Origin of the sequence: Phytomonospora sp. NPDC050363 (assembly GCF_040655735.1) — a bacterium.
In the GTDB taxonomy this organism is placed as follows: Bacteria; Actinomycetota; Actinomycetes; order Mycobacteriales; family Micromonosporaceae; genus Phytomonospora.
Map to the genome: position 1 here is coordinate 39,739 of NZ_JBFAKK010000015.1, position 54,793 is coordinate 94,531.

Genomic DNA, 54,793 nt, shown 5'->3' on the forward strand with positions numbered 1-54,793 from the left:
GAGCAGGACTCGGCCCTGTCGAGGTCACCACGCTCCTGGAACAGAACCCCGAGGTAGAACATCGCGCCGATGTCACCCTCGTCGGCGGCGCGCCGGTAGCAGGACTCGGCCCTGTCGAGGTCACCACGCTCCTGGAACAGAACCCCGAGGTAGAACATCGCGCCGATGTCACCCTCGTCGGCGGCGCGCCGGAACCAGGCCTCCGCCTCACCGAGGTCACCGCGCTCCTGGTGCAGGACCCCAAGGTTGAACATCGCGCCGATGTCACCCTCGTCGGCGGCTCGCCGAAACCAGGTCTCGGCCCCATCCAGGTCACCGCGCTCCCCAAGCAGGTTCCCGAGGTAGAACATCGCGACGGTCTCGCCTTCGTCGGCGGCACGCCGAAACCAGGTCTCGGCCCCACCGAGGTCACCGCGCTTTCGCAGCAGGTTCCCGAGGTAGAACATCGCGACGGTCTCGCCTTCGCTGGCGGCACGCCGAAACCAGGACTCGGCCCCGAGGTCACCGCGCTCCCCAAGCAGGTTCCCGAGGTTGAGCATCGCGACGGTCTCGCCTTCGTCGGCGGCACGCCGAAACCAGGTCTCGGCCCCGTCGAGGTCATCGTGCTCCTGGAACAGGTCCCCGAGGTTGTTCATCGCGCCGGTGTGGCCCTCGTCGGCGGCACGCCGAAACCAGGTCTCGGCCCCGTCGAGGTCACCGTGCTCCTGGAATAGGACCCCGAGGTTGTTCATCGCGTCGGTGTGACCCTCGACAGCAGCACGCCTTGTGGCGGTGAAGGCAATGTCATGGCGCTGCCGGCCGTCAGCGGCATTGGCGATGTTGAAGGCTTGTTGTGGTGTGGCGTGGGTTTGGAGGATGGTCCAGGTCTGGTCGGGGACCGCTTGTTCGCTGAGGGTGCTGGGGGGTTGGTCGGCGCGGTCGGTGAGGTAGTCGGCGGCGGTGTAGGTGCCGTCTTTGTGGTGGGTGATGCAGGAGCTGGCTGTGGTTCCGGTGATGGTCTCGGCCGCCCACGCACGGCCGGCGGCTTCTGTGGGTGTGGTGGCGCGGCCTTGGAACCGTTCGGGGAGGTAGGCGGGGGTGAGTTGGTCGAGGACGTGTGCGGGGAGGGGGTCGTTGAAGCCGGCTCGGCGGGCGTCGACGGCGGCGGAGATGACCGCGCGGCCCACGGTCTCCAGGGCATCACCGGTGTCGCGGGTCCAGCGGGCCATCTGCGCCGGTCCGGCGATCAGGTACTCCCCGAACCCGGCAGGCGAGGCCACGGCCTCGGAGATCCGCACGTCACCGGCAGGGACCTGCACCGCTGCGGCAGCGTCCTTCTCTCTCGTGCTCAGGTCGGATGTGACTTCGATGATCCGGCCTTCGTCGCGAAGGGCCTTCAAGAGTTCCACGCCTGGCCGATAGAGGGCGAAGCTGGTGCGGCCGGCGAGGTCGGCGTTGAGCGCTCGTTCGAGGTCGGCCAGGACCTTGCTGCGGATGGTCGCGACGACCACGCTGGAGTCCGGCGCACAGATCTCGCCTAGCAGTGCGGTGTCGAGGCCGCCGTCGGTCAGGAAGTGCTCGAGGTCATCCAGCACGATGATCGTGTCGGTGAAGCCGAACCCGGCCTTCGCCAGCGCGCGTAGTGGTCCGGCGCCGACCGGGACCAGGAGGCGGCGCTTGCCGCGGGTTCCGACTCGGTGGATCGCCTCGGCGGCCAGCCGGGACTTCCCCGCCGCTGCCGGCCCGGCCAGCACCACCATCCCGCCGGCGGCGATGAGCTCGTCAACGCGGACGTCGACGTCACGAGCGACATAGGAGGTCTGTCCGGCGTCGACCGACCCGATCGGAGCCTTCGCGCCGAGCCGGGTGACATCGACCTCGCCCACCTTGGGCAGGCGCCCTTTGACGCTGAACTTAACCTGTCCCGCCACATCCGGGCGGGCCCCCAGCCACCGTCGGTACCCCGCCACGGCCTGGATCGTGGACGTTCCGGCGGCCACGAGCAAGCCCGCCGCGCCGACCACACCCGCCCACGTGGCCGTCTGAGTCACCACCGTGGTCGAACCGACCCGGCCCCACGCCCACCACACACCGGCCGTCGCGGCCACCACCGCCGCCACCAACCCCGCCCGCCCCAGCCACTTCACCCCGCCAACTGTTCCCGACCGTCCACAAGGTCACAAGACGGCCAGAACGGCAGCAATGTCCGCCGTGCGGCCAGCACACCCACCGCTCCCGCCCACCTGCCCGCACAGACCGGCTCGCGGCCAACATCGACCACCATCCATGATCGACACCGGCACTACCTGCGGTGATGCCCTGAGAGCCCCGCTGGCACACGGTTCGGTGCACGCATGCTCCCCTTCGGAGCCCGACTATCCGGCCTCTACGGGACCCTGGTCATAGCTCTGGCGGCGCGGCACGCCGCGCGCCGCGCGCGGAAGCCCCGGTGTCCAGTCCGGATCTACCTTGCGGATTCCGGACCTACTCTTCGGGGCGCCTTCGGATTCCGGAGTAACCCTGCGGGCCGAACGCAGAGCCCCAGCGTGCGGGCCGTTCTCTCCCGGTGCAGAGTCGCTGCTTGCCGAACATCGGCTGCCAGGTCACCAGATCCGCAATGTAGAAGCGGACGACCTGTCCGACCAGTGTCCGGACCTATCTTTCGGGAACCAGGTCAGAGGCCCCTTGCCTCGCAAGGTGTACCCGGACTGGACACCCGGCGCGAAGGCGGTCTCGGCGACGGTGCGCGGCCGTGCCAGTTAGAAGCTGCCGACGTGGTCGAGGTCGGTGTCCCTCGGCGCCGGCACCGGGGAGAGGGCTTCGGCGGTCCTCGCCGGGTCGGCGTCGACGATGCCTGCGGTGGGGTGCTCGGTGATGATCGCCAGGCGCAGTGCCCGCGAGCCGGTCAGCCACATCGAGCGCACAACGTCCTTGCCGGCGAGGAGCCCCTGCCGGGAGTAGGGGTTGAGGCTGAGCTCGTGCTCCAGCTGGCTGCCGCCCAGCGCGTGGGGCGCGAACAGGTTGATCTTCTCGTCGAGCCAGTCCATGGCCTCGTCGATGCTGTGGCAGGTCCGCGATCGCATCGCGTCGGGCTTGTGCAGCCAGTCGCGGACGACGTTCGGCGGGAGCTGGATGTGTGGCAGCTGGCGTTGGGCGTCGTCGGTGAGGCTCGCCGCCGCCCCGTTCCACTCGTAACACAGCCACCGCATGCTCGCTCCCTCGTGTCGATCAACAATAGATCCCCACATCACGGTTTCGGGATGGCCGTGGCCGGTGGTGACGCCCGGCGCAGGGGGCGTGGGGAGAAGGCGTCTCAGGACGCTTCGGGATCCTCCTCGGCCGCTGAGACGTTCGGTGCGGTGGCCGCCCCTTCAAGGGGACGGCCGGGCTTGCCGTCATCGGCGCCGACCGTCCAGCCTTGCGGCAAGACATGGTCAGCGCCCAGCTCCAGGACCCGGGCATCGTCGAAAGTGCGATCAAACGTGGTGAACGTGGCCCCGTCGAATCGGGTATGCCCGGCGAACGTGGCCATGTCGAACCGGGTCTGCCTGGCGAACTTGGCCATGATGAACTCGGCATGTCCGGCGAACGTGGCCCCGTCAAACCAGGCGTCGCCGGTGAACGTCGCGCCGCGAAACTCGGCATGCCTGGTAAACGTCGCCCCGCCAAACATGACACACCCGTGCAACACAGGCCTAAATATCACGTTCTGGAATTTGGCATTCCCATTGAACGTCGCTCTGTAGAACCTGGCGTTCCCGTTGAACGTTGCCAGCTCGAACCCGGCGTTCCCGTGGAAGGTCGCCCCGTTGAACCCGGCGTCCCCGTGAAAAATCACCCCGTCGAACCCGGCACCCCCGTGGAAGGTCACCCCGTCGAACATGGCCTTGCCTAGTCGGTAGTTGGAGAGGTTGAAGTAGTGGAGGTGGGCGCCGGACAGGTCAATGTCCATGGCACCCCAGAAGGCTCCGCTGGGTTTGGGCTGCTTCTTCTTTCGGTTCAGCTTGTCGGGCGGGTGTAGGTGTTCTGTGATGAGGCGTTGGGCGGTGGCGCGGACCTGCAGTTCCTCCGCCGGCCAGGTCGCCTCCTGTGGCGTGGGCTCCGGCGGGGGCCGGGTCTTCCGCCTCGGGCGGATGAGGTCTGTCCACCATGGTCGTGCGGGCTTGCCTTCCTCGGCGTCGGGCTTCTCGGGTGGGGGCATGCGCAGGTAGGCACACCAGACGTCCATCACCGCCCGCCGGCGACCCTCGTGTTCCTGTCCGAGAGCGTCGAGGGCGTGCAGGGCACCGACCCGGACGGCAGCGGCTGCGTGGCCGAGCTGCTCGACGGCCTTGACGAAGAGCTCCTGGGCGCGTTTCTCGTCGGCGTCGTAGCGCGCGTCGGCCGCCGCTCGGGCGGCGAGGGCCTGGCGGTGGAAGACCGTGGCGAGGGTGATCACGCCGCCGGCGCCGACGGCGGCGGCCGCGGCGATCTGCCACGCCTTCACCTGCTCGGCGAAGGCCTCGATGTCCGAGACCGCCCGCGTTGCCGTCTCGGCCTTGGTCAGCAGCTCGTCGAGGACCAGCCACCCGACCACGACCGGTACCGCCAGCAGCGGCAACAACAGCAACCACCACGGCCAACGCCGCCATCCCTTGCGATTCCCCACCCCGTCCACCCTGGACACCGCCCGTCATGGTCACCATCGGCCGAAGGGCCCGCCCTGGCGCGGCGGCCGTCGGCTAGGAGGGCCCGGCGGCGTCGGCGTGCTGGCGGTCAGGTGGTGGTGAAGTTCGGTCGGGGCTTGTCGCGCCAGGCCTTGACGGTGGCGCGGGACCAGCGCCAGTCGCGGGTGGGGGCGGCGGGGTCGATGGGGGGTGGGATGGGCAGCCGGGTGGTCGGGTTGTCGGGGAGGATCGCGGCGGCGACGAGCGCCCAGCGTTGGACTTGGGCGGGGTTCATGCCGAGGGTGCTGGCCAGGCCGGTGGTGTCGTAGTCGCCGCGGACGGTTGTTGCGGTGATGGGGTCAGTGTCCAGGGCCGGTGGGTTGAGCGGGGCCGGGTGCTCGGCGGGGTCGGCGGCTTTCACCCAGTAGAGGCCGAGGTCGCGGGTGTCGGGGCCGGTGCCGCGCGTGTGGGCGGCGAGGGTCCAGCCGTCGCCGGGCGGGACGGTGACGCCGATGGCGGCGGCGTGCGCGGCCAGTTCTGTCGGGTCGAGCTGGTCGGCCAGGGCACGCAGTTCTGTGCGCTGGTCGGGCTCGGCGGCCAGGGCCATCATGGCGGGGCGCCCGGCGCGGAGCTTGTGGTCGGTGATGGCGGCGTGCAGGGCGCCGGCGGCGATGCCGGTGTTCTCGGCCAGGTCGCTCAGGCTCACGTCGGCCAGGCCCTCGTCGCGCTGGGCGGATAGGTAGGCGGCCAGCGCGACCTGCTGACGCTGGAGGTTGTGGGCATCGGCAGTGGGGGCGGTGCGGGCGGTGCGCAGCAGGCGCAGGTGGGCGAGGACTTCGTGGGTGCCGGGCTCGAAGGGCAGTGCCCGGCCGCGCCGGTTGGCGCGCCCGATGCGGTAGAAGGTGCCAGTGGCGGCGATCTGGCCTGCCCATTTGCGGCCCGACAGCGGATGCGGCGGAATCCGCCGAGTCACCTCCAGGCCGATCGGGCCGTACTCGGCGGCCAGGTCGTCGAGGTCGGCGCCCTGGAACGCGCACTCGTATCCACCGGCCGGGGCGTTAGCTTGGTCGGGGACGGGGCGTGGCGCGATGCGTGGGTCGGTGACCAGCAGCATGACCTCGGAGAGGGTGAGGGCCTGCTGGGTCCACAGTGGCCAGGCGGCGACCAGGCGGGTGGTGCCCTGGATCTGGTGCCAGGTCGCGCATAGCAGCCGTCCCCCTTGGCCGGGGTAGAGGCGCAATAGCGGGATCGCCTGCGTGGCCAGCCACAGCGGGCCGGGCCGGTCTTGTTCCCTTGGGCGGCCGTCGCCGGCGTCGGCGGCGCTGTGGATGAAGGCGGAGTCGAGGTAGATCCCGCCGGGGACGTCGGCGTAGCCGCCGCGGTCGAGGAGGGCGGCGGACAGCAGGCTCGGGTCGGCGGCCAGGACGTCGCGGGGCCCGGCCAGGGCGGTGGGAATCGTCTGCTGCCCTGAGAGCGCGAACAGCGGGGAGCGGGCGCATTCGCCGCGCGCGGTGACGCCGGCGGGGCTGATCAGCGCCTCCAGCCACGCCACACCAGCCGGGCCGGTCTCGGCGAGGTGGTCGCGGTAGGCGGGGTAGTCGCGGCGGGCGAGTTTGAGGTTGTCGCGCTTGGTGGGCCAGGTGGCCGTCAGTTCCGGGCCGGCGCTGCCGCGCTCGACGCAGGCCTCCAGGTCGGCGCCGAGCGCGGCCAGGAGCGCCGGGAGGTCGGCGGGGCCGTCGGCGATGACGGGGGATCGCCATGGGGTGGTGAACCGCAGGCGGCTGCCCGGCCAGCGGCGGGTCAGCAGCCGCAGCAGCCCGAGGCTGGCCAGGAACCCCGCATACGAGCGGCCGTCGAGGCCGGGCAGGACGATCCCGTCGGGCTGGGGCGCGTTGGGTGCGGAGGCCGGTGCGGCCGGCGAGGTGATAGTCACGGATGCTCCCTGGCTCATGTCACGGTCCAGCGGGCCGTGCCGTTGTCGCTGGCGGCCTCGGTGGCCTTCACTCGCACACCGGTCAGGCGGCCGATGATGTCGAGCGCGTCGTCGAGGTCGCCGGCCCAGGCCTCGAACTGCCCGTCCTGCTGGACGGCGATGCGCCCGGCGTCGCGCGGCTCGTAGCCGTCGGAGGCGTTGCCGATGACGGTGACGATGTCGAAGCTGTCGACGAGTTCGGTCAGCTCGGCGATCGAACGCGTCGGGCGCACCCCCACCAGCCGCGCGACGGGGCGCCGGTAGCTGGTGATGATGACCGGGCGGCCGTCGCGGGCCCGGTCGATGAGGTTGCCGAGCTGGGCGCGGGTGGCCTCGACGCTGTAGGTGTCCTCGTCGCTCACCGCAGGCCCTCGGCGATCGCGCGCGCCACCGCGAAGGTTTCCTCGCCCAGATCGGGTGCCTCCCACCCGAGGGCCTCGGCACTGGTCACGGGCGTGAGGTCGTCGGCGTGCCAGCCCAGGGCCAGCATGTCCTCCCACGTGTGGAGGCCGGTGACGTCGAGGAAACCGCCGGCGACTCGCGTCATGCAGTGCCCGGTGGCGCCGTCGTCGTCGCTGCACAGCACCATCGTTCCGCCGGTGAGACGCGCGAGGGCTTCGGCGAGGGCATGGCACTGGCCGTTGGTGTATCGGTCGAGGTGAGCACGCGTGAGTACCATCCCCACACCATAAAGCCTTAAGGATTTACAGCGCAAGTAAATCCTTAAGGAATCTGACAGGGCGGGGCGCGTCGGCGCGAGCAGGCTGCCCGGTAGTTCCCGTTGTTCGTCAGCGGGCGGCGCGGCGGGCGCGGGCGGCGGCCAGGGAAGTCACGGGCATCTCGTGCGGGACACCGGCGCCATAGGACAGGGTGGTGCGGCCGAGGAGGCGTCCGTGGGCGTGGCCGGCGACGTCGATCTCGCGGCCGCGCAGGCGCCCGCGTCCCTGGCCGAGCCCGGCCCATCGCGACGCGACCGGCTCCAGGATCGCGTCGGCACGGGCGACCTGCCCGATCGGTGTCCCGAACGGGAGCAGCACGCCGCCGACTTTCCGGGCCTTCGCCGCCAGGCGGCGGCCGATCGAGGTCGGCAGGCCCCGGGGCGCGTGAACGGCGACGACGTCGAGGCCGTCCAGGAGAGCGGAGACGACGTCGCCCAGGACGGTCCCGGCATCGGGGATGAGCGCCAAGCGGTCGGCGTCGAGTCCGGCCTCGGCGATCGCGGGCGCCGACAGGCCGTCGTGGCCGACGATGGCGCACCAGGCGCCGGCCGATGCCGGGCCCGCCAGCAGGCTCAGCAGCAGCGAGGTCGAGCCGATGCCCGCGGCGACCGCGACGGTCGACCCGCGCCGCAGGCCCCGCCACGGCAGGACCGCATCGAGGCCTTCACCGACGGGCAGGTGCCGGGTGCCGGTGTCACGGGTGGGCGCCAGTTCGCTGGCACGCCCGACGCCGGGAATCGCGACCGGCGCCGGCGCCGGCGCCGGGGCGGGGACGGCGGCCAAGGCCCCGTCGACACGCCAGCCGGTGGCCGCGTCGGGCTCGTCGACGACCGGGCTGCGGGCAGCTTCGAGCCCGGCGATAGTCGCCCGAAGTTCTCGAATGCTTGTACGCATAATCTCGGAGCGTAGCCCCTGTGACCAGGACTTCACTGTCAACCCTGGCGATCTTTTCGAACATGCGTACTGTACGGGGATGGGCTGGGTGCGGCGGTGGCGGATCGAGGTCGTCATCGAGACCAGGCTGGACGGGCGACGGGAACGGCGCTGGGTACGGGCCGCTTCGGTCGCGGAGGTGCGCCGCCTGGTGGAGCGGGCCCGCGCCGACCGCGCGGTCGTAGCGTGGCGGCTGGGCACCGAGCACGTCCTCGACGAAGCCGACCGGCCGAAAACCTGCCCGGCCTGCGCGGGTGAGCTGGAACCCCTCGCCGCCCGGCACGCCGCGACGGGACAGTCCCGCTCGGCGAAGCGCCTAGCGTGCCGGGCATGCCCGGGGCATGTCCGCATCACGTGCGCCGCCTGCGAAGTGCCGGTCGTGTGGCCCGCGGCGACGATCGGGTGCGGATCGCCCCGATCCCGGTGGGAGACCCCACCCGACGACCGGCCCTGGACCGGCTAGCCCCACCACGACCGGTAACCACCCCCGCCCGGCGGGCGCCTGGTCGTCGTTGCCCGCGCCACAAACCTGGGCGTGACCTGCATCAACGCGGCATGATCGAGGTGTGGAGCGGTTGATGGCCGCCACTCGCGGCCGGCTGCCGTCCGGGCCCGATTGGGTATTCGAGCCGAAATGGGACGGCTGCCGATTGCTGGCATCGGCTTCTGCCACCGAGGGGGTTCACGCCTGGACGCGCTCGGGGCGCGAGGTCACCGGCATGCTCCCCGAACTCGACGGCCTGACCGATGTCGTCGGCGACGCCCTCCTCGACGGGGAACTCGTGGTGCTGGGCGAGGGCCTGGCCACCGACTTCCATTCCTGCGCCGCGCGGCTTCGGGCGACCTCGCCGGCGGCGATCGCGCGCGGCCGACGAACCCATCCCGCAGCGCTGGTCGCCTTCGATCTCCTGCGCCTGGAGGGTGAGGACCTGCGCGGGAGACCCTTCTTCGAGCGCCGCAAGCTCCTCGAGGCCACCGGCCTGAACGGCCCGGCGTGGCAGGTGACCGCGCAGACCGACGACGCGGCGACGATGACGGCCGTCGCGCGCCTGCACGGCCTGGAGGGCGTCGTCGCCAAACGCCTCGATGCGCCCTACCGGGGCGGAGCCTCCCACGACTGGATCAAGCAGCGGTTCGCCGAGGTCGTCGACATGGTCATCGGCGGCGTCCGCCTCATTCGGCACGGCAAGATCGAGCTACTCGTCGGCGAGGAAACCCCCACCGGCCTGATCTACCGGGGCACGGTCACCGCGCGCGGACGCGGCACCGAGAACCTCCCCGCCCTCCTTGCCGTCCTCGCCCGGCCCGCCCACCCCTTCAACACACCAGTGCCGGCCGCGCACGCACGCGGCGCCACCTGGCTCGACCCCACCGTCCCCGTCGAAGTCTCCTACACCGCCCTGACACCAGCAGGCCGGATGCGCCAAGGCCGCCTCAACCGGATCAGGACAGACGTGATCTAGGCGAGCCGTTCTTGCGAGGAGTGTGTCCTTCAGCCCGGCGTCATGGCTTCATGAGGTTGTCGCCACCGCCCGCGGGCGACTGGTCGAGCAGGTCCGGTATCGGGCCTTGTGTGTCCGCCTTGGTTTTCTGCGCGTTCGGGCCGCACGCAACGTGGGCATCAGCCGTCGGCCTGGCCCATCATCCGCCGCAGCCGCGCGCCATCCCCACGGGAGCGCATGCGGGTACACCAACTGGATCCGCGCATCCCCTAGGGTGATTGACCCCGCCACACCGCCGAAGAGAACCACATGGCGAAAGGTCGCCTTGTCGAACCCGGCGTCGCCGGTGAAGATCGCCACGTTGAACACAGCGAAGTCAGTGAAGGTCGCCGCGCGGAACCAGGTGTCGCCGGTGAAAGTCGCCTCGCGGAACTCGGCGTAGCCGGTGAAGGTCGCCTCGTCGAACCAGGCGCCGCCGGTGAACCTCGCCTCGCAGAATCCGGCGTAGCCGGTAAAGGTCGCCTCGCGGAACCAGGCGCCGCCGGTGAAGGTCGCCTCGCGGAACCCGGCGACGCCGGTGAAAGTCGCCTCGCGGAACCCGGCGTAGCCGGTGAAGGTCGCCTCGCGGAACCCGGCGACGCCGGTGAACCTCGCCTTGTCGAACCCGGCGTAGCCGGTGAACCTCGCCTTGTCGAACCCGGCGACGCCGGCGAAGGACGCCTCGCGGAACCCGGCGGCGCCGGCGAAGGACGCCTTGTCGAACCAGGCGCTGCCGGCGAAGGACGCCTCGCTGAACCCGGCGTAGCCGGTGAAGGTCGCCTCGCGGAACCCGGCGTAGCCGGCGAAGGACGCCTTGTCGAACCAGGCGCCGCCGGCGAAGGACGCCTCGTCGAACCCGGCGCCGCCGGTGAACGTCGCCTTGTCGAACCGGGCGTCGGTGAGATGGCAGTGGTCGAAGTTGAGGCCAATGAGGTGGGCGCCGGTGAGGTTGATGCGCGCAGAGCCCCAGAAGTTTGAGTCGGGCTTCGGGAGGGCGGTGTCGCGTTCACTGTCGTGGGTGCGGGGAGCGCGGATGTGGTCGGCTATGAGTGTTTGGGCGGTGAGGCGGACTTCGTATTCGTCATCGTGTGGGCGTTGGGCAGGGGTGGTCGGTGAGGTGAGGTCGGCTCCGATGGGGACGATCCCAGTGGCCGGGGTGGTGGGCGTATAGGGCATGCGCAGGTAGGAGCACCAGACGTCGATGATGACCTGACGGTGTGCGGGGTGTTCGCGGCCGAGGCGGTCGAGCGCGTAGAGGCCGGCGAGGCGGACGGCGGCCGAGGCGTGGCCGAGCTGGTCAGCGGCTTTCATGTACAGCTCGGTGATGCGCTTCTCGGCGGCGTCGTGGCGAGTATCGGCGGCGACGTCGCGGGCCTGGTCGAGACGGTCCTTGGCGTCCTCGAGGTTGTCGGCGGCGACCTTCTCCAGGTGCCGCTGGTGGCGGGCCTGGTAGACCTGCCGGTGGATGAGCAGGACGAGGGTGATCAGCCCGCCGATGCCGAAGATGACCGACACGAGGATGCTCACCGCGGTGATCTGGGCGCGCTCGTCCTCGCCGGCCATCTTGTCGAGGTTGCCCCACAGCAGCATCGCCACCCGCACGATCGCGAACACCCCACCGGCGGTGGCCACCATGACCCCGACCGTTAGCAGCAGCGGCTTGCGGCGGCGAACACACCAACGCCAGCTGCCCACCACGGCCCGCTTCATCCGGGCCACCGTGGCCGTCGACGCGCGCTTCACCCGGCCCGGTTCTTTGACCGGGACCGGCTGGTTCCCCCCAGAGTCCATACCCGGCAGCCTCCGGCGCGGGGCGCAAGGTCACCATCGGCCGAACAGCGGTCCCCGTGCCAGCGCTGCCGAGTGCGGAGAAGCCTTGATCGGGAAACGTCTGGGCACCGTGGTCCGGTCGAGCTGTTCTCCGCCGGTGTCGGGGGGTGTCGCTAGGTTTCCCGGATGTCCACTCTCACTGCTGAGCAGGCCGCGCTTTTGGCCACCGACCGGTGGGCCTGGCTCGCCGACTTCCTCGACCGCTGGTACGCCGAGCCTCTGCGCGCCGAGGACGGCGGCACGGCCGGGGACGTCGCTGCGGCGGGCGAGCGGGTCGGGAAGGTCGGGAGGGACCTCCCGCGGGTGCTCGTCGAGTGGTTCACGCTCGTGGGACGCCGGCTGCGGATGGTGCAGAACGACCCGGCCACGCCCGCGAAGCTGTACACCGCCGACGGCATGCTCACGGTGTGGACGGAGAACCAGGGCGGCTGGGTGATCCAGGTGGACCCGGCCGATGACGGCGACGATCCCGCCTGCATCCTCGGCGGACCCACAGCCGAACGCATCGACCCGACGCCGCTGTCGATGGTCCTGCGCTCGATGATCCTCAGCGAAACCCTCATCGGAGCCTGGTCCGGGACGCACATCGGCCCGCTCGGGCGCCTAGCTCCCGCAGTCCGCGGCGGAATGGACACTCAGGCCACAGAGGCCGAGGTCGCCGCGATCACGGGCGCCTATGATCCGCTGCCGATCCCGTGCATCCCGGACTACGGCGAATCGCTGCGGGGCGACCAGAGCACGGTCGTGCGTCACGAGACCTGGCTGGAGTGGATGACCGCCGACGATGACGCCTACGCCCGCATCGCCGGGCTCATCGACCTCGACCCCGAGGGCGGCGAACACGAAGTCGTCCTCGCCCTCGAAGACCTCAGGCCAGAACAGCTCAGCTTGGTGACCGGTGAACACGGCGCCACCCGCCACGACTTCGTCCAGGACGCCGTCGATGGGCTCGGCCGGTTGCGAGTCGCCGCCACCACACTCGACGGCGTCCGGTACCAGGTCGGCACGACATGCCCAGAGGAGACATCCCGCGCCCTGCTGGCCGCGCTCCCCGACATGCTCACCGACAAAGCGGTCCTGGCGGTCCGCCCTATGCGAATCAGCGCCTTCCGGGTCATCCACCCCGCCGACAGGGCCGAGTACACGCTGCCCATCTACTGACACCGGCGTATTCCCCCAACGGTGAGCTGGTGATCTCCGGTCCGGAACGATGCGGTGGCGGCCGTGGTCACCATCGACCGAACCAATGAGACACGCAGAACGGCCCCGGCTAGTAGCCGGGGCCGTGGTGTGAAGAGCGGGTCAGTCCTGGGTGGGGCCGTAGAACGCGGGGTTGCCGCGGCGCCGGAACATCCGGAACGCGATGAACCCGGCGACCGCCCGCCCAGCGCGCCGCGTGGTGCTCCCTGACCCGCTCGCCGGGCGCCCGGGCCCTCTACGACACCCGCCGGGGGCGCGGCGACCGCCACTACGGGGCCCCGCGGCACGTCGCCGCGCGGCTGCTGATTTGCCTGCACACCTGCCTGACCCGCGCCAAGCTCTACGACGAGACGGCGGCCTTTCGGCCGCCGTCGCCATGAACCGCCGGGAGGGGCGGGCTCGACGTCCCGCTCCGTGCATGGGGCACCGACCCCCAAATGTGGCCTGACGCCGCCCCTCCCGGCACACCACTCGGCTTCGGACACACCCGGCGGCCAGTTTTCCGCTCGACAGGACGCCCGCGGGCTAGTAACCGTCGTCGTCTGCTTCGTCGGCATCTTCGTCAGGGGCGAAGGCGCTCAGAACCATGTCAGCTGTGACCTGCTGGTTGGCCCAGGGCAGGGCCATCAAGCGCTGGTCGGGTGTCAGGTGCGGCCTGTCATTGGAGCCGTAGAGGTATCCGCCGACCTCGCCGTCCTCGGTGACGACGACGGACATGCCGGCGGCGCTGCCGCCACCATATTTGTTGAGGTCGGCGGCGACCCGCGCGGCGATCGACTTGTTCATGGTTCCTCCGTGGGACGGTGAGTTCGTTGGGCATACAACGTGGAGGCGACAGGGGTGCGCGAACAGCGCTGTCGCCGACACCAACGGCCGCTATGGCGGCCCAACGAGTCCGTGGCCGGGAAACCCGGCCCGGGAACGACGGCGAAACGAAGCCGTCGTCCTAGCGGTTCGTCCTCAACGGATCCGGGCACGCGGCCCGGAAAGAACTGCAGCCAGCATACTTTTCGCGCTCAAGGACCCCAGCCGCCACCCCGGGCGTGCCGAGCATCCACGGTGGATGATTCGTATCCTGGACAGCGAGTTCCTCCTAGCGACGCCGCCAGCCGCCCGTCGGCACTCTGCCCAGCATCGGCCACCACAACCGAAGGCACAAGTCGGAAGGTATCGGCCACACCGTGAAGGAGCCTTCGACATGCAAAGCCGCGACGTCGAGCCCGAGAAGCCGACCAAGCCTTCCGCCGACACGCCAAGCCTCGCGGCGAGCTCATCCTCACCGGGATGGACCTGCGACGCACTGCACGCCCAGATCGTGGCCGCCGTCGCCGAGGAGCGGTGATGCCCCGGCAACCACGCCTCTGGACCAGGTCCTGGCCAACGCCGCAGGACTGCCACGACCACGCGCTGAGGGGATGCCCGTTCCCTACATCACCCGCATCGACCACCCCGGCCCCGCCTGGCGCCATGTCCAACCGCACCGGCTGTGGCTGTGCTAATCCCAATGGCGATGCCAGGTCTGCGGGGACCGGCTTCCCCGAAGTGCCTGGGTGATACTGGAGGCCGCGCGCATCGTGATCTCCGACGCCGCCATGCACCATGCCTGCCTGATCATGGCCCTGCGCTGGTGCCCGCACCTTCACGCCGGCGTCGATGACTTCGAATGCCTCGAGGTCGACTCCACCGACATCTACGCCGACGGCGTCCGCCTCGACACGATCAGCGACTACGGCGAGGAAACCAAGTCTTGGACAGTCCGCCACCCCTAACGCAAGTGCGCTCCTGTCGATCCCCATCGGGATCGCCATCGACCTGCTGAGAACGTAGCCACTCGGTCTCCTTGGTTCGCCCACCGAGATACCGAGTCGGTCTTAAGGTCGCCGTCGGCTGCAGTGACGGCCGTAAGGCCGAACGCGCCAGAGCGACATCGGCGAGGGCGGACCAGGGCGTGTTCATCGAGCAGCGTGGGGCTCCGTTGGAGGGGTGAGGGAGTCTCTACGTCGGGGAACCCGGCGGAGGCTAGGGTCTGGCCTCCAAGAGAGGGAGAGCCAGATGGACACCGGGGACCCGTACGGTTTCGCGGTAGCGCTCGGGGAACCGAGCCTGCCGGTATCCGACGTCGGTTGGGACGAGATCGAGGGAGCGCTGGGGATGCGCCTTCCAGCCGGGTATAAGGCGTGGGCCGACCGGTATCGCAGCCTGCGTTTCGCCGAGTACCTGGAGATCACCAACCTTCGTTGTGTTCTGGAGCTGGAGAGCCTTGAAGGGCTGTCCGCATGGTTCGGCGACTCGACGGTGTCCCAGACCCTCGCCTACCAGTCGGGTGAGCGGCTGCACGCGGTCAAGGGCGGATATTTCCCGTACCGGGCCGGTGAGATCCGCGCCTATCCCGAGGACGGCGGGCTTCTCCAGGTCGGGTTGGGCGACAACAACGAGATCTTCTGCCTGCTCCCACCCCCGTCACCGGCTGAAGGCTGGCGAGTCCTCGCCACCGACTTCCGCGTTTGGTGGCTCTATGACGGTCCCTTCGAGGACTTCCTGATCGCACTGGTCAATGGCCACCTCGATTGCAGCCTGTTGCCCGATTTCTCCGCCGAACCGGTGACCGTCGAGGAACGCGAGTCATACACCGTCCTGTCCACTGGCGGCTACTTCACGAACTGGCGCCCGATCCTGCCTTAGACCAGCCCACCGCCGCGCGCAGCCAGCCCGACCTACCCCAAGACCACCGGCCCTTGAGCCTTCTGCCGCCCCTGACGGACCTCGAAGTCCACTCCGCAACCCCTCAACGATCAAGGTGTTGCAACGACCCCAAGAACCCGGCCGGAGCCTTCAGTAGTCCCTGGTCAGTGCTTTGTGAGCGGGTCAGGTCCGTCGTCACGTTTCGGGCGTGGTTTGGGTGGGCGGCCGACGGGTTGCCGCTGCTGCCACAGGGGATCGAGGTCGGTGGGCAGCCATCGCAAGCTGGCCGCACCGGGGTTGACCGGGTCGGGGAGGATCCCGTCGGATGCCAGGCGCTGCAGGAAGCGCGTGACGCTGGAGCGGTGCACGTCCCAGCGCCGGGCCAGCTCCGATGCGGAAAGCGACGGGTCGCCGGTGGCCATCGCCAGTCTCCTTTGCGGGATGTGGGCGCTGTGTGCCCGCCTGAAGCGGGCACACAGCGCCTGCGGGTGGTCTAGTGGTAGCGGCGGTCGTGTTTGCCGGGGGCGTCGCTCATGGCGGTGTAGCAGGCGAACGAGCATGCCGTGCCGAGGCTGGCGCTCATCCAGGAGTCGGTGCCGGGCACCAGCAGTTCGTCCTCGGCGGCGATGGGGTTCGGGCTGCCGCATTCGTCGCAGTGCGTGACCTCGCGGCCGGGGCAGGTGTCGTCGACCCGCTGGATGCGCCTGGGCTGCGGTGGCCTGTCCTGAGTGGCCTTGCGCGTGTCATAGCGCTCGCGGGCGGCGCTCTCGTTGATGAAGGCGAAGTGGTCGGCGCCGGCGTCTTCCATGGGTTCCCACCACACTTCCACCACCTCCCACAGGGTCGCTGTGGAGCCGTCGGCGAAGGCGTAGTCGTGGCGCAGCAGCTCGACGGCCTCGTTGCGGTACCGCGATTGGACCTTCGAGACGGTGGTCTCGGTGTGGGTGCGCGCCATCCGGTAGCGCGCGGGGTCGGCCTTGGCGCGCTCGGCGACGCCTGCGGCGTGCCGTCCGGCGTCGTTGGGCAGGCACCGGTCGGCGTCGATGATGTCTTGGACAGTGCGGGCGGCGGCCTCGTCGCCGACGCGGAGCTCGTAGGCGCGGCCCCCGCTGATCCCGGCATCGGCGAGAGCGGCGGCCTGGGAGGCGGTGAAGCAGCGCGTGGGATCGTGCTGGCCGGCGTAGGAGTCTTGAACGATGGCGGACATGTGCCTGCGCCAGCCGGCCTGGCCCCACGCTTCGACCGTGCGGGCCAGGTACGCCTCAGCGTCGGCGCCGGTGAGGACGGCCATCACGGTTTGGATGTCGTGGGCGGCCTGGGCAGTGATCCCGGCGGCGCGCAGCACAGCGGCGGCCTGGCCGTCGGCGCCGGTCACGGCGTAGGCGGTATCGGACCAGCCGTAGCGGGCGTCAAGGCGCTCGATCAGCTCGGCGCGTTCGGGCGTCAGGGGCACCATGTACCCACTGACGTGGCCGCCGTGCCCGGTTCGGCTGACCTCGATGCGACCGTGCTCGACCGACACGTACAGCCGGCCACCGGCGCTGCGGCGGGAGGGGTCGGTGATGGGCACCGACCGGTACCCCTCCTTCTCGGGGAAGGTGACGTGCCCGGCGAAGGCGTCGGCCGGGGCTGGGGGGATGTCGCGGAGGTACATCGCGCCCAGCAGCCGGTGCGCCTCCCGGCGCAGCGGATCGTCGGGATCGTCACTCCACGAGCGGGTCACGGTCACCGACTCGGCGGGGATCGCCGCCAAGGCTGCGCGCGGAATCCGCTCGATGAGAACCCGGGTGCCCGGGCTCCAGGTGAAGGCCTCGCTCTCGGTGTCCCAATCGAGGCTGCCCTGCACGATCGGGACACGTGTGTCGGCACCGCCGGGGAACCGCAGCCCAGGAAACGCGATGACGATGCCGGCGAGGTTCAGGCAGCGCGCCGCCGATAGTTCGGCGTCATCCAGATCGATCTCGGCGTCGACATGGTCGACGGCGTCGACCCCGGTTCGCCCGTACAGCGCCGTGAGTGTCTCCTCGACGGTCCTGCGGTGCTCCTCGCGGAAGCGCGGCACAGCGTCTTCCCAGAGATCGAGCGTCAGATCGTCGATCACCGACCGCCATCGCGGATCATGGCAATCGGGGCCGTCGACACTGAAGGTCCCGGCATTGTCGGGGAACTTCTCGGCGTCGACGAAAGTCCAGTGGATGAGCTCGTACATGGCTCTCCTCGCGTGGGTGGGTGGGCCGCTCGGCCCTTTGCCTCGACCTGTTCAGCCTCCCACGACCCACCGGTAATTCGCAACATGTGTTGCGGATTTGTTTGGGAAAGACGCCGGTTCGCTGAAGAGAGCTGTCGAGGCATCCACCCGGCGAACCGGCACGGCCATGATCCCACGATGCCCATCTCGTTTGAAGTGCGCAGTGAGGAGGTGGTCATGACTGCATCGTTGGAGTTCCCGGCTCAGGTCCGGGACACGAGTTCTCCCACGATCCACGTCCTGAACGCACCCAAGACGTCTTGGGCTTCTTCGGGCAGCTCAGATTGACTGTCAACGGTCTCGGCCGGCCCGGCGCCCATAAGCAGGCTGAAGCCGCTCACGTTGGATGTGTCCCACCAGTGCCAGCCGGGCTGCAGCGTGCTCGGTGAGATGTTGATATCGAGCCAGTCGACGTCTCCGGAGTAGAGAAGATCGGCGGCTTCCTTCGCCTGTGAGGGTTCGTCGTAGGCGAACATGTAGGCGGTCACGAGCCAGTCGTCGTGAACGTAGGCGACCTCCATCCAGTATCTGCAGCCCTCGGTGAGTTTCTCGACGGTGGCGCCACCGATGTCGGAGCAGTCGTCGTGGTCGTGATCGGCGTCGAGCTCAAGGGTCAGATCGGTACCCTGACCGAGGGTGTGGATCGCCACCTCGTCGGGGAAGAAATCCTCGGCGAGCACGACCATGTCGGGCGTGAAGTCCGGCTTGAGCGGGGCGACGATGACGCCGGGGGCAGGCGGCGGGTTGAGCGCGAAGGCGAAGGCGACCCCGGCGAGGAGGACCACGGTGAGCAGGGCGGCGAACAGCTGCGCGCCGGTGCGCGACTTCGGGGAGGCGGTTTCGGGCACGAGGGAGTCGACGGACACGGGCACTCTCTTCTGGACGGTGGGCTGGGCGAGGGCACTGCCATGATCCCCTTGGCCGTGACCGGGAACCATCGACGGTTCGGCCGAAGAACCGGCTCCCCCCGGTCGGCGGCACCCCCGTTCAGGGCGGTTGCGGCATCGAGGTGAGGCCTCTGGAAGCCTAGGATTGGCTCGTGGACCAGCCTTCTCCAGCACCGTTCGCCGCAGCGGTCATCGTCGCCAGTCTCACCATCGACCCCGACGCCGACCTGGAGGCGATCACCACCGTCCTGGCCGAGGCCGCAGCGGATCTACCGGCCGCCGCGCGGGTCTTGCACGTCCCCAACCCTGAGGGGTTCGGTCCCGATACCTTCGTCGGGTGGGTACATCTGGTGTGGAAACCGGCGCCGGGCCTGTCCACCGAGACCGAGATCGTCACCGCGGCGATGAAGGTCTGGGAAGAGCACGGCCGCAGCGCTGGGGTCCGCGAGGTCGGTGTCCTGCCCGTCGCGCCGAAGTTGTGGCCGGCCGTCGAGGCGACAGCGCTGCACACTGCCGACACCGCCGGCGTTCCTGCGGAGATGTTCCCGCCCCGCTCGGTGTGAACACCTCGGCGGCGGTCTGGGCACTATCGTCCGTCCCCGCGATCGACGTCGATCCAGTCGCCGAGAAGAAGAGCGGCTGGTCTACCAGGCGGTCACCGTGATGTGCCTGCCCGGCGCTGAACACCTCAATGACCCACCCTGCATGCCGGCCCCAGCACCGTGGTGGCGGCGTGTGGCCCGCCAGATAGTCCCCCGCTGCCGGCGGGCCGACTGCTGTGCCTACCACTCAGCGGACTGGAAGACCGCGTCGGCGGCCGCCGTGGCGGCCCTGCGCCACGCGCAGGCCGCCGTGGCGGCCCTGCGCCACGCGCAGGCCGCAGTGCCGGCCGGTGAGGACTTCCGCAGCCACCTCGACGTGGCCTGCGCGCACCTCAAGGCGAGCACCGGCCTGGACGCGGTGACCCTCCGGTGGGCGCAGTCGCTGTTCGCCGACCCGATCCAGCCCCACTACGACGTCGGCGGGTACACCAACGGGCGCCACCGCGCGCAGGCGATGCTCGACGCCGGGGTTCGCCGCACCGTCGTGGGTATCTGGCTGCCGCCGCAGTGACCGGCCCGCCGCTGGCCGACCGTGGAAGTCGCGGCTGGTGGCGCGACCGCGATGTCCGTACCGTTCATGGTGTTCGGCGTCACCACGAGGAGGCGGCATGAGCGTGTTGGGACAGCACATCAAGAAGCGGCGGGTCGCCCGCAACCTGACGCAGACCGACGTGGCCGCCATGGCCGGGTTGTCGGTGGACGTGATCGCCAAACTCGAGCAAGGCCAGCGCCATGCGGTCCGGTGGGACACCTTGTCGGCGATCGCGCGAGCCCTGGATGTGTCGGTCGCCGAACTGGTCGGCAAACCCCAGGGCCTGCTGGCCGGCGCCGAGGACGCCGAAGTTCACCACCTGCGCCGCGCGATTTTCGACGTCATCGAGGTCAGCGAGCAGCCGCCGGGCCTGGAGGCGCTGCGCGGTGGGCTTGGGGAGGCATGGCGGGCCTACTGGACGGGTGGGTATGCGCCCTTGGCGCGGATGCTGCCCGAGCAGATCGCACGAGCGCGGGCCTCGGTGGCCGACGCGCCCGGCCGGGCCCGGGTCAGCTTCGCGGCGGTCTTGGCCGACCTGCTGCATCTGGCGGCATCCCTGCTGGCGCACCTGGCCCACGATGACCTGGCGGCCCTGGCGATGCACCAGGCACTGGCCGCCGCCGACGAGTCCCAAAACCCGCTGATGGTGGCGGGCCTGTCGGCCTCGCGGGCATGGCTGCTGTCACGGCAGGGTCTGCTGACCGAGGCTCAGAACCTGGCGCTGGCCACCGCCGCCCAGATCGAGCCGCGCCTGTCCAGTGCGCCGGTGGACCAGATCGCGGTGTGGGGCGAGAACCTGCGCTACGCCACGGTCGCGCTGTCGCGCGCCGGACGTCACGATGAGGCCGCTGAGACCCAGAGCCTCGTCGACGCCGCGGCCGCGCGAGTCGGGCAGCTGCGCCCCGAGCGGGCCTGGACCGAACGGGTCACCGACAAGACGACCGCCTCGGGCAGCGCGCCCCTGGCGGGACTGGCGTTCGGGCCGACGCTGGCGGCGATGACGGCCGTGACGATCCACGTCACCGCCGACCAGCCCCGCAAGGCCCTGACACTGCAGGAACGGGTGGAACGGCCGGGCACGCAGTCACCGTTGATGCGCTCGCGGCACCTGCTGAACCTAGCCTGGGCGCAGATGGCCGACCACCGCCTCACCGATGCGGTCACCTCGATTCGCACCGCCGAGCAGCTGGCCCCCCAAGCCCTGCCGCACCAGACGATCGCCCGCAGCATCGTCGCCGAGCTCCTGCCGCAGCGCCGCGTCCAAAAGCTGCCCGGCCTGGTCGGGCTCGCCCAGCGCATGGGCATCGACACCGACTAGGACACCGTGTCCTAGTCGGCGCCGGCACACAGTGTCCGATCAGGACACCGTGTCCCTCCCCGACCGTCCACATCGCCCATAACGTGAGGTCAACGGCCCCTTCTGCCAGGAGCCCCTCACTTTCTGGAGTACGCCATGAGCGATGTGCTCGTTCCCGACGCGGCGCTGGTGCCCACCACCGTCGGCCCGACCCCGATCACCCCCGTCACCGCGCCCCGCGCGGTGTCCTACGGATACGCACAGGCCCGGCGGCTCCCGCCGCAGGAGACCCTCGACTTCTCCCACCTGCGCTACGACGCCGACCGCGGCCTGAACATCGACACCACGACGGGGGCCCCGGGGATCTTCTCTCCGAGGCTGGCCAGCAATACCCAGCCCAGCACCACCGAGGACATGCAGACCTGGACCGATCGCGACTCCGACTAGGACCGCGCCGCACACGCGCCGGGCCTATCGAGGCGGGCCCGGCGCCTTCCATGAAGGGAGCCAAAAGCGATGACCTCATCGATTGTCCTGGTCTTGACCCAGCCCAGGGACCTGACCGCTGATCTGGTCGTGGGGCACCTGGCCGATGCCGGCGTGGACTATGCACGCACCGACCTGGCTGACTTCCCCGAGTCGGCGTCCATCACCGGCTACAACACCGGCGCCTGGACGGGATGGCTCAACACCGGCCACCGGCGCATCCGCCTGGAGGACATCGGCGCGATTTACTACCGCCGACCCTCACCGTTCGTCCTGGCCAAGACCATGACCCCGATCGAGCGCTCGTGGGCACAGAAGGAGACCCGCGCCGGCGTCGGGGGCCTGCTGATGGCGCTGGGCGGCGCGCACTGGATCAACCACCCCCATCACAACACCGCCGCGACCAAGCCGATGCAAATGATCGCCGCCGGGGACGCTGGCCTGGCCACGCCCCGCAGCATCATCACCAACAACCCGGCCCACGCCGCCGCTTTCATCCACTCCTGCCCTAACGGAGCGATCTACAAGACCCTCACCGGCAGCCCTCACCTGCCCGGGTACGGCATCTACACCAGCGACGTCACCGGCGCCGGCCTGGCCGAGCTGGCCGGGGTTGCCCAGGCGGCGCACCTGTTTCAAGAACGCTTGCGGAAGGCCTTCGAGGTGCGCCTGACCGTCATCGGTGAGACCATGTTCGCCGCCCGCATCGACGTCGACGCCGCTTCACCGACCGGGCACCTGGACTGGCGCAGCGACTACCCGGCGCTGTCCTACACCCTCATCGACACACCACCGGACATCGCCGAGCGGGTCCGCGCGATGCTCGACGCCCTGCACCTGCGTTTCGCCGCGATCGACTTCATCGTTACACCCGGTGATCACCGATGGGTTCTCGTCGACGTCAACCCCAACGGCCAGTGGGGCTTCGTCGAAGAGGCCACCGGCGCGCCCATCGCCCACACCATCGCCACCGACCTCACCCAGGGAGCCACCCGATGACCACCACGACCCCCGACCACGTCCACCGCCTGATCACCGAACTGACCAACAGCGGCGCCCTGACCGATGCCGCCTGGATCGAGGCGTTCACCCGCGTGCCCCGCCACGCCTTCACGCCCTCCTTCTGGCAGCGCCTGCCCGGCGGGACCGGCCAGAAGGAGTACATCGACGGCCATGACCCCGCCCAGCACCAGCGGTGGCTCGAGGTCGTCTACTCCGACCACGCCCTGGTCACCCACCACGACGCCGACACCGGCATCGCCACCAGCTCCTCCACCCAGCCCAGCCTCATGGCCCTCATGCTCGAAGCCCTCAACGTCGCCGACGGCAACGACATCCTGGAGATCGGCACCGGCAGCGGCTACAACTGCGCCCTGCTGTGCCAGCGCCTGGGCGCCGAACACGTCACCAGCATCGACATCGACCCCCACCTGGTCGAAACCGCCGGGCACGCCCTCGCCGGGCTCGGCTACGCGCCCCGCCTGGTCATCGGCAACGGCATGCTCGGTGTTCCCTCGGCCGCGCCCTACGACGGCATCATCGCCACCTGCTCCACCAACCGCGTCCCGGGCGCGTGGGTGCGCCAAGCCCGCCCCAGCGCGACCATCATCGCCAACATCGGCGCCGGCGTCGTGCGTCTCGCCCTGGCCGACGACGGCCACAGCGCCTCGGGACGGTTCCTGCCCGGCTTCGCCGGGTTCATCGAGGCCCGCGCCGCCGACGGCCCCACCCGCCTCCCCCTGCCCGACCTGATGAAACTGTGCGCCGAGCCCGGCGACCACGCCCGCCACGCGCACGTCGGCACCGATTTCGAAGACCACGAGTTCCTGGTGTTCCTCGGCGTGTCCATCCCCGACCTGACCCGCAACCTCATCACCTACGACGACAACGACCTGACCCGGTACCTGTTCGCCGGCCCCGACAGCGCCTGGATGACCGCCACCCACAACCCCGCAGGCGACGACCACGTCACCACCGGCGGACCACGCGACCTGTGGGAGGCCGTCAACGAGATCCGCGACCGATGGGTCGGCGCCGACCGCCCCCGCCACGACCGCATCGGCCTGACCGTCACCGAAGACGGCGCCCATCACATGTGGATCGACGAACCCGGCAGCGACCACACCTGGACCATCACCACCTGAACAGGCCACCGACCGGACGAGCAGCGAGCCCGTCGAGCCGCTACTCGCGACCGGACTCGCCGAGGTCATCGGGCACTGAAGCGATGGCGTCCCCAGGCCCCACAGGCAGGCCACGGAACAACTCGGCGGTTCGTCTGAAGGCGGGGATCTTCGGTGGTCATTGCGGTGTCCTCTCGGTGTTGGTGACCGGATCCCTCGAAGGGTGATGAGGACCCTTCTACCCTGAGGCGATGACGACACCCGCTGACCGTCCACCCGCCACACCCAGCACCGGCCAACTCGGCGCGCTCATCACCTACGGCTGGGCCGCCGAAGCACCCACCGGCCGTGAAGAGGCCTTCGTGATGCTCTACACCGCCGGCACGAACCAGGCCGACCCTCGCGACACCATGCCCCGCTTCGCAGCCGCGATCGGCGCCACCGACGCCCACGCCGGGCGTCCACCCGCACGCATCGACCCCGCGCTCGCCCGCATCATCACCACCCCGCACACCGTCACCATCCACGTCGGCGACACCCAGTTCACCCGGCCCAGCCACCCCGAGTGGCACGCCCTGGCCGCCCGCTCGGGCATGGCCATCCTTGTCGTGTCTTACCTACCGGCCGACGCGGCCGTCTCCGAGGGGATCTACGCCGACCAGGTCACCGACTCTGGCCAGTACGCCATCGGCCTCACCTCGGCCGTCGCTGGATAGCGAAAGGCCCCCGCCGGAGCGGGGGCCACCCCCGCAAGGCGGGGACGAGTCACCTTCGTGACCTTCGCAAACAGCCACTTGAGGACGATCCCCGCGAGGCGGGGACGACATTCGCAGTACACGGAGCCATGAGTCATACCCGCAAGTGCGGGTCCAACCTGCTCAACACACGCAGCCGTGAACCATCCCCGCCAGGGCGGGGACAACGCGCTCGTCACACAGATCTACGAGCCACCTCCACACTCGTGGAGAAGCACCACCGTAACAACCGCCGACCTTGATCGCCAGGCGCACCTCACCGGTTCACTGCAGCAACAGCGCCGCCCCACGCTGCCCGTGGCTCACGACATGACCGACCCCGTCGACCAGGCCCCCCGAGCGAGCACGACATCACCAAGCGCGCCTGCGGCCCGGCCCCGAGGGCGACACTCCACAGTGACCCGCTAGGCGAGTCAAGGGCGTAGCGACCCGTGCGTGACCACGACCCTGCGGGCGGTGCCCCGGTGGGCTACGTGGCGGCTGGCCGCTCGGCGGCCTGCTGCCGTTTCCATTCGGCTCGGCGGTCGCGTTCTTCGCTAGCCTCACGTTCCATCGCGTCGCGGTTGGTGTCAGCGCCCCAGGCCAGGCGAGCGCCGATCTGCTCGAAGAACCCGTAGCGGTCCAGCGCGCCGTTGAGGCCCTCGGCGATGGCGCCGGCCACGCTGGCCGCCTGCACGATCGGCGCCCACTTCGCCAGTAGCTCCATCAGTCCCGGCAGCCCGTCGACTTGCACGAACTCGCTGCCTGTGTTGACGTCCCACACCTGCAGCAGATACTGGCGACCCGGCCCGTCGGGGCTATCCCGGCGCCAGGTGACGATGTGCAGCGCACCGTTCTCCTGGCCGCCGATGACCCAGAACCTCTCCCAACCGGCCTTGTCCAGGTCTGTGTCCACTGTGCTGCTGTCGGCCGGAATCACGTTCGTCGGCTCCCAGGCCCCTTCGCTGAAGTGCAGATCCCACATGGGCGTCGTCATCGCATTCCCCTCCGACTGGATCGGTCCGCTGGCGACCGTACCCGCCTCCTCTGCGCCGTGTCGATCAGGCCGTCGCCGCGTGGCGGACCATCGCCGGGGCGTGGCGGCTGGCCGTCCCCCGCCGTGACCTCGACCCGGCGTCGCTGGGCTATCGGTCGGCGCTGACGGAGATTCGTGACGCGGTCGAGTCCGAGGACTACTGGATCAACACCGAGGCGGCGCGCCGGGTCGTACGCGGCGCCGCCCCCGTCCACATCACCGGTATGCCCAGTGCGCCGGTCACCACCCGCTGAGGACTGATCACCATGACCACACTCGACTGGGCCCAGCGCATCCGCGAGGCCACCGCCGCGACCGCAGCGGCCAAGGCCGTCGAAGAGCAGACCATTCGCGACGCCGTGCTGCTCGGAGGGCTGTCGAGGACCGCCGCCGCCAAGGCCACCGGCGCCGGCTCCAACCGCAACCGTGTTGGCCGCATCCTGGGCGAGAGCCCCGACGGTGGCGAACCCACGGAGCCAGCCGCCGTGCCGGTCGTCTACGTCAATGGCACCGGGCGGGGATCCGAGACGCACCAGCGGGTCGAACGTGCGATGTGGGCGCGCGGCTGGGGCACCGTGACCAACCGTGACACCGCCTGGCACCTCGCGCGCGGTGGTACACCGGTCGTGAAGTGCTGGTACGGCACAGACCTCGACCGCAGCGTCGGCGCGATCGACGGCCGCGAGCGCTATGTCATCGTCGCTCGTGTCCGGGCCCGGTACGTCGAGACCATCCAGTACGACACCCCCGCCACCTACATGCGCACCGCCGATTACGTCCGCCTCAGTCGCGATGGCGCCGACTGGCTCGACCATTCCTTTCCCGCCATCCGGCGCGAACCCGAATTGGTGCACGTCGTCGGAGGTGAGCATTCCCAGCCGCTGCGCTTCGACCCGAATGCCCTCAACGCCGCTGGTGGCGCTGGCGCTCACGTCATCGACGAGCAGGTCCTCGCCCGCTTGGTCGCCGCCGTCTTGTAAGGACAGCTGGCGACATGCCTCACGCAGAACAAGCGAACCCCACGTTAGGAGTCGTGATGGAGCCGAAAATGACCCTTGCCGAGTGCGATGCCCGCGCCGACCACGAGATCACCCTCGCCGACATGGTCCCCCGCACCCTGCGCTGGGGTGTGCGTCGCATCATCGTCGGTGAGGTCCGCTCCCGCGAAATCGTTCCCATGCTGCAGGCCATGGCCGTCAGCCAGGGCAGCCTCTGCACCATCCACGCTGGGGTGCGGCCCGCCGCAACCTCATGAGCGGGACCGACATCGGCATCGACCTCGCCAACCAGTCCATCGACAACGCCCTGGAGCTGGAAGCCAGTGCCGCCGAGCGCTATCCGTGGCTCATTGGATGACCGACCTTGGTTCTGAGACCGGACCCTCGTTCATCTCAACGTGTCCCTTCCCGACAGTCCCCGCACCCGGATTTCTCAGAATCCACTACCGACCGTTCCGGCTGGGGTCCCTTCAGCGCAGGGCGTTGTGAGCCTCGCGGCACTCCGGGCAACGGCACCGGGCATGCCGGTAGGTCTCCTCACGGCCGTGACGCAGTCGCGGATCACGGCCAGCCATGAGTGCGGCGTTGAGACGGGTTCGCCAGTCGGCATCCCAAGCACTGCGCCCGTGTATGGCCTGGTGGGAAACGTCTGTCAGCTCGCAGACGGCGTCGAGCGGTGTGCCGTCAGTGAGCAGGGCGAGGATCGCTGCCTGGGCGGCAGGTGTCAGCGGGTGGGTGTTGTGGCGCCAGGTGCGCATCTGCTGGGCGTGGCCTGCGGCGGCATCAAGGTCGCGGTCGCCGGCGTTGTAGCGGCTGGCGGGTGTCCACTGGTGACGCGATGGGGATCCGTGGCGCGCTGGCATGAGGTTCTCCGCGTGTGTTGGCACATGTGGCGGGACCTCCACGCGCGTGGAGAACAAGCGCGTCCCAGAATACTCATGCCCTCGCGGACAGCGATCGCCTGTTGGTTCAGCTTCGGCGATGACTCCGGCACCGCTCGGGCGGCGGGACGCTCGGCTGCCCCAGCGGTGAGTCGATCGGCAAGTCCGTCATTGGCTGCGATCCCGCGTCCGCACCGTACGCTGCTCAGATGGCGAACGGCGGGCGCGGCTGGGCTTCGCCGTCGAAGGCAGGCGTGGCGACGGCGGCCCGGGGGGACTTCTACGTGGCCTGCACCGACGATCGGCTGCACGAGCGGGACGCGCCGAGGCGGTATCTGGAGACGCTGACGCGGGCGGGGTGGACCGCCCGCATCGATAACTCCCGCGCCGGGACCGAGGAAGACATCGTCGTCGACGGGCGCGAGGCGCTGTCCGAACCGCCCCGGTGGCTGCGGCGCTCCTTCCCCCGGCAGAACGTGTACGGCGTCGGCCAGCGCCGCCGGGCAGTGGACGCCGCGTAGACCGGTCCTCGCGCACGAATCGGGGCGGATGATTTGAGTCGGGGCGGTCTGCGCTCCGGGGCCGCCCTTCGTCGTCGGTTGCCCGAAGTCCTCTCCCCCATGCGTAGTAGTTGCCCTCCCCGAGTGTCCTCACCAAGCGCTCAGCGGCCGCCCGGATCGTTGAACCCGGTATGGACACGATGACCAGCCCACCCCTCGCTGGCGCGGGCGCCGAAACGCCCATGCCCGGCTACCGTGCGGCCGCGTGGCGCCTGGCCGTCGCGGCGGTGTTTGCCTTGGCCGGAGCGACGCTGCCGGCGGCGGCCTACCTGGTGCACATGCTCGGCACCGGCGCGATCAACGGTCGCCCCGACCCCTTCGTCTATGCCATGGCCTACGGCCTGGAGTGGCCCGCCCGCCAAGGCGTGCTCGTCACCGCCTGCCTCGGCCTGGCCGCCTGGCTGGTCGTCGGCGCCGTCGACCGCCTCCGCGACCGCGCCCCGGCTCCCTCGCAGCGGTTGTGGCGAGGCCGAACGGCCGGGGCCGTCCTCGCCGCCGCCGGCCTCGTGATGACCGCTGGCGTGGTCGTCCCCGCCGAGGCCTACCACTACTTCTTCCGCGCCCACCGCGGGAACTACGACAGCACGAGCGCCTATCTCCTCAGCCCCGAAGGTCTCGCATGGGCGGCTTGGGACGGGATCCTCGCCGCGGCGTGCCTGTGGACCGGGGCACTGCTCATCCGCGCCGCGATCCGCGCCTGGCGCCACTGAACCCCACCGCCTCCACTCGACGACCACATCAGCGAGACCGGTCGGCCAAGCCCGCGCTTCGCGCCGGGCTCTATTGATCCCCGCCGAGGTTGCTGATGTAGTTGCTGGCCTGTTCGCGGGAGAGGTTGGCGATCCCGGCCTGGTCTTCGGGCCAGCGGAATCCATCGTCGTTGCCGGGCAGATCCCGGTCGAGAAGCAGGCCCATGATTCGGTCGACTTGTGCCTCGGTGGCGAACTCGCGGCCCTCGGCGGCCAGCCGCTCACGCTCACGTCGCCGCTGTTCGGCCAGCTTGCTCATGGCCTCCTCGAGGGCGCCGATGTCGCGCCGGGCGCGCAGTTCCCAGTCCATGCGGTCCAGCCCGGACAGGCCGTAGTCGGCGCTGCCGGACAGGGTGTCCAGTCCACCGCGCATCACGATCGCGGGATGCAGGCCGCATTCGGCATCGGGGACCGCCGCAACGCCTGCCGCCGCGCAGGCGGTCTCGTAGTCGGCGCGGGTGTGGGAGAGCCCCGGGGCGGCCGCGTCGGCGGCGGCCAGGGCGGCCTGGTACTCCGCCGTCCGTTCGGCGTCGCGGCCCCAGGAGCGGGCCAGCGTCAGCTCCAGCCACACGGCATGCTCGACGGTGTAGCGCGGGATGGTTCCCCGAAAGGCGCAGCCGACCTCGTCGTCGGTCTCGGGAACCAGGCCGACCGCGTCGCAGGCGGCCTCGTAGGCGCGCCGGGACCAGGCGATCGCATCCGGTCCATCGACCGCGCACCCGGCGGCTTTCGCCGTCGCCAGCATCGCGGTGAGCCGTTCGTGCGCGGCCGCCAGGGCCCGTTCGTCACCGGCGGCCAGCTTCGCGTCCTCGACGCTGGCGTAGAAGTACTGTGCGGCCGCAGGGCCTTCCTCGGCCGCGCGATACCAGCGAACGGTTCCCCCGCCAGCGAGGAACTGGCTTCTGTTGGACACCAGGCCATGGGAGTATTCCGAGCGCGCACGCAGCAGATACACCCTCTCCCCGGCCGGACCGGTCGCCTCGAGGACGTCACCTAGGTGCTTGTCCCCGCTGTAGACGGGGGCGGCGAGCGCAGGCTTGACGTCGTAGCCGGCCTGGTAGGTCTCGATGATGATCTGGTCGCCGGTGGCCGCATCGGTGAAGCGGGCGACTTCCGTCGCCTTCAGGCTGCCGGCCGAGGTGGTCCTGCGGTGGCGTGGCGGTGCGGTGCTCATGGTCTTCGTCCTCTCGGCGTGGAGTACCGGATCCCTCGAAGGGCAATGAGGACGTGCACCACCCATATTGCACAACGGGTACGACAGAAGTACCCGGCCCGGACTGCACGCGAGGAGGTTCGGGCTGCTCTGGAGCAACAAGGCGGGCGACCTGGTCGTCAGACGTGGTCGATGGCGCGGAAGGCTGATTGGCTCCAGCGGGCGAAGATCTGCTCCCCGGCGCTGGGCGCGATGCCGGCTTGGCGGCCGAGGATCGGCTCCAGCATGATCCCGTACCTCTCGGGCAGGACTTCGAAAGGCGTGGCGGCGTAGTAGGCGGCCAGTCCTGAGCGAATCGGGAACTGGCCATAGACGACCATCGCGCCGAGCTGATGGTGCAGCCGCCACGCCTGAGCGAGCATTCGTGCGCCCAGGCCTGAGCCGCGAGCGGCCGGGTCGACGGCCAGACCTTGAATTTTGGTGGCCAAGGTAAGGCCGAGCAGGGCGTGGGAGGGCAAGAACCCCTTGGAGTAAAGCTCGGCGAACACAGTGCCCGGCGGCACCGTCATGACGATACCGCCGATCTGATCATCGCGGTCAACGGCGACGAGCAGCGCGGCCATCTTGACGATCGCGAGGTTCGGGTCGCCAGCGGCCGCAGCTTCGGCGATGGGATAGAGCAGCGCCTGTTTGCCATCGCGCAGCCCGGCCAGGAGCACCTCGGCGTGGGCACCGGCCCGGATAGTGGCGGCGACGTCAGCGTCGAGACGAAGGTGCGCCAGAGCCAGCAGTTCAGCAGCCCGGTCGAGCTCGCCGACGCCGGCCAGGCGCAGGCGCCATCCAGGGGCCAGACGAACACCCCGGACCAGCTCGTGGGCTCGAATCGGCGGGGCAGGACGCTCAGGGCGCTTGGGCTTGCGGGCCTTCAACTTGGCCATCATGACCTCTCCGAGACTGTCGGGGGTTCGGCATCGTGGTCACCGTCGCGAGGCGCGAGCGGCGCCGCCGCCGCGAGGAACACCGGGTCCCATTCCAGCACCCGGCCAGGCTCACCATCGACAGGAGCAGCCCGCCACCCTTCCGGTGTGAAGTGAGCAAACACCAAGCGAAGCCGCACGGCAGGGTCTACCCGAGCGATCGTGGAGAACTCTGTCCTGATGAGCCTGGCAGGCCCGAAGAACTGCGCCCCATCGAATGCGACGGTGCCAGAGAACGTTGCCTTGACGAACACTGCGGGCCCGGAGAACACCGCCCATTTGAACCTGGCAGTCGCGGCGAACTTCGCCCCACTGAAGCCGGCGTCCCCGGCGAAGCTCGCTTCGCCAAACCCGGCGTACCCGGCGAACTTCGCATCGACAAACCAAGCTGTCCCGGCAAACACCACCCCACCGAATCCTGCGTAGCCGGCGAACTCCGTGCGAATGAATCCGGCGTCGTGCTCGGAGAATCTCGCCCGCCCAAACCCAGCATCCCCGCGGAACCTTGCCTCATCGAACACAGCACGCCTGGAGAACACCGCCTCATCGAACACAGCAGTCCCGGAGAACACCGCCTCGCCAAATCCTGCGTCCCTGTTGAACGTCGCCTTGGCGAACCCGGCGATCGCAGAGAACCTCACCCCGCCGAACACGGCGGCCCCGGTGAACCTCGCCCTGTCGAACACGGCGGGCCCGGTGAACGTCGCCCCATCGAACCTAGCGGTGAGGATGTGGCAGCCGCGGAAATCGAGGTTGTGGAGGTGGGCGCCGGTGAGGTCGATGTCCATGGCGCCCCAGAACGCGTTGACGGGCTCGGGGGTGGTGTCGTCACGGTTGTCTTTGGGGCGCGGGTCGCGGAGGTGGTCGGCGAGCAGGCGCTGGGCGGTGGCGCGGACGTGCAGTTCCTCCGCTGGCCACACCGCACGCGGCCTGTCCTGACTCTCGCCGTCCACGTTGGGTTCCATCGCGGAGGATGGACTGCTGCCAGGTGCCTCTGGTGGTGGCATGCGCAGGTAGGAGCACCACACGTCCATGACCGCATGCCGGCGCGTGGGGTGCTCTTGGCCGAGGTCGTCCAAGGCGTGCAGGGCACCGACCCGCACCGCCGCCTGTGCGTGGCCCAGATGCTCGACGGCCTTGAGGAACAGCTCCTGCGCGCGTTTTTGGATCGCGTCGGCCTGCGTCGCGGCGGCGTCGCGTTCGGCTTGTTCGAAGCGGCGTTCGGCGTCGGCGATCTGGTGGGCCTGGGCATCCAGTTGTCGCTGGTGTTCGGCCTGGGCCAGGACGTGGCTCTGCTGAGCCAGGCGCTGGCGGTGAAGGAGCGCCCCGAGCGTGACCAGTCCGCCGGCGCCGAGCCCGACGGTGGCCGCAGTGCGCAACGCCTCGAAGCTCACACCCTGGGCCGCTAGCAGCCAGTACGCGCCGAAGGTGACCGCGATCGGCACCGCCAGCAACCCGAACAGCAGCCACCACCACGACCGGCGCGGCCGCGACGCCGGGCTTCCCCCAGAATTCATCCCGTAACCGTCCACGAAGGACACCAAGACCACCATCACCCGAGCAGGCGAACCGCTACCGACTCGCCAGCATCTGACCGGACTCGGCGACTCCTCACCACCGGCACCCGTTACCGCCGGGCGTGTCGTGTCGTTGCACCAGGTGCAGGCGACGCGCGGGTCCTGGGCCTGAGGGGTGCTCAGGACCGGCGCATCACGCAGGCCACGGGCTCCCGGGGTGAGGGCCCAGCTGGGCCGCTCCGCTTGCCGTCGGGGGGACGGCACCGAAATCGCGGAGCGGCCCAACCCTCCCGCGCTTCCTTGGAATGGCAGGCGGACGGCTGCCGGCGAGAACGCGTGCGCCGAGAAGGATGCGGCCTCCGGACGGGAGGGAGGCGCCAGTGATCCCTCCCCCTATCGGGTGAACGGCCCTGTTGCCGTCGCGTGGCCGGGCGTAGCGTCGGAGATCTTCCACCGCTTCGGTGGCGGAAGGGGACGGCGGGGTGCGGCACCGCCGTCGCAGAAGCGTCTCGGGGTGTGTGGCCTCTGGAGACCTGGGCCGTCCTGTCTCGTCCCCTCGTGGCAGGACGGCCCACTTGCTTGCCCGGGCGGCTTCGCGGGCGTCGACCGGTTGCGCTGCTGGCGGTCCTGAGGGGACGATGAGGGCGTGGCCGTGCCTATTCCCCGTCAGCTGCCTCAGATGCGCGCCGAGCTCGTCGGCTGGCTCGGTGGCCTCGATGCCCAAACCGTCACCGGCTACATAGGTGAGCTGCTGCCCGAGCAGGCCGAGGCCGTCGTCAGGCGGGCCCGTGCGGCCGCCGGCGAGGCCGAGCTCTACTACGTCAACGACGAGCTGACCGATCTCGCGCGCCAGATCGGGGCGGGCCTGGACACCTACGCCGTCGACGCCGACGACGACCTGCCCTCCCCTTGCGGGCTGCTCATGTGGTCCCGCCCGGTCACGACACTCGACCCGGACATCCCGTTCCAGCCCAACGCCGTGGCGTGGGCCGCCGCCGGCAACCACATCCAGGTCCAGATCTACGCCCACCTCGACAGCCAACCGCGCCGCGCGGCAAAAATCGAGATCCGCAGCCTGCGCAACGCCACCGGCGTTCGACGCTTCCCCGACCTGCACATGATGTGGGAGACCCGGATGATCGCCGACGGGAAGGAACGGCCCTGGGAGTCCACCGAGGACGACGACCCCATGTCGTATGAGCTCCTGCGCGGACTGGTCGCCACATGGCTGCTCATCCGCCAACCCGCCGACTCGCGAAGCCGCCTCCACGACATCGAGGACCTCACCGCCCCGAAAGCGAGCCATCGCCGCATCGCCGCCGCTGGCGGCGACCCCACCCGCACCACCCGCTACGTCACCTTGCGCAAGCGCCTGCGCGACCCCGACGCCGAACCGGCCCCGGGCGACGCCAACCGTGTCTACCACCACCGCTGGTTCGTCCGCCCCCACCGCGTCACCGTCCACCCCGCCACCGGCACCCGGCGTGTCTGGCGCGGCCCCTACCTCGCCGTCCCACCCGGCTGCGAAGACGCACCCATCCTCGGCACCGACCGAGTGTTCATCGTGCGCCGATAACCAGCCATGCGAGCTGCGCTTCGTCGGCTACTACGACAACCCGCCGGCCGGAGTGCGCCCCGTCGCCGAGCCGACGTGATGTAGTCACTCATCCCTGTCGCCGGGCCGCACGCGCCCTGTCCACGCCTCATCACATCCCGGCGGCCGCACGCGCCTCCCAGCGCCCCCGACCGGCGCCAGAGCCGTTCCTACGCCGACGTCCGTTAGGTCGACCTTCGGCAAGCCGATGGCCGGGGCGTCGCCCCGGCCATCGGCTGTGGAACAGGTTTTCAGTGATCGAACTGGCCGGACTTGACCAGTGTGATGAACCCCCCGTGCTCGTTGACGTCCACACCGAGCGTCGGTGTGTCCGCCCCGAGTTTGCTGTCACCGATCTGCACCCCTCCAGATCCGGTGGCCCGCAGCAGCACGCAGTTGCCCTGGGCGTTGCCGCTCTTGGAGCTCTTGCGCCAGGTCCCGATCCTTCTATCCACCGTCGTACTCCTCATATGGGGTCGCGCCGGCCCACGCGTCGTCGAACGTGGACTGGTACAGAAAGACTAGGTCCGGCTGTTCGATGTAGCGGACGGCGTCTAGGCCTTCCAGCGTCACCAGCGGCGGGTTGAGCGCCCCGGGTGCCCCCATGGTGATCACCGTGAACGCCGCGTGCATGCATCCGTGAGGGCGGTGGGCGATACGGATCTGCACGTCCGGGCGCTGTGCGAGCTCCTCCAAACGATCCGCCTGTTCGGCTTCGGCCTCCGGCCAGTGCCGCAGGTACTGGAAGGCCGCGCCGCCGATGAGGAACCGGAAGCGCCTGTGGCCCTTCGGCGTGCGCAGGACCTCGACTTGGCGTTTGGGTCGCCCGTCCCGGATCACCTGGGCCTCCTCGGGGCTGGCCGGGGGGTTGAGTTCCTGGAGCTGGGCGAGGTACGCCTGCGTCTGGGCCAGGCCGGGCATGAGCATCGGACACCAGTCGTCGTAGCTGGTCGAGGCCCGCTCGGCTTCGTAGAACAGCCGCCACTCCGGCGCCACGGCCGAGTAGTCCTCCCACAGCCCGCGCTCACCCGATCTCTCAAGGAGGTGGAGGAGGAACTCGCGCCGCTCGCTGCTCACGCCGTAGGCCTCACACATCGACGTGACGGTCGGTCCGCGAGTGCCCATCTTGGACTGCTCGATACGCCAGATCGTGTTGGGTTGCACCTTGGCCGCTCGCGCGGCCGCCGCGGTGGACAGGCCGGCCGACAGCCTGTCGGCGCGCAACGCGACCCCGAGTGCTCGGCGCGCCAGAGTCGGCGCTTCGGAGGCATCCTCGATGCCAGAAGGGTTGGCCATCCTACGGAGTATTCCGTGGACGCCCGTTCCGTCACGGACGAGGTTTCACGGAACGCGCGTCACCTCTGGTGATCAAGCCATTACCGGGCTTAGCGTCGGGTTACCAGCGCGTTTCGGCGTTGGTCCAGGCCGGAGGGTTGTCCCGTGTTCGCTCCGCCGCATCCGCGTCCCGCTTCGCCTCCCGCAACGGCCGGGGACGCGCACCCGGGCGGCGACCACGGGATCGACCCTCCATTGTCCCGAGAGCGGGGTGAACCAGTGATCGCACAGTGGGCCGTGGCGATCACATGGGCGGGGCTGGCCGGTGTCGTCGTCGGCGGTCTCGCGTTTCCCGACCGAGCGGGACAGGGCCCGGCTGCGGCCGTCGTCGCAACGACGATGACGGCCGCGGCCGCCGGGATCGCCGGCCGCACCGCCTGGCTGTGCGGCCGCCCCGACAACGAGGAGAACCGATGGCGGCCGGGGCGCGTAAGCGCGCAGACACCATCGTCATCGCCTTCACCTTCGGGCCGGGACCGCTCGGCGAATGAGGGAGAAGACCGTCACCGAAAGGAGCGCACGATGTTAGAACCTGTGAGCAGGAAGGGGAGGGCGATGCGCCGGCGAGCTATGACGAGCCTGGCCATGGCCGTGCTGACTCTCCTGGCAGTACTGGTACCAACGCAGGCGCTGGCCAGCGTCACCAACGGCACCCGCACCGAGTCACACGGCCCGGCCAGCGGGCAGCAGACCTGGACTGTCAGCGAAACCTACAGCCTCATAGTCAACCCACACGGCACCTGGAGCGCCGGGACCTGCGCCGACTCGGTCTTCGACTGGAAGGCCCTGCAAGGCGGGCTCACCAAGCATCACGACGCGGCGATCGCGCGCACCTGCGACTACCGCTACGGGATCACCACACCGACCCGCAACGACTCCGGCTCGGCGCGCAGCCTGATCGGCAGCCAGAAGCTGGCGACGTGTGTGGGCGCCGACGACCACACGATGGCCGCAGCGAGCCTGTGCACCAACGCCCCGGCGCCCTACTCCGACATGACCGTCGTCGGCAATGTCGAGGACGTGGTGCCCTCCACCTGCGCTCGCACCTGGCTGGTCGAGTGGGGCGGGTACGGGCCGACGGAGAACTCCGGCGGCAACCAAGACGACTGCTACTCCTAGGGGGACGGCAATGACCATGACGAGACTCAAGCAGGTCCTGGCAACGGTGGGCGTGGCGGCGATGGGCGCCTTCGCGTTGTCGGGGTGCGGCAGCCCCGCCGATGCCGCCGGCAGCGGCGACACCGACCAGCTCACCCAGACCCGCGGCGACTTCTTCGCGCTGCTGGACACGGTGCACGGCGACTCCGACGACCGGGAGGCCGGCGAGTTCACCGCCCACACCCTCCAGCAGCAGGCGATCGCGGCGTGCATGGCGCGCTACGACTTCGACTACCAGCCGATCCCGTTCCAGCGGACCGGCCCCACCCGCAGCTTCATCGCCAGCGACACCGCGTTCTCGCCGATCGCCGAGTTCGGGATCGGCGCCGGTAAGGCCATCGAGGCCCAAAACCCTCCGGTCTACGACCCCGCCTACGAAGCGCTGCCAGAGAAAGAGAAGATCCGCTGGGGCAAGACGATCACGGCCGAATGCGGCCAGGCCGGAGGCGATGACCCCGACACCACGACGGTCGAGCCGGATGTGCGCGCCCAGTGGGAGCGCCCGGCCCACTTCGACGAGGTCAACACCGCCTTGATGGACATGCTGGAGACCGCCCGCCAGGACCCCGGCCTCCAGAAGGCCTACGGCGAGTACCGCAGCTGCATGGAAGGCGGGGGTTTCAACGCCACCGTCTCCGGGGTCGGTGATGAGTCCGGGGAGCCGCTGGCCGCCGTTCTCGGGCAGGTCACCGCCGCCTACAACGCCGTCCCGGCCGGGGAGTGGGCCACGATGGTCGACACTCCGCAGTGGGAAACGGCCTCACGGCTGGAGGCGACCGCCTCCGCTCAGGACGCCGTCTGCCGCCAGCCCGTCCAAGACGCCGCCCTCACCCTGATCACCGACGAGCTCGCCGCGTTCCAGACCCAGCACGCCGAGACCATCGGCCTAGTGGCCGGGGAGTGGAACACCATCCGAGAGAAGGCCTCTTCCCTCAGGTAGCGCCTGCACGCCAGCGGGCCCACCACGAACACGTGGTGGGCCCGTTCCCGTCCGGGTAGCGAGCATGCAGGGCCGACCGCGCCGACGACATCGTCGAAGCGCTTGGCTCATGGTCGCCGGTCGGGAGAGAAAACAGCGTGGTCTGCACATGGCTCTACCCCGCGGCCCGGCCGGCGATGCAACGCTCTAGCGGTAGTCGTCGGCCTCGTCGCACGTCTTGTCCATGCCCTTGATGGCTTTCTCCAGGGCGGAGTTGCTCTGCTTGGCGACGGCTTCGAAGAACTTCTCGACCTCGTCGATGCACGCCGCGAGGGCCTCGTTGGCCTCTGTGGCGTCGTCGAGCTCTTCCTGGGTGTCCTCGAGTTCCCCGTTGAGCGAGGTGTTCTTGCCGGTGAGGTCCTCAGTTGTCTGTTCGGAGGCGACCAAGGCGTCCCTGGTGTCCGTGAGCTTCCCGGCGGTGCTGGCCAAGACCACGGTAAGGACGATCGCGGCGACGAGCAGCAGGCCGGTGACCAGCGAAAGGATCGGTACGGCCTTGCTCTTCTTCGGCGCTGGCTGGGGTGGACCGAAGGCCGGCGCGGCAGGGTCAGCCTGTGCAATCCCCACGGTGGACGGGCCGGCGGGAACGGGCGGGGCCTGCTCCACGGCGGGGGCCGCCGGAGAGGTGGCGGGGTCCTGTGTGGTCCGGTCCGCGGGGACGGGGGCGGCGTATGCAGTGTGGTCTGCCATGGCGGGCTCCACGGTTGGGGTGTCGGCCGTGGAGGGCGGAACGGGCGAGGCGCTTGACGCCTCGTTCGGGGAGTTCGGGGCAGCGGGCATCGTCATGGAGTGGGCTCCTTGCTGGGCGGGTGTTCGGGCAGTGGGCATCGGTCGCGTTCGCGGGGGGCCAGGCACTGTTCTCACGCGCAGGACGACCGAACCAGAAGAGTAGCGCCCCGCACACGAACCCTTGATCACGTCCGCGTCACTATTGCAACTCGAAGCGCCAGTCGCGCGTGGGCCGCCATCACCCTCATGACCCGACGCCTCGCACGCACCTGAATTCCTCGACACCCGCCAAGCAGCACGCCATCAGAAGCCAGGTCCCGCACAGGTTCTCAGTTCCCCATGAATCGCCGACGCCAATATCCGCAAGCTCTGAACGGCGGTGCCAGTACAAGCGAGGGCGGCGGCCACAGCGCCAAGCCACAGGCGTTCTTCTTCCAGCCTTCGGATCGCTACGCGCGTCGCTGCCGACACGCCACGGATCCGACGAACCGGAATCCCTCGTCTGGGCCGCCAACGCTCCGCGCGCAGCCCCTTTGGACGCCTACGTGGCATCGGCCTTTCGGATCAGCATGCCCACCTCCTGCCACGGGCGAGACAGCCCTCACCACGCCCCAGCGGCCGGGATGCGCCACTGGCGGGCCCCGACCGGATATGGAACAGGCACTGAGGACGTGGAAGGCATGCTCGGCCCGTGCCGGCACCTGGAGCCGGAGGTGTACCGCAACGAGGACGAGCGGTTCGCACTCGCCCTTCGCATGGCCCACGATGCGTGGGTGGCAACCCAGTAGCCATCCGCCCGGCAGACCTACAGGCCGGTCAGCGCATCTCGGTGTTCTGACCGGCCTCTTGTGTTGCGGCGGGCAGGCCGGGCAGGCCAGCCGAGAGCCGGTCGAGGGACTCCGCGTGCCGGGCGAGTTCACGAGGGCGCCGGTCGTAGGCCAGGGTCGTCTCGACGCTGGCGTGCCCGACGTCGTGCTGGACGTTGACAGGGTCCTCACCGGCGGCGAGCCGGTCGGTGATGTGGCTGGCGCGGAAGGTGTGCGGCCGGAGGTTGCCGGTGATGCCGGCGCGCTTGGCGAGGACCTTCAGGTGCCGGCGGACACCAGTCTGGTCCCAGCGCAGCCCGTTCTCGCTCAGCAGCAGCGGTCCGCTGGTCCGCCCGGCGAGGTAGGCCCGGGTGACCACGGCGACCGGGTCGGGCACGGGAACCAGGACGTGGTCGCTGTGCCCTTTGCGGCGGGTCTTGAGCACCCACCGGCCGCCGTGTTTGAACAGGTCGTCGGCGTCGAGGTTGCAGACCTCGCTGATGCGGCCGCCGGTGATGTAGAGCAGGAGCACCAAGGTGTTGGAGCGCGGGTTGCCCGCGGCCACGGTCATGAGCCGGTCGCGGTCGTCCTGCGGCAGGGCGGGGGTGGCGCGTGCGCGCCGTTCGGTCCTGGGGAGCTTGGGGAGCTGGACCCCGTTGAACGGGTTGTACGCCTTCCCGTGGGTCCGGGAGGCGGCGTAGACGTAGAACGCGGTGACGGTGGTCAAGACGCCTCGGCGGGTCGAGGGCGCCAGCGGTTTCCCGGTCCGGGGTGCGGTTTCCTGGCGCAGGAATCCCGCGAATGCCTCGGCGTGCGGGAAGGCCGCGCGCAGCGGATGGAGGCCGCGGTCCAGGAGGAACTTCACCCAGCGGCGCAGCCGGGTCGCGGCCGCTCGGCGGGAGCTGGCCGATTCGATGTAGGAGGCGCACCACGCTCCGCCCAGGAGGGGCAGGGGGTCGCCCGGGTCGGGGTAGTGCCCGGCGAGCCAGTCGCGGAGGTCCCGGGCGTCGGCCGGCCAGTCCAGGCTGACGTCGTAGGTGTCGGCGCGCGCCAGCTCGCCGCTGTACTCGTAGCGCTGGATCTGGCTCATGGGTCCCGTCCCGCTGTTGGTGTCCGTGGACAACGGTAGTGGCGGGCGGGTCCGCTCGAGCACTTTGCGGGCCCGCCCGCCGGGCTACCGCCGGTTGATGATCTCGGCGGCCAGGGCGAGCGCCAGGACGGTCGTTCCCCCTGCGGCCAGAGTCGTCCAGGCCAGGTGCAGCAGGCTGGCCTTGGCCCGGGCGAGGCCGATAACGCTGGCGCGTCCTGCCGGATCGGTGTCGGCCGGGTCGCACGGGAGGGCCAGGGCGGCCCCGCTCATCGCCGTCGCGATGGTAGTGGCCGCCAGCCCGGCCCACGCGATCACCGCGGCGAAGCCCTTCGGGCTGGTGTTGACCAGCGCGGCCACGAACACCGCGGTGAGCAGACCGCTGCCGATGACGGCCCCCAATGCCCAGCGGGAGGCGCGGCGAGCGCTGAGGCTGTGTTCGTGGAGCTCCTCGAGGTCAACTGCAACCGGTGCAGCTAGGGCGGCGAGGTCGTGGGCGAGCTTCACCGTCGCCTCGGCGATGCCCGCCTGGTTTTCTGGATATCCCAGCCTGGCCGAATCCTTGGTGGGCAGGTCTTGCAGGGTCCCCAGGAGCATCGCGTGGAGGAGGTTGGTGTGCCGCGGGTCGGCCACGGCCGGGCAGGGGGCGGCCTCATCACCGGTGTGGGGGGCGGACAGGCGCGCGATGAAGGCGTCGATCGCGACCTTGACCCGTTCGGTGGTGCGCGGCTCGTACGGGTCGGGCCAAGGGTGTCCCTCGTGGTAGGCGCGGACGAGGAAGTTGTGGACGGTCAGGGAAACGGCGAGGCGGGTGTAGGGGCTGGCGGGAGCGTCAGTGTCCGGAGTGCTGGCGGTGGTGATCGTCATCGAGGGGCTCCGAGGTTCGCGCGGCGGATGAGCGGGACGGCGTGGCAGTAATCGACCTGGCCGGGTTCGGGCAGCGGGCAGGTGCAGGCGAGGTCGCGTCCGGTCAGCAGGGGCAGGCTGTTCAGGAGACGCTGGCGGTAGCGCTCGCCGTCGAGGGAGGTCCAGTGCGGGGCGCCGTCGAGCCACTCCTCGAACATCACCACGACGTGGGCACGGATCTGTTCGGGGGTGCCAACCAGTCCCCACTCGGCGGCCATAGCGATCTTGAAAGGGTTCCCGTATCGGGAGGGGCGGCAGACGATGACGGCGTTGGCGGGGAGCTTCCAGCCCTTCACTCGTTGGCGCCGGATCCGCTGCGGCAGCAGGATCGTCGGGGGCGAAGGAAGGACGGGTCCGATCAGAGTGGTGGTCACCGGGCACTCCAGGAGGTCACAAGCACGCCGACGCGCTTGCTGCCGAGCTCGTCGGCGGACGCGATGGCGGTGGCACGGCGGACGGCCCAGGCGACGTCGTCGCTGCTGAGGTTGGCGGGGTTCACGGTGGTCTCCTTCTACGCCGTTCGGCGGGTCGGTGCGCGGCGGGTGCGGGTGTGCGGGACGTCGGTGACGGTCAGGTGGGCGTAGTGGCCTCCGTCGATGTCCTCAGTGAGGTCATCGACGGTGTAGGTGATGTCATGGCCCGTGTGGGCGCAGGTGATGACCGCGACGGGATCGCGCTCGAGGTTGAACGGGATGCTGGCGCGCTTGTCGCAGCACGGCATCTCGACACGGAGCTGGCAACGGCGGGCGGGGGTGGTGTAGCAGGTCGCGGTGCGGCCCGGCCACAGGTCCGCCACCGCGGCGGTGGTGCCGGGCGGGATGGGCGGCGCGGGCGCCGGCGGGCGGGGCCGGTTGAGGGGCGTGTAGGACTCGGAGTCCGGGTGGCAATTCAGGCAATCGCCGGTCAGATGGTTGCCGTGTTCGCAGCGCAGTTGCCGGTTGAGGAGGGTGCGGTCGCGGCCGGTGGGGTCGTCGGCGTCGGTCATGTCCTCTGCGATGCGCCAGGCCATGCGGATGAAGGTGACGGTGTCTCCCGGCATCGCATCCGCCAGGTCGGTCAGGGACTGTCCGGCGCGCAGCTGGGCAAGGAGGGCGCCGCGCAGCGCGTCTAGGAGCTGCGCGGCGCCCTGGTCGGCGCTCGCCTGCAGGATGGTCATGTGGTCTCCGAGTAGGGGAAGGTGGACAAGACGAGGTCGCCTGAGGAGGTACGGCGCAGTTCGGCGTGCTTGTAGGAGATGCGGCTCTTGACCTGGGTGATCCATCCCGCGTTCTCGGCGGCTTTCAGGTGGCGGGTGAGCGCGTGCGGGATGTCGTACCGGGGGTGGTGGTAGGCGCCGCCGTGGACGGTGATGGGCTGGGAACGGTCACCGGTAACCTGCAGCGCCAGCCGCAGACCCGTGAGAGGGGCGGGGAGTCCCTGGTGGACGGTGGGGGTCAGCGGCAGGCCGGTGTGCCAGTGCTCGGCGCCGAGGGCGACGTCGTAGACGTAGCGTTCAACGCGGCGGCGGTGCCATCCCCGGCAGCGGCGCGGGCTGCGGTGGACGGTGGCTACTCCCCCGCAGATGCAGCCCGGAAGCAGTGAGCGAAGGCTCTGTCGGTCACCGGGGATGTACTGGCGCAGGTGCCACCATCCGGCGTCGGGCCCCCAGCCGGGGTGGCCGGGGGTGTAGGGCTCGAAGACGACGTCGAGGTGGGCGCCGACGACGGCTCGGCGTGCGCGGCGGCCGCTGGGGGCGGAAACCCTCGTCGGCGGCGGGGCGGCGCCGCTCATCTACGGTTGCCGCTGGTGGTGGCAGGGGGCGCCGGTCAGGATCTCGGCGAGGGCGCTGGGGCTGTCGAGGTACCACCATGTGGGTGTCCCACACGCGCACGCCCGAAGCATCCGCAGGGAGCCGTGGCCGGTGGTGGCGAAGTCGAAGGCGGAGCCACCGTGAACGAGGCGTCCGGTGTACCGGATCCCATCGGGCAGGTCCGGACGGTCGGTGGCGGGCTGCCAGGCGATGCGGTCGGCGAGGTCGTCCCCGAGGCGGTTTCGGGCGGCGTCTTGGGCCAGGCGGAGGTCTCGGTCGACGGGAGCCTGTTCATGTGCCTTGAGGAGTGCGATGAGGTCACGCTCGCCGTCGGTGAGGGTGACTGGCGGGTACTGCGCACCGCATCGGTGCTCGGGATGGTCGGGGTTGGCGGGGTCCCACCGGCCGTCGAAGGCAGTCATGAGGTCGATGCCGTATCCGGTGAGGTCCCAGGTGAGCGTGACTCCGCAGGCGGCGCATGCCCGGTCGAGGTACAGGTTGTCGATGTCGGGGTCGTCGCTGTACCAGGTGAGGGTGAGGGCTTCGCCGTCGATGTCGAGCTGGCAGGTCCACGTGTCGGGCCGTCGCTCGTCGTCGGGGGTGAGCGTGAAGCGGTGGGCAAGGCCCCGTCCGAAGACCGAGGCGAGCGCGGCCTGGACCCTCCACCAGTCCTCGTTGCTGCCTGTGGGACGAAAGGGCTCAGCGGCGGCGAGCGCGGCACGGAGTGCGGTGTTCATGGGCGTCCTCTCAAGTCGTTCTCGCGCCGCTCGGGGACTCGAACCCCGCCCCTTCCCGTGGACGTATCCGAAGGACGGGCACAGCCCTGTGCTTACGGCTTACCGGCGTGATCAGCGTCGGCCCAGGTGGTGGGGAGCGACCTCAACACCAAGACCATGATAACGCATTATCACCAGTCATGGAGAAGGGAGAGGGAGAGCCGTGTCACGGTCTTAACCTGCTCGACTGGGGGCCTCTGCCACGAGGGACGGGCGGCCCATCGGGGCCCGCCCGTCCCTCGTGGTCAGGTCCTGGCTGAGTACGGCTCGTGGTCGGTGTCGATCAGCCGGGCGTGCGCGTGCCGTGGGTGGCGAGCGTGGAACGGCTCCTGCCGGTGGCACCAGGGGTCACGGGTGCCGCTGACGTGCCAGGTGGGTCGGTGAAGGTCGGGGTCGGCCTCTCTCAGCCAGATCCATTCGCCGCATCCGGCGCACCTGGAGTTGTCACCGATCGTCCAGGCGAGCGACTTCGTGGCGCAGGCCGGTGAGGTTGATGGTGCGGGGGTCGAGGCGGCCGAGGAACTCGATCCAGATGAGGCCCCGCGCGAAGACGGGCTTCTCGCCTTCGTCGGTCAGCGCCTTCGTCTTCCAGCTCTTCTCCTGCCCGATGTGGTTGAGGAGGTGCTACCAGTCGGCGGGGTCGCCGTTGACGAGCGGCCCGAGGAGACTGTGGCGTTCGCCTCGGGGGTGGTCATGGGGTCCTTCCTGTTGATCAGGACTGCAAGGGATCGGGGTGTTCGTCGTCTGGTTGCTCGTCGTCCCAGGGGCGCATGAGCACCTGCGGGGGCCGCCCGTTCTGGCTAATGGCCAGGACGGCGCGCTCCTTGACCACCGAGGTGAGCCTGGCCGGCCAGTTGTCGCGCAGGTCCGTCGCCGTCACCAGGGTCGTTCCCGGCGGAGCGACCTGGGCGAGGTGCAGGTCCGTGTTCAGGTCGGCACCGACGGTTTCGTCGATCTCGGTTTCCTGGATGCGTTCGATGACGGCAACGGGCGCGCCGTACCGGCGCACCATAATCCGGGCGCCCGCGTGAACGCGGGACAGCAAGTAACCGAGATTGCGCTGCACCTCGGTCGCGGGCAGTTGACGCACAGGAGGGTGAGACATGACGCCAGTGTTACACAATCTGTGCATCACACCAGTGTTACACAGATTGTGTATCTAGACAAGCGCGCTCTAACCTTCCGCCATTTTGGTGGATTCTGCTATTCTGGCGGGCATGGATGAAGAGGTTCTGCGTGACGTGGTCACGCTGTTGCACCCCGACCCCGACGTCGAGGGCTTCCCCGACCCCGAGCGGGCAGCCGTCCTGCTCGCGCAGGCACGTCAGCGGAGGAAGGACGCCGAGACGGAGATGCGTGCCGCCGGGCTCGACGTCGCCGGAACCGAACCGGTCCTGGTCGCCCTGGCCGACAGGCGTGAAGTGATCGCCGAGGCCAAAGACCAGATGCACATGCTCATCGCCTACTCCCGGGGGCCCGCTCCCAGCCCAGGTCGACACACCCTCGACGAGCTCGCCGAGCACAGCGGTCTCAGCCCGACGAGTGTCCGGCGCTTCGCTGGCGACGATCGCGCCACCGCTGGGGTGCGTGACGTCCTAGCCCGCCACCACGGTGGCGGCGACCCCGAGGTGGACGCGATGCGCGCGATCGTCCAGGCGTCCGCGCAGGACCGCCAGGACGTCATGACCGCGGTCTTGGAGGGCCTTCCCGCCCCGGCGCGAACCCGTGTTCGCGGCTGGGCGTCGGATCGCTTTGGCGCCGGCTCCCGGTGACGGCCATGGCCGGCCACGGGGTTCCGATCGTGCGGTTCGCCCAGCTGGTGTGCGATGAGCACATCGACGAGGCGGTACGCACGAACATGTGGCCGTTCTCGACCCTCGAAGCCCGTGCCATCGAGGATGAATGCCGCCCCTGTGCCGCCCGGATCTGGCAGAACATCCCGCGCGAACGCTCCATCACCCGCCTCCACGCCGATCTGTCCGACTCCGCCGTCGGCATGATCGCCGCCGTCCACGAAGCCGGCCACGCTCTTGTCGGCCTGGCAGGAGCGATGGACCTGGAGTGGATCAGGATCGACCCGCCCCGCTCCGGTGGGACCTGCCGGTGGGCGCCCGGACGGTGGGAGGCGACGGGCTACCTGGCGATGCTGTGGGCAGGAGGCTTGGCCGCACAACGATGGCTGGCCGAGCAGGGACTTACCGATGTCGCCGATGCCCTCGACGCCACCGCCGGCGCCGTTCACGACCACACCGAGATCCGCGAGAGCGTGACCGAACACAGTCTCCCCGCGCTCACCGGCCGCGACCAGGCCGTTGAGCTTCTCGACACCAACTGGGCGAAGGTGTCCACCGTGGCCGCCTACCTGGCCAGACACCACTTCGTCACCGCCGACATGACCCACGCGCTGATCAGCAGCGCGACCGGTTGAACCCGCCGCGGACGGCGAGCGCCTGCTGAGCTCTTACTTACGCTCGCCATCCACGTGGTGTACCGGAGGGAGACCACTGGGTGGCCCGGCGCTCACACAGGAGATGATGTGCAGGTGACGCGCGGGGTGATGATCGACGGGCCGGAGACGGCCGACCGGGACGACGCCGTGTGGGTCGCCCGGGACGGCGCGGGCTGGTCGCTCACCGTCCACATCGCCGACGTCGCGGCCGTGGTCCCCCTCGGCGGGGCCGTGGACGCCGGGGCGCGGCGGATGATTACCACCCGCTACCTGCCCGAGGGCGGGCACGTCCCGATGATCGGCGCGGGCGAGGCGCGGGCGACCCTGCGCGAGGGCGTCGCGCAGCCCACGCTGCGGGTGACGGTCGCCTTCGACGCCGACGGCGAGGCGGTCGCCTCCGATGTCGCCCGGGGCGTGCTGTCGGAGGGCGCCGCGCGCACCTACCCGCAGGCCGCCGCCGCGCTGCGCGACCCGGACGACCCGCTGCACACGATGCTGACCCACGCCCACGAGCTGTCCCGCGTCCTGCTGTCGCGGCGGCGCGCGGCGGGCGCCCTGGCCTTCTACGACCTGCTCCAGGGCTTCGCCACCACCGAGGAGGGCAACCTGGTCCGGCTCGGCGGGGCCCTGCGCAACGCCGGGTACATGATCGTGCAGGAACTCATGATCGCCGCCAACGAGGCGGTGGCGCTGTGGGTGGCCGAGCACGACGTGCCGATCCTGTTCCGCAACCACCGCGCCTCGGCGGTGGCGCCCTCGCGCGACGAGCTGTTGGAGGACCTCTCGTCCTTCGCTGCGGAGACGGGCAACCGGGTCCTAGTGGAGAAGCGGCTGGCGATGCTGATGCGCCCGGCGACCTACGCGCCGACCGTCACCGGCCACTACGCCCTGAACCTCCCGGCCTACACGCACGCAACCTCGCCGCTGCGCCGCTACCCGGACCTGGTCACGCAGCGCATGCTGTTCGCCGCCGCCGACGGCGCTCCCCCGCCCTACTCGCTGGACCAGCTGACGGAAATGGCCGAAGGCATCAACGCCACCATCCGCCAGCGCCGCCAGGCCACCAGCGACCGTCACCGCGACCAGGCGCGCCGGCAGACCCGCCGGGTCCTGGACACCGCGCCCCTGGCGCAGGTCGACTCCGACACCTTCCACCGCGTCGTCAAGCTCGCTGTCACCGAAGACGTCCCTCGCGAAGGCCTCGCCGAGGAACTCGTGCGCCGCCTCGCCGACGATGTCCTGGCACCGCGCACCATCTGCCACGTCCTGTTCGACGCCGAAGGCGATGCGTGGCGGCTGCTGAAGGAACGGCTCGGCGACTGGCTCGCCGAGGAGCCATCGCGAGCCGTCACCGGCCTGAGCGTCTACGCCCAGGACGTCATGGGCGGTCCCATCTCCGATGAGCACGTCGCGTGGACGGTGGAGGCCACCGGCACCACGCAGCAGCCGCGCTTCACCGCGCGGGTCGCGCTGCGGCTGGGCAGCCTGGGCCACGAGTCGCCGGGCCGGACCGCGGCGTCCAAGAAGGACGCCCGCTCACACGCCGCCCTCACCCTGGTCTGCGCCCTCGCGGGGATCGCCGACCGCTCCCGGGACGACGTGGAGCTCCCCGAGCCGCCCTCCCCCGCCGCGCGCGCCCGGCAGGTCCCCGCCGACCGGCACCCGGTGATGGCGGTGAACGAGTACGCACAGCTCGGCGTGATCAGCGGGCTGACCTTCGACTACGAGCGGGACGGCACACCACACGAGCCGGTCTTCACGTGCACCGCCTCGGCGGTGCTGGCCGGGTCCGGGCTGCCCATGTCGGGCACCGGCACGGCAGGGGCGAAGCAGGCCGCCAAGACCACCGCCGCCGCCGATCTCCGGAAGCGGATCAAGGCGTGACCGCCGCGGCGCTCGCCACCGCAGGGTTGTCCGGGGTGCAGCCTGAATGAGCGACCGTCCGGCGGATCCTTACCGGTTACGGTGTCCACTATGGGTGAACGCGCCACTGAGTGGTTACGAGAGCACACCGGAACGCGGGTGCGTGTGCTGGACGAGGCGATGTTCCGCATCACCACAGGGTCGTGCCGGCTCCAGCTCTTCACCGGCAACGACCTTCGGCCGGTCGCCGTGGTCACACAGACCAGCAGCGAAGGCCGCAGCCTCATGAACGCCGCCGAGCGCTTCATCGAGGCGGTGTGGGAGCAGCACTGCCCGGATAAACCCGAGCCTCCCATCTTCGTCGCCAACCAGCTCGAACCCGACCTCGGCATCCAGGTCTACGGCTTCGAGACTGCCGACAGGTACAAGGTCGGCCGACCACGGTGGGGACCGCATCTCAGCACCGACGAGCTCGCTGAACTCGTCGGCGGCCCGATCGATCCAGGCCGCGGGGAAGGCATGGTGCCCTGGGTGTACCCCCCGGAGGGACGCTTGGTGTTCCGGGTTGTCACGGTGGTCGGGCTCCCGCGCGCCGACCACGAGGGTGACCCGCCGTGCATGCCCGCGCCGACACCGTGGTGGCGGCGGGTCGGCCGCCAGGTCGTTCCACGCCGCGTCCGGCCCGAGTGCTGCTCATACCACCTGGGCGACTGGAGACGTGCGGCCGCAGCCGCCGTTGCCGCACTCCGGCACGCCCAGGCGATTCATGCCCCTGAGGACGGTATCCAGGAGGTTCGCCGCACCGCATACCGACACCTGGACGCGCAGCCAGATCTTGATGCGACGACCCGGCGGTGGGCGAGTTCGCTATTCACCGATCCGGTCCAGCCGCATTACGACGTGGGTGGGTACACCAACGGTCGACACCGCTCGCAGGCGATGCTCGACGCCGGCGCGCGGCGGACGGTGGTGGGAATCTGGGAGCCCCCGCAAGGACGCCCCTGGTGATCAGCGGCGCACGGTGCCTCAGGCGCTGGACCAGCACGGCCATATCCTAGCCGCGGCACAGATGGCTACGCCGGGCGGCTGCAAGCACCGAGAGGTGCTTGCAGCCGCCCGGCGACGTGATCAGGACGTGCGGATGAGCATCGCTGTGGCGTTGTCACGGCCACCGGCGGCGCGCGCCGCACGCACGAGGCTCTGCACGGCGCCGCGAAGAGCGGCGGCGCCGGTGCCCTTGGACAGTTCCTCGGCCATGCACTGCCGCATCTGTGCCCAGGTCAGCGCATCGTGGACACCGTCGGAGGTCAGCAGGATCAGATCGGAATCCGGCCCCAGGAAAACCGACTCGACGTCCCCGATGGACAGGCACCGATGGACCCGGTTGCGGTACTGGGCGGCCATCTCGGGCGACTCACCGGCCTCGAGGAGTTCGGTTTCGGCGGTGTGGTCGATGGTGTACTGGTTCAGGTCACCGTCGGTGTAGGCCCACACGCGCACGTCGCCGCACCACGCAGCCTGGTAGCCCCGCTCCAGCGGTGTCACCACGGCCAGAACCGTGTCCCCGCGCTGGGACAAGGGCGCACCCACCGTCTCGTAGTACTCGTCTCGGGCCCGGCGGGCGTCCTCGATGGCGGCGACCGACCCCTCATGGCAGGCCGCCACAGCGACGCGAAGCACGGCCAGCTGCGCAATCCACTGCGGCTCGGGGTCGTCCCCGACCCCATCGGCGAGCGCGAACGCGACGGGCGCGACCTTCGCACCGGGGTTGGCATGCCACGCGGCGGCGTCGGCATTCCACATCCGGGGGCCCTGATCGACGGCGACGGCGACCCGTTCGCTCCAGGTGTCGCGCTGGGCGGGTAGGCACTCCCGGCAGACAGGCACTCGCCCGGCGGGACCGGGAAGGGACCGGGCGTTCCAGGTGACGGCGTCGGGTGTGCCGCACACCGGGCAGGGGATGGTGTACCAGCCGCCGGTGGAGTGCTTTTTCCAGGCCGGGTCGAAGGTGGGGTACCGCGTCTGCAGCGACATGGGCGTCCTTCCAGGTAGGCGGCTACTTCATAAGCTTCGACCCCTCGGCCTCAAGCTCATGATAATAGGTTATCATGAGCTTGAGGCCGAGGGATCACCCACTCGCCCACGTCTTGAAGGAGACCGATGACCCCGCCCCCCACCACCGAGGGAACCACACTCGGCCATGGCTTCGCTGTGAAGGACCCGATCGTCTTCGACTCCCTGGCCGGGCCCTTGACCGGCGTCGTCACGGCGGTGTTCACCAACCGCATCGAGGCCCGCCTAGACCATGATGGAGAGACCCGAAACATCCGCCCCAGCCTCGTCCGCCACCTGGCTGACAACGAAGCGGAGGCGCTGGCGTGACTGACCGATCCGGGGCCTGGCAGCACCAGGAGCAGTACGACGCGTTCCTGGCCGACGCCCGGCGAAAGCTCCTCGACCACGGCCTGACCGTGCAGGCTGTCGGCGGCGACTCCGACACCCTCCCTTTCGCCTACACCGCCGGGCTCGGCGCCCACGACCATCCCGAGCTGATGGTGCTGTCCCTGCCGCCCCAGACCGCGCACGCCATCCTCAACGACCTCGGACGCCGGGTCATCGCCGGGACCATCCTGCGTCCCGGTGACCGCCTCGACGGCGTCCTGCGCGGCTACCAGATCGGCATCGCCGGTCAGCTGTCAGCGAAGGCCAGCAACGACTACCCGATCAGCATCGCCAAGGCCCTGCTCCCGCACTCCACCACCGGCGTCTTCCAGGTCGTCTACCCCGACGCCGACCACCGCTTCCCCGGCGAAGACCGCTACACCCTCAACGAAGCCCAGCCGCTGCTCACCGATGCCCAACCGCCCTACCTGAGCCAGAACCCCATGGGGTAACAGGACACCGCAACGAACCGGGCGTGCCGCGCAGGCCGCCCGGTTCAGCAAGACCTCGCACATCAGCCGTCCGACCGCGGCCGCCGGGGGAATGCACCGGGACCGCCCACCCCGGCCACGCCATGCTCCGAGCACTGGCCGACCTCGGCAACGCCGTGGCCTTCCTGGTCCTCACTGGCAACGACAACGACGGTGACTTCCCCGGCAACTTCGCCGTCGCCGTCGACGACGTCGCCACCGCTGCCCAGGCCATCGCCGAGATCACCCGAACCGTCGGCGACGCCCCGGCCACGACACCCACAGCCGCGCCCGTATAGTCCCCACACCACGAGTGTGTGGGGCGCAGAGTTTTTGTCCAGCTCGGCGCAGAGTTCTTGTCCACGTTGGGCACCTGAGCCGAGCGTTTGTGGCGCGGATGGCGCGAGCACCCGGACTACGGCTGCTGAAACCCAGGCGCGCTCAGGGCGTCCTGTGACCTATCGTCCTGCGAGGTATGTCCACATTGCAGCGGTAGGGGATCGTCGTGGTGGCGGCGCGGGAAGAGGAACGGTTCGTCGAGGATCCGTTCACCGATGAAGAGGTGCTGGCCGACGCCGCCGACTACGTTCGGCGGCTCTTGGCGAATCGCAGGACGCTGGCGCGCCGCCACGAGCGGAGGGAAGCGCGCCGACTGCGGCGGCACCGGCGTATGTGGAAGCCCGCGCTGCGGATGTTCACCTTGACCAGGTTGGCGATGGCCGACCTTGTACGAGAGCACGGCCGCGAGCTGGCGCAGGACGGCCCGCTCGACGAGGTGTCCACTGCGTTGCTGTTGTTGTGGGGGCACGCGGCCCGTTGCGTCGAAGGTGTCGAGCACTCACTGGCCGGTGGCTACGTCGATGACGCGCAGGCACGAGCGCGGACGGTGTTTGAGCACGCCGTCATGGCCCACATCATCGGGGAGTACGGCCGTGAGCCGGGTTCGGACCTGGCCGAGCGTTTCTTGGCGCACCGGCTGGCGAGGCTGGCCAAGGACATCGAGCTGCAGCAGGAGTACCCCGACCCCGAGCTCAGTGAGTTGCCGGCCGACCAGGTTGAGGCGGTCCGGGAGCAGGTCCGCGGGTTCAAGGACCGGTGGGGGGAGAAGTTCGGGCAGACCTATGGGTGGGCGCATGGACTGCCGGGCATGGGGAAGACCATCAAGTTCGAGCACTTGCAGCAGTTGGTGCGCACCGATCACATCCGGATCCATTACCGGCACGCCAGCCACCTCATTCACTCCGACGCCCTCACCTTGTTCCTGTCGGAGGTCGAGTCGCCAGAGGGACCGCTCATGGCTCCGGCAGGGACATCGTTCGGCCTCATCCAGCCGGCCACCTGGAGCCTATGGTCCTTGGGCTGGTGCACCGAGTCCCGTGTTCTGCACAGCCCGCTCCGCGCCGACGACGGCGGGATGCGCAGCAACAAGGCGTCCTGGCTGGTGGGAACCCAGACACTTCTGGAGGCAACGGCGGCCGCCTTCGAGGCCACCGAGGATCTGGCCGAACAGCGAGCCGACCGCGACTTCGAGCGATACCTCCTGCCGGGCTGGCGGGGACGCGCCTGGGCTCGCTACCTCACGTGGCGCGACGGTGGCCCCCCGATCCGCCGTCACCATCCCGCCGATGAGGAGCCGACCGCCTCGGAGCCCCCGCCGGTGAGCACGGAGACCGTCACTGCGGTAGACACCGGCGGCCGCTGACCCCCACCTGGATATCGTGAATCGGGCGGTCCCGTGCCGGGACCGCCCGCCAGGGTGTTCCCTACTGCTCGTAACCATCCGGGGGGATCACGGAGTAGCTGAGATCGGCACGGAAGCTGGGGCTGGCGTAGCCGTTGCTCTGCGGGAACGGGATCGGGTGCATGTCTCCGCTGGCGTCGACGGCCCAGGCGAGGATGGGGATGGTGACCTCCTCGTCCATGTTCTTGTGGGTGTACTTGAACCGCCAGCCGGGTTCGGCGGGAAGCACCTGCACGAAGCGGTGGCAGGGGTGGATCTCCTCGAACCCCTCGGGGTCGTTGGGGCTGACGCGCCGGTTCCCGTCGAAGACGTGGGAGGGGTATCCCTCTGCGTTGAGGTGGACGTCGCGGTACTCGGTGAACCCGTTGACCTTGTAGCTGGCCATCCAGCCGGTGGCGTTGAAGCGGTTGAGCATGGAGTCTCCTTGCTGGTCAGACATCCGAGCTGTCCAAGCTGTCAAGCGACGGCTTGAAGATGGACTTCGGTCCGGATGGGGAAGGCGATTGTTTCGTCATAGGGCATGCGGTTCTTGAGGCAGTGGTGAAGGCAGCCGAGGAAGCGGTTGAAGAGGTTGCGGAGGGCACTGGCGTGGCGGTCGCCGGCCTCGCGCCGCCGATCGTAGTGGGCTCTGGCTCCCGGTGCTCTCAGGCTGGAGAACGCCCAGAGGTAACCCGTGGAGGCCAGGCGGTTGTTCTTGACTCGGCGGTGAAGAACGACGTGGCTGCGCCCGGAGGCGCGGGTGATCGGTGCCGATCCTGCGTAGGCCTTGAGCGAGCGGGCGTCGGCGAAGCGTTCGGGGTCGTCACCGAGTTCGGCCAGGACCCGGGCGCCGGTGAGTTCACCCAGGCCGGGGAAGCTGGTGATGATTTCGGCATCGGGGTGAGCCCAGAAGGCTTCAATGGTGGCTTCGGCCAGTTCATCGGCGGCGCGGCAGGCGGCATCGAGCTGGAGCAGCAGCGCGCGGGTTTGGCGGCCGAAGGCCTCCTCCAGGCGCTTGGGCTGGCGCATCGTCTCGGAGCGGAAGGTTTCCCGCAACCGCTCGACCCAGACCTCAACGTTGCGCTGGCGGCCTGCGCGGCGCAGGAGCGCCCGCAGCTGTTGCCGGGTGAGCCGAGCTGCGGCGGTCGGGGTCGGAGCGGCCAGGAGAACCGCCCGCGCTTCTGGTGAGGCCAAGCCGATGTTCTTGACCTGGAACAGGGTGTTTGCTGCCGGGAAGAACTCCCGCAGCAGGGACCGGAGTTGGTTGGCGATCTGCTGGCGGTTCCAGACGGCGTCCTGGTGGGCGCGCGCTAGGACCGCGATGGCTCGTGCCTGGTCGGTGTCGGCCGGGAGCGGCCGATGGTGTGCCCGGTCGGTGCGCAGAATGTTGGCCAAGGTCATCGCGTCGGCATGGTCAGACTTCGCGCGGGCGACCGAGAACCGCTCCCGGTATCGGGCGACCGCCAGGGGGTTGATGCAGTAGACGACGCGGCCCGCCGCGCGCAGGCAGGCCACCAGCAAGCCGCGGCTGGTTTCGATAGCGATGGGCAGCAGCGCGTCGGGGGCTTCGTAGTCCGCCAGAAGGTCCAGGAGCAACGCGAGGCCGGCGGCGTCGTCGGTGATGCGTCGTTTGGCCAACAGGCGCCCGTCGGCGTCGACCAGGGCGACGTCGTGGTGGTCTTCGGCCCAGTCGATCCCGCAGAACACCGCGGGCTGTGAGTCGTCGGTCGAGTGCATCGTTCACCCTCCGGGGATGGAAGAGTCATGCCTGGTCAAGCCTGGTAGGAGCCGCGCGCCGCCCTAATAGAAGGACTCGGTGGTCCGACATCCGATTAGCCGTTCGCGGTTCCAGCGACCGGCCGGGAACTCCGTCTCGAATGGGAGCTCGAAGGCTCGCGGTGTGCTGAGAGGTGACCCCGGTCGGCGGCTCGAACCACGACCATTCAAGACCGGACTAGTCGAGCCCGGATCGTTCACTTCCAACCGTCGGCACCTTGCGTCAGCGAGGAACCGGTGGGCCGCACGGCCTGCGTAGAGGACTCGAAGCCCGGTATCTCCCAGGCGTTCACCAACCGGTTCCCTGCTCACGCAAGGGACTCGAACTGTGTAGCCCGGTCCGATCCCGCGCAGAGGCATCGGGGGCCGCACGGCCTGACCAGAGGGCTCGAAACCCGGGTGGTGTGAAGGTGTCCACCCACCGGGCCTTGCGCTGGCATCAGACCGGGCTACTCAGCTATTAGGTGGTGTGGTGGTCGGCGGCCGCCAGGGCCCGGTAGACACTGGCGACCGAGGGGTGCTTCCCGGCGTTCTTCCCGGCCGGGATGGTCAGGCGCGAGGCGATCGCCTCGACGCCCAGGCCCTTCTCGCGCAGGGCGAGGGCGGCGGTGAGCATGTCGTCGTCGATGACGCGGGGGCGTCCGCCGTGGCGGCCGGCCTGTGCGGCGGCGGCGGCGGTTCCCTCCAGGGTC

61 protein-coding genes (1 of these 61 cut by a window edge) are annotated in these 54,793 nt (G+C 69.8%); 29 read left to right on the forward strand and 32 right to left on the reverse strand.

The genetic code is table 11. The annotated features are described in order from the left end of the window. The 7 genes from AB0I28_RS32195 to AB0I28_RS32225 form a co-directional block, all read right to left on the reverse strand. On the reverse strand, window positions 1–2,126 hold a 2,126-nt coding region (locus tag AB0I28_RS32195), incomplete at its 3' end, for a tetratricopeptide/SEL1-like repeat protein (RefSeq protein WP_357499474.1). A 612-nt stretch (window positions 2,127–2,738) separates the two neighbouring features. Further along, window positions 2,739–3,188, reverse strand: coding sequence for a hypothetical protein (locus AB0I28_RS32200; protein ID WP_357499475.1), 450 nt, complete (start codon window positions 3,186–3,188; stop codon window positions 2,739–2,741). A gap of 104 nt (window positions 3,189–3,292) precedes the next feature. Then, window positions 3,293–4,579, reverse strand: a complete 1,287-nt coding sequence (locus tag AB0I28_RS32205; RefSeq protein WP_357499476.1) for a pentapeptide repeat-containing protein — start codon at window positions 4,577–4,579, stop codon at window positions 3,293–3,295. A gap of 155 nt (window positions 4,580–4,734) precedes the next feature. Then, entirely contained in the window at window positions 4,735–6,558 is a 1,824-nt protein-coding gene (locus AB0I28_RS32210; RefSeq protein WP_357499477.1) for a hypothetical protein, read from the reverse strand. Between the two features lie 14 nt (window positions 6,559–6,572). Next, complete coding sequence (locus AB0I28_RS32215; protein ID WP_357499478.1) at window positions 6,573–6,959, reverse strand: type II toxin-antitoxin system prevent-host-death family antitoxin; 387 nt, start codon at window positions 6,957–6,959, stop codon at window positions 6,573–6,575. Then, the gene (locus tag AB0I28_RS32220; protein WP_357499479.1) at window positions 6,956–7,276 is read right to left on the reverse strand and encodes a hypothetical protein; all 321 of its coding nucleotides are present in this window, start codon (window positions 7,274–7,276) and stop codon (window positions 6,956–6,958) included. Before AB0I28_RS32220 ends, AB0I28_RS32215 begins: the two co-directional genes overlap by 4 nt. A gap of 109 nt (window positions 7,277–7,385) precedes the next feature. Further along, the gene (locus tag AB0I28_RS32225) at window positions 7,386–8,210 is read right to left on the reverse strand and encodes a hypothetical protein (protein WP_357499480.1); all 825 of its coding nucleotides are present in this window, start codon (window positions 8,208–8,210) and stop codon (window positions 7,386–7,388) included. Window positions 8,211–8,289: 79 nt separating this feature from the next. Here AB0I28_RS32225 and AB0I28_RS32230 point away from each other — a divergent pair, with 79 nt between their 5' ends. Next, on the forward strand, window positions 8,290–8,712 hold the full coding sequence (locus tag AB0I28_RS32230) for a hypothetical protein (protein ID WP_357499481.1): 423 nt from the start codon (window positions 8,290–8,292) through the stop codon (window positions 8,710–8,712). 115 nt (window positions 8,713–8,827) lie between these two features. Beyond that, window positions 8,828–9,712 (forward strand): DNA ligase, encoded by an 885-nt coding sequence (locus AB0I28_RS32235; RefSeq protein ID WP_357499482.1) that lies wholly within the window; start codon window positions 8,828–8,830, stop codon window positions 9,710–9,712. Between the two features lie 48 nt (window positions 9,713–9,760). Here AB0I28_RS32235 and AB0I28_RS32240 read toward each other — a convergent pair whose 3' ends face one another. Further along, a complete protein-coding gene (locus AB0I28_RS32240; protein ID WP_357499483.1) occupies window positions 9,761–11,440 on the reverse strand; it encodes a pentapeptide repeat-containing protein in 1,680 nt (559 codons plus the stop codon). A gap of 246 nt (window positions 11,441–11,686) precedes the next feature. Here AB0I28_RS32240 and AB0I28_RS32245 point away from each other — a divergent pair, with 246 nt between their 5' ends. Continuing rightward, entirely contained in the window at window positions 11,687–12,721 is a 1,035-nt protein-coding gene (locus AB0I28_RS32245; protein ID WP_357499484.1) for a hypothetical protein, read from the forward strand. Window positions 12,722–13,285: 564 nt separating this feature from the next. Here the strand turns inward: AB0I28_RS32245 and AB0I28_RS32250 are convergent. Beyond that, complete coding sequence (locus tag AB0I28_RS32250; RefSeq protein WP_357499485.1) at window positions 13,286–13,546, reverse strand: hypothetical protein; 261 nt, start codon at window positions 13,544–13,546, stop codon at window positions 13,286–13,288. A gap of 412 nt (window positions 13,547–13,958) precedes the next feature. Between AB0I28_RS32250 and AB0I28_RS32255 the strand changes: the two genes are divergently transcribed. The 3 genes from AB0I28_RS32255 (at window position 13,959) to AB0I28_RS32265 (ending at window position 15,442) form a co-directional block, all read left to right on the forward strand. Then, a complete protein-coding gene (locus AB0I28_RS32255) occupies window positions 13,959–14,102 on the forward strand; it encodes a hypothetical protein (protein ID WP_357499486.1) in 144 nt (47 codons plus the stop codon). 208 nt (window positions 14,103–14,310) lie between these two features. Further along, window positions 14,311–14,529: a hypothetical protein gene (locus tag AB0I28_RS32260; protein WP_357499487.1), complete on the forward strand. Its 219-nt coding sequence runs from the start codon at window positions 14,311–14,313 to the stop codon at window positions 14,527–14,529. Between the two features lie 283 nt (window positions 14,530–14,812). Beyond that, a complete protein-coding gene (locus AB0I28_RS32265) occupies window positions 14,813–15,442 on the forward strand; it encodes a hypothetical protein (RefSeq protein ID WP_357499488.1) in 630 nt (209 codons plus the stop codon). A 164-nt stretch (window positions 15,443–15,606) separates the two neighbouring features. On the opposite strand, the gene AB0I28_RS32270 is transcribed toward AB0I28_RS32265, so the two are convergent. The 3 genes from AB0I28_RS32270 to AB0I28_RS32280 all read right to left on the reverse strand — a co-directional run bounded on the left by AB0I28_RS32270 (window position 15,607) and on the right by AB0I28_RS32280 (window position 18,556). Next, window positions 15,607–15,864, reverse strand: a complete 258-nt coding sequence (locus AB0I28_RS32270) for a helix-turn-helix domain-containing protein (protein WP_357499489.1) — start codon at window positions 15,862–15,864, stop codon at window positions 15,607–15,609. Window positions 15,865–15,935: 71 nt separating this feature from the next. After that, window positions 15,936–17,651, reverse strand: a complete 1,716-nt coding sequence (locus AB0I28_RS32275) for a hypothetical protein (protein WP_357499490.1) — start codon at window positions 17,649–17,651, stop codon at window positions 15,936–15,938. A 242-nt stretch (window positions 17,652–17,893) separates the two neighbouring features. Continuing rightward, window positions 17,894–18,556, reverse strand: a complete 663-nt coding sequence (locus tag AB0I28_RS32280) for a hypothetical protein (RefSeq protein WP_357499491.1) — start codon at window positions 18,554–18,556, stop codon at window positions 17,894–17,896. A gap of 173 nt (window positions 18,557–18,729) precedes the next feature. Between AB0I28_RS32280 and AB0I28_RS32285 the strand changes: the two genes are divergently transcribed. The 7 genes from AB0I28_RS32285 (at window position 18,730) to AB0I28_RS32315 (ending at window position 24,333) form a co-directional block, all read left to right on the forward strand. After that, window positions 18,730–19,140 (forward strand): hypothetical protein, encoded by a 411-nt coding sequence (locus AB0I28_RS32285; protein ID WP_357499492.1) that lies wholly within the window; start codon window positions 18,730–18,732, stop codon window positions 19,138–19,140. A gap of 172 nt (window positions 19,141–19,312) precedes the next feature. Then, window positions 19,313–19,690 (forward strand): hypothetical protein, encoded by a 378-nt coding sequence (locus tag AB0I28_RS32290; RefSeq protein ID WP_357499493.1) that lies wholly within the window; start codon window positions 19,313–19,315, stop codon window positions 19,688–19,690. A 97-nt stretch (window positions 19,691–19,787) separates the two neighbouring features. After that, a complete protein-coding gene (locus AB0I28_RS32295; protein WP_357499494.1) occupies window positions 19,788–21,029 on the forward strand; it encodes a helix-turn-helix transcriptional regulator in 1,242 nt (413 codons plus the stop codon). A gap of 135 nt (window positions 21,030–21,164) precedes the next feature. Next, a complete protein-coding gene (locus AB0I28_RS32300) occupies window positions 21,165–21,455 on the forward strand; it encodes a hypothetical protein (protein WP_357499495.1) in 291 nt (96 codons plus the stop codon). 69 nt (window positions 21,456–21,524) lie between these two features. Then, complete coding sequence (locus AB0I28_RS32305) at window positions 21,525–22,493, forward strand: MvdC/MvdD family ATP grasp protein (RefSeq protein WP_357499496.1); 969 nt, start codon at window positions 21,525–21,527, stop codon at window positions 22,491–22,493. Then, a complete protein-coding gene (locus AB0I28_RS32310) occupies window positions 22,490–23,638 on the forward strand; it encodes a methyltransferase domain-containing protein (RefSeq protein ID WP_357499497.1) in 1,149 nt (382 codons plus the stop codon). Before AB0I28_RS32305 ends, AB0I28_RS32310 begins: the two co-directional genes overlap by 4 nt. A gap of 230 nt (window positions 23,639–23,868) precedes the next feature. Beyond that, window positions 23,869–24,333, forward strand: a complete 465-nt coding sequence (locus tag AB0I28_RS32315) for a DUF5949 family protein (protein ID WP_357499498.1) — start codon at window positions 23,869–23,871, stop codon at window positions 24,331–24,333. Between the two features lie 508 nt (window positions 24,334–24,841). On the opposite strand, the gene AB0I28_RS32320 is transcribed toward AB0I28_RS32315, so the two are convergent. Further along, window positions 24,842–25,348: a hypothetical protein gene (locus AB0I28_RS32320; RefSeq protein WP_357499499.1), complete on the reverse strand. Its 507-nt coding sequence runs from the start codon at window positions 25,346–25,348 to the stop codon at window positions 24,842–24,844. A 305-nt stretch (window positions 25,349–25,653) separates the two neighbouring features. On the opposite strand from AB0I28_RS32320, the gene AB0I28_RS32325 reads away from it, so the two are divergent. Continuing rightward, entirely contained in the window at window positions 25,654–26,367 is a 714-nt protein-coding gene (locus tag AB0I28_RS32325) for a hypothetical protein (RefSeq protein ID WP_357499500.1), read from the forward strand. 68 nt (window positions 26,368–26,435) lie between these two features. Beyond that, entirely contained in the window at window positions 26,436–26,642 is a 207-nt protein-coding gene (locus tag AB0I28_RS32330; protein ID WP_357499501.1) for an ATPase, T2SS/T4P/T4SS family, read from the forward strand. Window positions 26,643–26,855: 213 nt separating this feature from the next. On the opposite strand, the gene AB0I28_RS32335 is transcribed toward AB0I28_RS32330, so the two are convergent. Continuing rightward, window positions 26,856–27,248, reverse strand: a complete 393-nt coding sequence (locus AB0I28_RS32335) for a hypothetical protein (protein WP_357499502.1) — start codon at window positions 27,246–27,248, stop codon at window positions 26,856–26,858. 227 nt (window positions 27,249–27,475) lie between these two features. On the opposite strand from AB0I28_RS32335, the gene AB0I28_RS32340 reads away from it, so the two are divergent. After that, complete coding sequence (locus AB0I28_RS32340) at window positions 27,476–27,787, forward strand: hypothetical protein (RefSeq protein WP_357499503.1); 312 nt, start codon at window positions 27,476–27,478, stop codon at window positions 27,785–27,787. 179 nt (window positions 27,788–27,966) lie between these two features. Continuing rightward, complete coding sequence (locus AB0I28_RS32345; RefSeq protein ID WP_357499504.1) at window positions 27,967–28,536, forward strand: hypothetical protein; 570 nt, start codon at window positions 27,967–27,969, stop codon at window positions 28,534–28,536. Between the two features lie 70 nt (window positions 28,537–28,606). On the opposite strand, the gene AB0I28_RS32350 is transcribed toward AB0I28_RS32345, so the two are convergent. The 3 genes from AB0I28_RS32350 to AB0I28_RS32360 all read right to left on the reverse strand — a co-directional run bounded on the left by AB0I28_RS32350 (window position 28,607) and on the right by AB0I28_RS32360 (window position 31,658). Beyond that, window positions 28,607–29,749, reverse strand: a complete 1,143-nt coding sequence (locus tag AB0I28_RS32350) for a hypothetical protein (RefSeq protein WP_357499505.1) — start codon at window positions 29,747–29,749, stop codon at window positions 28,607–28,609. Window positions 29,750–29,907: 158 nt separating this feature from the next. Beyond that, on the reverse strand, window positions 29,908–30,669 hold the full coding sequence (locus AB0I28_RS32355) for a hypothetical protein (protein ID WP_357499506.1): 762 nt from the start codon (window positions 30,667–30,669) through the stop codon (window positions 29,908–29,910). Continuing rightward, complete coding sequence (locus AB0I28_RS32360; protein WP_357499507.1) at window positions 30,666–31,658, reverse strand: pentapeptide repeat-containing protein; 993 nt, start codon at window positions 31,656–31,658, stop codon at window positions 30,666–30,668. Before AB0I28_RS32360 ends, AB0I28_RS32355 begins: the two co-directional genes overlap by 4 nt. Before the next feature lie 108 nt (window positions 31,659–31,766). On the opposite strand from AB0I28_RS32360, the gene AB0I28_RS32365 reads away from it, so the two are divergent. Further along, window positions 31,767–32,114 (forward strand): hypothetical protein, encoded by a 348-nt coding sequence (locus AB0I28_RS32365; protein WP_357499508.1) that lies wholly within the window; start codon window positions 31,767–31,769, stop codon window positions 32,112–32,114. 787 nt (window positions 32,115–32,901) lie between these two features. Further along, window positions 32,902–33,798 carry a hypothetical protein gene (locus tag AB0I28_RS32370; RefSeq protein ID WP_357499509.1) on the forward strand — a complete coding sequence of 299 codons (897 nt, stop codon included), beginning with the start codon at window positions 32,902–32,904 and terminating at the stop codon, window positions 33,796–33,798. 269 nt (window positions 33,799–34,067) lie between these two features. Here the strand turns inward: AB0I28_RS32370 and AB0I28_RS32375 are convergent, their stop codons facing one another. Together AB0I28_RS32375 and AB0I28_RS32380 are read right to left on the reverse strand one after the other, a co-directional pair. Further along, entirely contained in the window at window positions 34,068–34,271 is a 204-nt protein-coding gene (locus AB0I28_RS32375) for a DUF397 domain-containing protein (RefSeq protein WP_357499510.1), read from the reverse strand. After that, entirely contained in the window at window positions 34,264–35,112 is an 849-nt protein-coding gene (locus AB0I28_RS32380) for a Scr1 family TA system antitoxin-like transcriptional regulator (RefSeq protein ID WP_357499511.1), read from the reverse strand. Before AB0I28_RS32380 ends, AB0I28_RS32375 begins: the two co-directional genes overlap by 8 nt. 594 nt (window positions 35,113–35,706) lie before the next feature. On the opposite strand from AB0I28_RS32380, the gene AB0I28_RS32385 reads away from it, so the two are divergent. After that, window positions 35,707–36,270: a hypothetical protein gene (locus tag AB0I28_RS32385; protein WP_357499512.1), complete on the forward strand. Its 564-nt coding sequence runs from the start codon at window positions 35,707–35,709 to the stop codon at window positions 36,268–36,270. Between the two features lie 10 nt (window positions 36,271–36,280). Next, window positions 36,281–37,249, forward strand: a complete 969-nt coding sequence (locus AB0I28_RS32390; protein ID WP_357499513.1) for a hypothetical protein — start codon at window positions 36,281–36,283, stop codon at window positions 37,247–37,249. 186 nt (window positions 37,250–37,435) lie between these two features. Here AB0I28_RS32390 and AB0I28_RS32395 read toward each other — a convergent pair whose 3' ends face one another. The 9 genes from AB0I28_RS32395 to AB0I28_RS32435 form a co-directional block, all read right to left on the reverse strand. After that, the gene (locus AB0I28_RS32395) at window positions 37,436–37,978 is read right to left on the reverse strand and encodes a hypothetical protein (RefSeq protein WP_357499514.1); all 543 of its coding nucleotides are present in this window, start codon (window positions 37,976–37,978) and stop codon (window positions 37,436–37,438) included. An 855-nt stretch (window positions 37,979–38,833) separates the two neighbouring features. Further along, window positions 38,834–39,913: a tyrosine-type recombinase/integrase gene (locus tag AB0I28_RS32400; protein ID WP_357499515.1), complete on the reverse strand. Its 1,080-nt coding sequence runs from the start codon at window positions 39,911–39,913 to the stop codon at window positions 38,834–38,836. Window positions 39,914–39,997: 84 nt separating this feature from the next. Next, window positions 39,998–40,777 (reverse strand): hypothetical protein, encoded by a 780-nt coding sequence (locus tag AB0I28_RS32405; protein WP_357499516.1) that lies wholly within the window; start codon window positions 40,775–40,777, stop codon window positions 39,998–40,000. Then, a complete protein-coding gene (locus AB0I28_RS32410) occupies window positions 40,774–41,190 on the reverse strand; it encodes a DUF4326 domain-containing protein (RefSeq protein WP_357499517.1) in 417 nt (138 codons plus the stop codon). Before AB0I28_RS32410 ends, AB0I28_RS32405 begins: the two co-directional genes overlap by 4 nt. Further along, a complete protein-coding gene (locus AB0I28_RS32415) occupies window positions 41,187–41,315 on the reverse strand; it encodes a hypothetical protein (protein ID WP_357499518.1) in 129 nt (42 codons plus the stop codon). The genes AB0I28_RS32410 and AB0I28_RS32415 overlap by 4 nt, the downstream gene beginning before the upstream one ends. 12 nt (window positions 41,316–41,327) lie before the next feature. Next, window positions 41,328–41,972, reverse strand: a complete 645-nt coding sequence (locus tag AB0I28_RS32420) for a hypothetical protein (protein ID WP_357499519.1) — start codon at window positions 41,970–41,972, stop codon at window positions 41,328–41,330. Further along, a complete protein-coding gene (locus tag AB0I28_RS32425; protein WP_357499520.1) occupies window positions 41,969–42,586 on the reverse strand; it encodes a hypothetical protein in 618 nt (205 codons plus the stop codon). Before AB0I28_RS32425 ends, AB0I28_RS32420 begins: the two co-directional genes overlap by 4 nt. Then, window positions 42,587–43,342 carry a hypothetical protein gene (locus AB0I28_RS32430; RefSeq protein ID WP_357499521.1) on the reverse strand — a complete coding sequence of 252 codons (756 nt, stop codon included), beginning with the start codon at window positions 43,340–43,342 and terminating at the stop codon, window positions 42,587–42,589. A gap of 751 nt (window positions 43,343–44,093) precedes the next feature. After that, on the reverse strand, window positions 44,094–44,471 hold the full coding sequence (locus AB0I28_RS32435) for a hypothetical protein (protein WP_357499522.1): 378 nt from the start codon (window positions 44,469–44,471) through the stop codon (window positions 44,094–44,096). A 127-nt stretch (window positions 44,472–44,598) separates the two neighbouring features. Here AB0I28_RS32435 and AB0I28_RS32440 point away from each other — a divergent pair, with 127 nt between their 5' ends. The 4 genes from AB0I28_RS32440 (at window position 44,599) to AB0I28_RS32455 (ending at window position 48,701) form a co-directional block, all read left to right on the forward strand. Then, window positions 44,599–45,153, forward strand: coding sequence for a hypothetical protein (locus AB0I28_RS32440; RefSeq protein ID WP_357499523.1), 555 nt, complete (start codon window positions 44,599–44,601; stop codon window positions 45,151–45,153). A 5-nt stretch (window positions 45,154–45,158) separates the two neighbouring features. Continuing rightward, the gene (locus AB0I28_RS32445) at window positions 45,159–45,809 is read left to right on the forward strand and encodes a hypothetical protein (protein ID WP_357499524.1); all 651 of its coding nucleotides are present in this window, start codon (window positions 45,159–45,161) and stop codon (window positions 45,807–45,809) included. Window positions 45,810–45,917: 108 nt separating this feature from the next. Then, the gene (locus AB0I28_RS32450) at window positions 45,918–47,714 is read left to right on the forward strand and encodes an RNB domain-containing ribonuclease (RefSeq protein ID WP_357499525.1); all 1,797 of its coding nucleotides are present in this window, start codon (window positions 45,918–45,920) and stop codon (window positions 47,712–47,714) included. A gap of 264 nt (window positions 47,715–47,978) precedes the next feature. Beyond that, a complete protein-coding gene (locus AB0I28_RS32455) occupies window positions 47,979–48,701 on the forward strand; it encodes a hypothetical protein (protein ID WP_357499526.1) in 723 nt (240 codons plus the stop codon). 120 nt (window positions 48,702–48,821) lie between these two features. On the opposite strand, the gene AB0I28_RS32460 is transcribed toward AB0I28_RS32455, so the two are convergent. Continuing rightward, a complete protein-coding gene (locus tag AB0I28_RS32460) occupies window positions 48,822–49,727 on the reverse strand; it encodes a hypothetical protein (protein WP_357499527.1) in 906 nt (301 codons plus the stop codon). A gap of 126 nt (window positions 49,728–49,853) precedes the next feature. Between AB0I28_RS32460 and AB0I28_RS32465 the strand changes: the two genes are divergently transcribed. The 4 genes from AB0I28_RS32465 to AB0I28_RS32480 all read left to right on the forward strand — a co-directional run bounded on the left by AB0I28_RS32465 (window position 49,854) and on the right by AB0I28_RS32480 (window position 52,307). Further along, window positions 49,854–50,075, forward strand: coding sequence for a hypothetical protein (locus AB0I28_RS32465; protein ID WP_357499528.1), 222 nt, complete (start codon window positions 49,854–49,856; stop codon window positions 50,073–50,075). Further along, entirely contained in the window at window positions 50,072–50,587 is a 516-nt protein-coding gene (locus tag AB0I28_RS32470; protein WP_357499529.1) for a DUF4262 domain-containing protein, read from the forward strand. Before AB0I28_RS32465 ends, AB0I28_RS32470 begins: the two co-directional genes overlap by 4 nt. 122 nt (window positions 50,588–50,709) lie before the next feature. After that, a complete protein-coding gene (locus AB0I28_RS32475; protein WP_357499530.1) occupies window positions 50,710–50,904 on the forward strand; it encodes a hypothetical protein in 195 nt (64 codons plus the stop codon). Window positions 50,905–51,113: 209 nt separating this feature from the next. Next, window positions 51,114–52,307, forward strand: a complete 1,194-nt coding sequence (locus tag AB0I28_RS32480; RefSeq protein WP_357499531.1) for a DUF5677 domain-containing protein — start codon at window positions 51,114–51,116, stop codon at window positions 52,305–52,307. A gap of 61 nt (window positions 52,308–52,368) precedes the next feature. Here AB0I28_RS32480 and AB0I28_RS32485 read toward each other — a convergent pair whose 3' ends face one another. From AB0I28_RS32485 to AB0I28_RS32495, 3 genes are all read right to left on the reverse strand, one after another. Beyond that, the gene (locus AB0I28_RS32485) at window positions 52,369–52,785 is read right to left on the reverse strand and encodes a hypothetical protein (RefSeq protein WP_357499532.1); all 417 of its coding nucleotides are present in this window, start codon (window positions 52,783–52,785) and stop codon (window positions 52,369–52,371) included. Between the two features lie 17 nt (window positions 52,786–52,802). Beyond that, window positions 52,803–54,062 (reverse strand): IS110 family transposase, encoded by a 1,260-nt coding sequence (locus tag AB0I28_RS32490; RefSeq protein ID WP_357499533.1) that lies wholly within the window; start codon window positions 54,060–54,062, stop codon window positions 52,803–52,805. Window positions 54,063–54,561: 499 nt separating this feature from the next. After that, window positions 54,562–54,793, reverse strand: the final stretch of a protein-coding gene (locus AB0I28_RS32495; protein ID WP_357499534.1) for a recombinase family protein. Its footprint extends 689 nt past the window's final position; only the last 232 of its 921 coding nucleotides appear in the window; the start codon falls outside the window, past its right edge — the gene reads right to left on this strand; it ends in the stop codon at window positions 54,562–54,564.

Bases quoted from the DNA above. Each gene is read 5' to 3' on its own strand.
- AB0I28_RS32390 (WP_357499513.1), top strand. From the start codon at position 36,281: ATGACCATGACGAGACTCAAGCAGGTCCTGGCAACGGTGGGCGTGGCG.
- AB0I28_RS32310 (WP_357499497.1), top strand. From the start codon at position 22,490: ATGACCACCACGACCCCCGACCACGTCCACCGCCTGATCACCGAACTG.
- AB0I28_RS32335 (WP_357499502.1), bottom strand. From the start codon at position 27,248: ATGCCAGCGCGCCACGGATCCCCATCGCGTCACCAGTGGACACCCGCC.
- AB0I28_RS32380 (WP_357499511.1), bottom strand. From the start codon at position 35,112: ATGGCCAACCCTTCTGGCATCGAGGATGCCTCCGAAGCGCCGACTCTG.
- AB0I28_RS32230 (WP_357499481.1), top strand. From the start codon at position 8,290: ATGGGCTGGGTGCGGCGGTGGCGGATCGAGGTCGTCATCGAGACCAGG.
- AB0I28_RS32455 (WP_357499526.1), top strand. From the start codon at position 47,979: ATGAACGCCGCCGAGCGCTTCATCGAGGCGGTGTGGGAGCAGCACTGC.
- AB0I28_RS32420 (WP_357499519.1), bottom strand. From the start codon at position 41,972: ATGACCATCCTGCAGGCGAGCGCCGACCAGGGCGCCGCGCAGCTCCTA.
- AB0I28_RS32245 (WP_357499484.1), top strand. From the start codon at position 11,687: ATGTCCACTCTCACTGCTGAGCAGGCCGCGCTTTTGGCCACCGACCGG.
- AB0I28_RS32275 (WP_357499490.1), bottom strand. From the start codon at position 17,651: ATGTACGAGCTCATCCACTGGACTTTCGTCGACGCCGAGAAGTTCCCC.
- AB0I28_RS32220 (WP_357499479.1), bottom strand. From the start codon at position 7,276: ATGGTACTCACGCGTGCTCACCTCGACCGATACACCAACGGCCAGTGC.
- AB0I28_RS32235 (WP_357499482.1), top strand. From the start codon at position 8,828: ATGGCCGCCACTCGCGGCCGGCTGCCGTCCGGGCCCGATTGGGTATTC.
- AB0I28_RS32325 (WP_357499500.1), top strand. From the start codon at position 25,654: ATGACCACACTCGACTGGGCCCAGCGCATCCGCGAGGCCACCGCCGCG.
- AB0I28_RS32295 (WP_357499494.1), top strand. From the start codon at position 19,788: ATGAGCGTGTTGGGACAGCACATCAAGAAGCGGCGGGTCGCCCGCAAC.
- AB0I28_RS32200 (WP_357499475.1), bottom strand. From the start codon at position 3,188: ATGCGGTGGCTGTGTTACGAGTGGAACGGGGCGGCGGCGAGCCTCACC.
- AB0I28_RS32330 (WP_357499501.1), top strand. From the start codon at position 26,436: ATGACCCTTGCCGAGTGCGATGCCCGCGCCGACCACGAGATCACCCTC.
- AB0I28_RS32445 (WP_357499524.1), top strand. From the start codon at position 45,159: ATGGCCGGCCACGGGGTTCCGATCGTGCGGTTCGCCCAGCTGGTGTGC.
- AB0I28_RS32370 (WP_357499509.1), top strand. From the start codon at position 32,902: ATGCGCGCCGAGCTCGTCGGCTGGCTCGGTGGCCTCGATGCCCAAACC.
- AB0I28_RS32350 (WP_357499505.1), bottom strand. From the start codon at position 29,749: ATGAGCACCGCACCGCCACGCCACCGCAGGACCACCTCGGCCGGCAGC.
- AB0I28_RS32225 (WP_357499480.1), bottom strand. From the start codon at position 8,210: ATGCGTACAAGCATTCGAGAACTTCGGGCGACTATCGCCGGGCTCGAA.
- AB0I28_RS32315 (WP_357499498.1), top strand. From the start codon at position 23,869: ATGACGACACCCGCTGACCGTCCACCCGCCACACCCAGCACCGGCCAA.
- AB0I28_RS32265 (WP_357499488.1), top strand. From the start codon at position 14,813: ATGGACACCGGGGACCCGTACGGTTTCGCGGTAGCGCTCGGGGAACCG.
- AB0I28_RS32300 (WP_357499495.1), top strand. From the start codon at position 21,165: ATGAGCGATGTGCTCGTTCCCGACGCGGCGCTGGTGCCCACCACCGTC.
- AB0I28_RS32270 (WP_357499489.1), bottom strand. From the start codon at position 15,864: ATGGCCACCGGCGACCCGTCGCTTTCCGCATCGGAGCTGGCCCGGCGC.
- AB0I28_RS32425 (WP_357499520.1), bottom strand. From the start codon at position 42,586: ATGAGCGGCGCCGCCCCGCCGCCGACGAGGGTTTCCGCCCCCAGCGGC.
- AB0I28_RS32430 (WP_357499521.1), bottom strand. From the start codon at position 43,342: ATGAACACCGCACTCCGTGCCGCGCTCGCCGCCGCTGAGCCCTTTCGT.
- AB0I28_RS32385 (WP_357499512.1), top strand. From the start codon at position 35,707: ATGCGCCGGCGAGCTATGACGAGCCTGGCCATGGCCGTGCTGACTCTC.
- AB0I28_RS32405 (WP_357499516.1), bottom strand. From the start codon at position 40,777: ATGACGATCACCACCGCCAGCACTCCGGACACTGACGCTCCCGCCAGC.
- AB0I28_RS32465 (WP_357499528.1), top strand. From the start codon at position 49,854: ATGACCCCGCCCCCCACCACCGAGGGAACCACACTCGGCCATGGCTTC.
- AB0I28_RS32490 (WP_357499533.1), bottom strand. From the start codon at position 54,062: ATGCACTCGACCGACGACTCACAGCCCGCGGTGTTCTGCGGGATCGAC.
- AB0I28_RS32395 (WP_357499514.1), bottom strand. From the start codon at position 37,978: ATGGCAGACCACACTGCATACGCCGCCCCCGTCCCCGCGGACCGGACC.
- AB0I28_RS32345 (WP_357499504.1), top strand. From the start codon at position 27,967: ATGACCAGCCCACCCCTCGCTGGCGCGGGCGCCGAAACGCCCATGCCC.
- AB0I28_RS32340 (WP_357499503.1), top strand. From the start codon at position 27,476: ATGGCGAACGGCGGGCGCGGCTGGGCTTCGCCGTCGAAGGCAGGCGTG.
- AB0I28_RS32460 (WP_357499527.1), bottom strand. From the start codon at position 49,727: ATGTCGCTGCAGACGCGGTACCCCACCTTCGACCCGGCCTGGAAAAAG.
- AB0I28_RS32305 (WP_357499496.1), top strand. From the start codon at position 21,525: ATGACCTCATCGATTGTCCTGGTCTTGACCCAGCCCAGGGACCTGACC.
- AB0I28_RS32255 (WP_357499486.1), top strand. From the start codon at position 13,959: ATGCAAAGCCGCGACGTCGAGCCCGAGAAGCCGACCAAGCCTTCCGCC.
- AB0I28_RS32400 (WP_357499515.1), bottom strand. From the start codon at position 39,913: ATGAGCCAGATCCAGCGCTACGAGTACAGCGGCGAGCTGGCGCGCGCC.
- AB0I28_RS32320 (WP_357499499.1), bottom strand. From the start codon at position 25,348: ATGACGACGCCCATGTGGGATCTGCACTTCAGCGAAGGGGCCTGGGAG.
- AB0I28_RS32475 (WP_357499530.1), top strand. From the start codon at position 50,710: ATGCTCCGAGCACTGGCCGACCTCGGCAACGCCGTGGCCTTCCTGGTC.
- AB0I28_RS32355 (WP_357499506.1), bottom strand. From the start codon at position 30,669: ATGATGGCCAAGTTGAAGGCCCGCAAGCCCAAGCGCCCTGAGCGTCCT.
- AB0I28_RS32240 (WP_357499483.1), bottom strand. From the start codon at position 11,440: ATGAAGCGGGCCGTGGTGGGCAGCTGGCGTTGGTGTGTTCGCCGCCGC.
- AB0I28_RS32440 (WP_357499523.1), top strand. From the start codon at position 44,599: ATGGATGAAGAGGTTCTGCGTGACGTGGTCACGCTGTTGCACCCCGAC.
- AB0I28_RS32250 (WP_357499485.1), bottom strand. From the start codon at position 13,546: ATGAACAAGTCGATCGCCGCGCGGGTCGCCGCCGACCTCAACAAATAT.
- AB0I28_RS32485 (WP_357499532.1), bottom strand. From the start codon at position 52,785: ATGTCTGACCAGCAAGGAGACTCCATGCTCAACCGCTTCAACGCCACC.